Below are 56444 nucleotides of genomic sequence, written 5' to 3'. Positions count from 1 at the left end.
GGCGTGCAGCTGACGGAGATCGTCGGCCAGGACGGCATGGTCCTCGCGGCCCGCACCGACGACGGCGAGGAGCACCCCGCGCACGACGTCCTCGCGGCGATCGGCGCGGCCCCCCGCATCGGCCTCGCGGAAGCCGCCGGGCTGGAGATCGCCGACCGTGCACACGGCGGCGGCGTGGTGGTCGACGAGCGCCTGCGCACCTCGGACCCCGACATCTACGCGGCCGGCGACGTGGTGTCCTTCCCGCACACCCTCTTCGGCACCCACCTCCGCGTCGAGCACTGGGCCAACGCCCTCAACGGCGGCCCGGCGGCGGCCCGCGCCATGCTCGGCCGGGACGTCACCTACGACCGTGTGCCCTATTTCTTCTCCGACCAGTACGACTTGGGGATGGAGTACAGCGGGTGGGCGCCCGCGGGGTCGTACGACGAAGTGGTGATCCGGGGGGACGCGGGCAAGCGTCAGTTCATCTCCTTCTGGATCAAGGACGGCCGGGTGCTGGCCGGGATGAACGTGAACGTGTGGGACGTCACAGAGCCCATCCAGAAACTGATCCGCTCGAAGACACGGGTGAACACGGAGGCCCTGGCGGACCCGCACGTTCCGCTCGAAAGCCTCGTCTCTTAGATGTCGGTGCACCACCGTAGAATTCACGCGTGGCAGGACGGATCAACGACGAGGACGTGAAGGCGGTACGGGACGCGGTCCCGATCGACGCCGTGGTGTCCGAGTACCTCCAGCTGCGCAACGCGGGCGGTGGCAACCTCAAGGGCCTGTGCCCGTTCCACGACGAGAAGTCGCCGTCCTTCCAGGTCAGCCCGAGCAAGGGACTCTTCCACTGCTTCGGCTGCCAGGAGGGCGGCGACACCATCACGTTCGTGATGAAGGTCGACCACCTCTCCTTCTCCGAGGCCGTCGAGCGCCTGGCCGGCCAGGCCGGCATCACCCTGCGCTACGAGGAGGGCGGGTACAACCCGTCCCACCAGCGCGGCGAGCGCATCCGCCTGGTCGAGGCCCACAAGATCGCCGCACAGTGGTACGTCGAACAGCTCGCGACCAGTCCGGAGGCCGACACCGGCCGCAAGTTCCTCGCCGAGCGCGGCTTCGACCAGTCCGCCGCCGAGCACTTCTCCGTCGGCTACAGCCCCCAGGGCTGGGACCACCTCACCCGCTATCTGCGCGGCAAGGGCTTCACCGACAAGGAGCTGCTGCTCTCCGGCCTCTCCCAGGAGGGCCGCCGCGGCCCCATCGACCGCTTCCGCGGCCGCCTGATGTGGCCGATCCGCGACATCGGCGGAGACGTCGTCGGCTTCGGCGCCCGCAAGCTGTACGAGGCGGACAACGGCCCCAAGTACCTCAACACCCCCGACACGGCGATCTACAAGAAGTCCCAGGTCCTCTACGGCATCGACCTGGCGAAGAAGGACATCGCCAAGGCCAGCCGCGCGGTCGTCGTCGAGGGCTACACCGATGTGATGGCCTGCCACCTGGCCGGCGTCACGACCGCCATCGCGACCTGCGGCACGGCCTTCGGCGGCGACCACATCAAGATCCTGCGCCGACTGCTGATGGACAACGGCAGCGCACGTGTCATCTTCACCTTCGATGGGGACGCGGCCGGCCAGAAGGCGGCACTGCGCGCCTTCGAGGACGACCAGAAGTTCGCCGCCGAGACCTACATCGCCATCGCCCCGGACGGCATGGACCCCTGCGAACTGCGCCTGGCGAAGGGCGACGAGGCGGTCGCCGACCTCGTCGAACCCCGCACCCCGCTCTTCGAGTTCGCGCTGCGCCAGATCGTCGTCCGGTACGACCTCGACACCCCGGCGGGCCGGGCCGCCGCCCTGGACGAGGCGGCCCCGATCGTCGCCCGCATCAAGAACAGCGGCGCCCAGCACGAGGTCGCCGTCCAGCTCGCCGGCATGCTCGGCATCCTCGACACCCAGTTCGTGGTCAAGCGGGTGGCCCAGCTGGCCCGTTGGGCCCGCGACCGCGGCGGCAAGGGCCCGGCCCCGGCGCGCGGCCCCCAGTCGTACGAGGCCGCCCCGCGCCGAACGGCCTCCGGCCCCGCCCTCAACCTCCGCAACCCCGTCTACGCCACCGAACGCGAACTCCTCAAACTCGCCCTCCAGCGCCCCGAGTTGGTCTCCCCGGCCTTCGACGCCTACGGCATCGACGAGTTCACCGCCGCGCCCTACGCCGCCGTACGCCAGGCGATCATGGAGGCGGGCGGTGCGGAGTACGGCGTCCAGGACGCACAGGACTACCTCGTCCGGGTCCGGGAGGCCGCGCCCGACGACACGGTCCGTGCGATGGTCACGGAGCTGGCCGTCGAGGCGATCATGCGCCGCACCGTCGACGAGAACTATGCGGGCGAACAGCTCGTGACCGTCCGCCGCCGGGCCGTGGAGCGCCGCGTCCGCGACATCCAGAGCACCCTCACCCGCCTCGGCACCCACGGCGACCCGGCACAACTGGCCGCCGTACAGAACGAGTTGTGGGTCCTCCAGCAGTACGACCAGGCGCTGCGCGAGCACGGCGCCGCGGCCCTGTGACCTCTTCGCGTACGCCGCGGTAACCGCCCGGTCACGGCCCGATTGCAAAAAGTCACCGCACGCCCCTCGTGGCGGCGATGTGTCGTACTCCACACTGGGTCCGGTGCCTGAGTCCTCGGAGCGCGGCGGACCCGTCCCCCACGGGTCGCACAACCCCGCGGTTCCGCTCATCGCGTACGGGACGGACAGCGGCGAGGCCGTCGACTCCGCTCCCGAAGCAGCGCTGCCGCACACCTCAGCAGCGATCACCCTGGAGGTCGCCCCCGTGCAGACCCAGACCCTCACCCAGACCGACACAAGTACGGACGGCACGGAGCCGGACGCCGCGACCGACGTTCTCGTCGCGGTCCCCCCGCAGACCCGCGTCGCGCACCACCCCGAGGCGGAGCCCGAGAGCCCGCCCGAGCCGGCCGAACCGCCCGCGGAGGCGCTGGAGGCCGCGGAGGACCCCGAGCCGGTGGCACCGCCGCGTGCCCGCTCCGCCGACACCGGCGGCCCGTCCTCGGACCTGTTCCGCCAGTATCTGCGCGAGATCGGCCGTATCCCCCTGCTGACCGCGGCCGAGGAGGTCGAGCTCGCCCGCCGTGTCGAGGCCGGCCTGTTCGCCGAGGAGAGGCTCAGCACCGCGCCCGACCTGGACAGCCAGCTCGCCCTCGACCTGGACCGCCTGGTCGTCATGGGCCGGATGGCCAAGCGCCGCCTCATCGAGGCGAATCTGCGGCTCGTCGTGTCCGTGGCCAAGCGGTACGTCGGCCGCGGGCTGACCATGCTCGACCTCGTCCAGGAGGGAAACCTGGGCCTGATCCGGGCAGTTGAGAAGTTCGACTACGCCCGCGGGTACAAGTTCTCGACCTACGCGACCTGGTGGATCCGCCAGGCCATGTCCCGGGCCCTCGCCGACCAGGCCCGCACCATACGGGTCCCGGTCCACGTCGTCGAGCTGATCAACCGGGTCGTCCGCGTCCAGCGCCGCATGCTGCAGGAACGCGGCTACGAGCCGACGCCGGAAGAGGTCGCCGACCACCTCGACCTGCCGCCCGAGCGGGTCAGCGAGGTTCTCCGCCTGGCCCAGGAGCCGGTCTCCCTGCACGCCCCGGTGGGCGAGGAGGACGACGTGGCCCTCGGCGACCTCATCGAGGACGGCGACGCCACCTCGCCGGTGGAGTCGGCGGCGTTCCTGCTCCTGCGCGAGCATCTGGAGGCGGTGCTGTCGACGCTCGGCGAGCGCGAGCGGAAGGTTGTGCAGCTGCGCTACGGCCTGGTGGACGGGCGTCCCCGCACCCTGGAGGAGATAGGCCGTATCTTCGGCGTGACCCGGGAACGTATCCGCCAGATCGAGTCGAAGACCCTGAACAAGCTCCGGGACCACGCATTCGCGGACCAGCTGAGGGGCTATCTGGACTGACGCCGCCTGCGGGCGGGCGGGGGCTGATCGCGCAGTTCCCCGCGCCCCTTGCGGGGCGCGGGCACCTGCTCAGTCCACCTCAGCCACGGCCTGCGCGAACTGCGCCTTGTACAACCGCGCATAAGCCCCGTCCGCAGCGAGCAGATCGGCATGCGCCCCCTGCTCCACGATCGCCCCGTTCTCCATCACCAGAATCGTGTCCGCGTCCCGGATCGTCGACAGCCGGTGCGCGATCACGAACGACGTACGCCCGTGCGCCAGCTTCGCCATCGCCTTCTGGATCAGCACCTCGGTCCGGGTGTCCACCGAGGAAGTCGCCTCGTCCAGCACCAGGATCGTCGGGTCCGACAGGAACGCCCGCGCGATGGTGATGAGCTGTTTCTCACCGGCGCTGACGCCCGTGCCCTCGTCGTCGATCACGGTGTCGTAGCCGTCGGGAAGCGTCCGGATGAACCGGTCCGCGTGGGCCGCCCGCGCCGCCTCCTCGATCTCGCCGCGCGTGACGTCCCGGGAGGCGCCGTACGCGATGTTCTCCGCGATCGTGCCGCCGAACAGCCAGGTGTCCTGCAGCACCATGCCGATCTCGGCCCGCAGTTCGTCCCGGGACATCGTCGCGATGTCGACGCCGTCGAGGGTGATCCGCCCGCCGGAGACCTCGTAGAACCGCATGAGCAGGTTGACCAGGGTGGTCTTGCCCGCTCCCGTCGGGCCGACGATTGCGACCGTGTGCCCGGGCTCCGCCTTCAGGGACAGGCCCTCGATCAGCGGCTTCTCGGGGTCGTAGCGGAAGGAGATGTTCTCCAGCTCCACCCGCCCGCGCAGTTCCTCGGGCCGCTCGCCGCGCACCGGATCCGCCTCCTGCTCCTCCGCGTCCAGGAGTTCGAAGATCCGCTCGGCCGAGGCGACACCCGACTGCACGAGGTTCGCCATCGACGCGACCTGCGTCAGCGGCATCGAGAACTGCCGCGAGTACTGGATGAAGGCCTGCACATCACCGATCGACAGCGCGCCGGACGCGACCCGAAGACCGCCGACCACCGCCACCAGCACATAGTTGAGGTTCGACACGAACATCATCAGCGGCTGCATGACCCCGCTGTTGAACTGCGCCTTGAACCCGGCCTCGTACAGCGCGTCGTTCTGCTCGGCGAACTGCTTCGCCGACTCCTCCTGCCGCCCGAACACCTTCACCAGCGTGTGGCCGGTGTACATCTCCTCGATATGGGCGTTCAGCTTGCCCGTCGTGCGCCACTGCTGCACGAAGTGCGGCTGCGAGCGCTTGCCGACCCGCGTGGCGACCACGAACGACAACGGCACGGTCACCAGCGCCACCAGCGCGAGCAGCCACGACACCCAGAACATCATCGCCAGCACACCGATGATCGTCAGCAGCGAGTTGATGAGCTGGCCCATCGACTGCTGCAGCGTCTGCCCGATGTTGTCGATGTCGTTGGTCGCCCGGGACAGCACCTCGCCGCGCTGCCGCTTGTCGAAGTACGACAGCGGCAGCCGGGACAGCTTCGTCTGCACGTCCTCGCGCAGTCGGTACATGGTCCGGTTCACGGTCCGGTTCACCAGCCGTGTGGCCACCGCCATCAGCAGACCGGCGACGAAGAACGTGCCCAGCGCGAGCAGCAGTACGTCGCCCACCGCGCCGAAGTCGATGCCCTTGCCCGGGGTGAAGTCGGTGCTGCGGAGCATGTCGGCGATCTGGCCCTGCCCCCGCCGCCGCATGGACGCGAGGACCTCGTCCTTCGTGGCACCGGAGGGCATCTGCCGCCCGATGATGCCGGCGAAGACCAGGTCGGTGGCCTTGCCGAGGATCTTCGGCCCGACCACGTTCAGACCGACGCTCACGACCACACAGAGCAGCAGTACGCAGATCGTCAGCCGCTCCGGCTTGAACTGGGAGATCAGGCGTTTGCCCGACACCTTGAAGTCCATCGAACGGCTGTCGGGACCGCCGCCCTGGCCCATCATCCGCGCCATCGGCCCGGCCATCAGGCAGCCTCCGCTTCCGTCAGCTGGGAGAGCACGATCTCCCGGTAGGTCTCGTTGTCCGCCATCAGCTCGTGATGTTTGCCGGTCCCGACGACACGTCCTTCGTCGAGTACGACGATCCGGTCCGCGTCCCGGATGGTCGCCACCCGCTGGGCGACGATCACGACGGTCGCCTCCGCGGTCTCCTGCGCGAGCGCCGCCCGCAGCGCCGCGTCGGTCGCGTAGTCGAGGGCGGAGAAGGAGTCGTCGAAGAGGTAGATCTCCGGGCGCTGCACCAGCGTCCGCGCGATCGCGAGCCGCTGCCGCTGGCCGCCGGAGACATTGGTGCCGCCCTGGGCGATGGGGGAGTCGAGGCCGTTCTCCAGCCGCTCGACGAACTCCTTGGCCTGCGCCACCTCCAGCGCGTGCCACAACTCCTCGTCGGTGGCGTCCGGATTGCCGTAGCGCAGATTGGTCGCCACCGTCCCCGCGAACAGGTACGGCTTCTGTGGCACCAGACCGACCGTCCTCGCGAGCAGCTTCGGGTCGAGGGCCGCGACGTCCGTGCCGTCGACGAGCACCTCGCCGTCGGTCGCGTCGAACAGCCGCGGGACCAGCCCGAGCAGCGTGGACTTGCCGCTGCCGGTCGAGCCGATGACGGCGGTCACCTCACCGGGCCGCGCCACCATGTCGATGCCCTTGAGCACCGGCTCCTCGGCGCCCGGATAGCGGAACCCCGCGCCCCGGATCTCCAGATGCCCGTGCCGGCGCAGCTCCGTGACCGGCGCGACGGGCGGCACCACGCTCGACGAGGTCCCGAGGACCTCCTCGATCCGCTCGGCGCAGACCTCCGCGCGCGGCACCATCATGAACATGAAGGTGGCCATCATCACGGACATGACGATCTGCATCAGATAGGCGAGGAACGCGGTCAGGTCACCGATCGCCATGCCACCGCTGTCGATGCGGTGCGCGCCGAACCACACCACCGCGATCGAGGACAGGTTCACCACCGTCATCACGATCGGGAACATCAGCGCGAGCATGTTGCCGGTGGCCAGCTGCATCTCGGTGAGGTCGGCGTTCGCCTTACGGAAACGATCCTTCTCGTAGTCGTCCCGCACGAACGCCCGGATCACCCGGTTGCCGGTGATCTGCTCCCGCAGCACCCGGTTCACCGTGTCGAGCCGCACCTGCATGGACCGGAACAGCGGCCGCAGCCGCCGAACGATCAGCGTCACGCAGATGCCCAGCGTCGGCACCACCGCGACCAGCACCCCGGACAGCGGAACGTCGAGGCCGAGCGCCAGCACGATCCCGCCCACGCACATGATCGGCGCCGACGCCATCAGCGTGAACGTCATCAGGGCCAGCATCTGGACCTGCTGCACGTCGTTGGTCGTACGGGTGATCAGCGAGGGCGCCCCGAACTGCCCGACCTCCCGCGCCGAGAAGGACTGCACCCGGTCGAAGACCGCCGCCCGGACGTCCCGGCCGACCGCCGAGGCGGTCCTGGCGCCGTAGTACACGGCACCGACGTTGCAGACGACCTGTGCCAGCGAGATGCCGATCATCAGGGCGCCGAAGGAGAGGATGTAGCCGGTGTCACCCTTCACGACGCCGTTGTCGATGATGTGCGCGTTCAGCGTGGGCAGGTAGAGGGTGGCGCAGGTCTGCAGGAACTGCAGCAGCACCAGCAGGGCTATGGGTTTCTTGTAGGGCCTGAGGTAGGTCCGCAGAAGTCGTATGAGCACGCTACGTCTCTCGGAGTCGGCGGCGGGGCGGGCTTGATGCCCCAGGCTCCTATCGTCGGACACTCCACCGGTGTTACCTCAACCGATTAAGCCGACAGCAGTGCTCCTTACCGCCTTATGGGCGGAAAGCGCCGGGGTGTGTCTGCTCCCGGACGGAAACGAACTGCTGCCTGACCGCCTGACCCACCGCCAGTTCGTCGCCGGGCTCCAGCACCTGTCCGCTCGCGCCCTGCCAGAGGGGCGGGGTGCGCGGATCGAGGGTGCCCTGCGAGACCCCGAGCGCCCAGGCGGCCTGCCGGGCGGCACCGATCGCCGCATAGTCCGCGGGCTGCGGCACGACGACCTGCGCGCCGAAGAGCATGGGCGCCGCCGCCTGCACGGCGGGCAGTTCGGCGGCCGCCCCCAGCAGGAAGATCCGCCGCACCTCGACACCCCGGCCGCGCAGCACGTCCAGCGCGTCCGCGAGCCCGCACAGCATGCCCTCGAACGCCGCCCGCGCCAGGTGCTCGCCCTTCATCGACTCCCGCCGCAGCCCGGCGATCGACCCCGCCGTGTGCGGCAGGTTCGGCGTCCGCTCACCCTCCAGATACGGCAGGAGTACGAGCCCGTGGGCGCCCGGAGTCGACTTCATCGCCAGCTCGGACAGGCTGTCCAGATCGGGCAGCCCGAGCAGCTCGGCGGTCCCGCGCAGGGTCCGTACGGCGTTCAGCGTGGTGACGACCGGCAGATGCATGCCGGTCGCGTCGGCGAGGGACGTGATCATCCCGGTGCTGTCGACCAGGGCCTCGGGGTGTACGGCCATGACGGACCCGGAGGCGCCGAGCGAGACCACCGCGTCGCCGAGCCCGATGCCGAGGCCGAAGGCGGCGGACATGGTCTCGCCGGTCCCGGCGGAGATCAGCAGCCCCTCCGGGGTCGTACCCGCGGCCTCCGCAGGGCCGATCACCTCCGGCAGCATCGCCTGGTGGCCGAGCGCCAGCTCCACGAGATCGGAACGGTAGCTGCCGGTCGCCGCCGACCAGTAGCCGGTGCCGGAGGCGCCGCCCCGGTCGGTGGTCCTCCGGACCGGTCTGCCCAGCAACTGCCACACCAGCCAGTCGTGGGCCTGCATCAGCATCGCGGTGCGCAGGGCGGCATCGGGTTCGTTCTTGGCGAGCCAGCGCAGCTTGGTCACCGGCTGCGCGGCCTGCGGCACACATCCCACCGCCTGTGCCCAGGCCTCACGCCCGCCGAGCGCGTCGATCAGATCGGCCGCCGCGACCTGCGCACGCTTGTCGCCGCCGACGAGTGCCGGGCGCACCGTGCCGCCCTGCGCGTCCAGCGGCACGACCGCGTTCTGCTGCGCCGACACGCCGATGGCCTGCACGCCCTCGAGGAGCCCGCCGCCGGCCGCTTCACCCAGGGACAGCAGCCAGGCCTGCGGGTCGACGTCGGCGGGGCGGTCGCCGTCCACCGGATGCGGGGCATACCCCTGCCTGAGCACGGTGCCCGTGTCCGTGTCGCAGACGACGATGCGAGTGAAATCGGGTGCACTGTCCAACCCGGCGACTATCCCCATGGCGAAAATTCTATGGGTCCTGCGCCACAGCGGTGTGTGCGCTTCGCCGGGTGCGGGCGCGTCGCGGCAGGTGAGCTGCTACGTGTTGCTGGTGCCCCAGTCGTCCTCTGCTGCGCCGTTGGTGTTGCGCTCCCGCAGGGAGCGGACCCGCTGGGTCACGGAGTCGGGGACGCGGTCGCCGACCTTGTCGCTCACCACGTGGTACGCCTTGCCGGCGAACTCGCGGCCCTGCTGCGCGGCCGACTCCGCGGTGTTGCGGACGGCCGGGTTCTGCGCGACCTGACGTGCCGACTTCTTCAGCTGCTCGTAGCGCTCGCGACCGGCACGTGTGCCGAGGACGTAGCCCAGAGCCAGTCCGACGACGAACGTGAACTTGTGGCGCATGGCGGAGCCACCCTTCCGTCCTGGGGGATACCGATTGGCGGAGCACCCCCCTGCTTGCGCTAATGTATGTGTCGCAGCGAGCACCCGCCCTCTGGCGAATACCCAGGCAGGTACGTTCGATGCAACGAGGCATTCCTCCGTAGCTCAATTGGCAGAGCAGCCGGCTGTTAACCGGCAGGTTACTGGTTCGAGTCCAGTCGGGGGAGCTCGGTCCTCCGTAGCTCAATTGGCAGAGCAGCCGGCTGTTAACCGGCAGGTTACTGGTTCGAGTCCAGTCGGGGGAGCACAAGAAGAGGACCCCCTTGGGGTCCTTTTTCATGTGGGCGGGAACCGCGCAGGCGGCGGTGCAGTCTCCATGGGCGTGCGTAGTCGACCATCCGAAGCAGGAGATCGTATGAGCGGCTATGCTGCGGCAGACGGCGCGCACAAATGTGCGCGACACGCCGCCGTGGGGCGGTAGCTCAGCCGGTTAGAGCAGCGGACTCATAATCCGTCGGCCGTGGGTTCGAGTCCCACCCGCCCCACCACTCGCTACGCGGGCAGAACCGTTTCTACCTGCACAAACGTACGAACGGGGGTCACCACTCCAAGGTGGTGGCCCCCGGTCATGCGTTCAGATCAAGATCCAGTGGACGCACGGTGGACGTATCCACCTCACGGCCGAGTTGGCGGCGTCGTCCCGGCCGCGGCCGGTGAGGGTGACCATGCCGAGGAGTCCGGCCGGGTCTGTGCTCCGACGGCCCCAGGTGCTGCCCGACTGGCGTGCGCCTCGGGGACGAGCAGGGGGTGTGAACGTCGAAGGGGAGGTCGCGGGGAACGACGGCCATGACGGACTCGAGGTGTTGGCCCAGAGCGTGCCGCTGTGGCGGGCCCGCAAGGACCTGGGCGAGGACCTGCCGTTGCCCAGCGCCGAGGACGCGCGCAAGCACAGGTGGGATTCGCTGGAGGCCGAGCGGGCCGAGGTCCGACGGCGTTCTGGCGTGCGCCGTGTGCGACCGTCCGCTTCGCCGCGCTGGCCCTGCAACGCCTGTGCCGGACACCGCCGTTGACGGTGGAGGACGGGCGGCGGCATCTGCGTCACCTCATCGAGACGGAGTTGGGCCGGGGGCCTGCGTCCTGAGGCCGGTCATGCGGACCGGCTGTCCGTCGTACGGGCGATGGTCTCGAAGCCGCGGTCGCAGCGGAGGCGGCGTGAGCCCCGCCTCCTCGGCGGCCGCGGAAACGAGGAGCCGACCGGTCCCGCGCCGCCGTGCTCCCCCTTCGCCGAACCTCTCTGACGTGCGGCGGAGCGGGGGATGGAGGCTGCCGGCCGGACGGGATCAGGTGCCCGGACGGATGTTGGGTGCGAAGCGGGCCAGGGTGACGGTCTCGATGGCCGCGATGAGGTTGTACGCCAGTGCGGACACCGCGGTGAGGACCGCCACCGAGGCCCAGAGGTGGTCGTAGTCGAAGGTGGAGGAGTCCTTGAGCATGGCGTAGCCGAGACCCTGCCCGGTGGAGAGCCATTCGGCGAGCAGCGCGCCGATCAGGGCTCCGGGGACGCCGACGCGGGCGCTGGCGAAGAACGCGGGGACCGCGCTGGGCAGCATGACCTTGCGGGCGACGGTCCAGGCACCGGCGCCGTACGCGCGGCACAGGTCGGCCGCCTGGCGGGACGCGGAGCGCAGGCCGAAGGTCATGGTGACCAGGGCGGGGAAGAAGACGATCAGACCGCTGATGACGGTGGTGCCCAGCAGGCCGCGGCCGAAGACGAGAGTGATGAGCGGGGTCATCGCCACCAAGGGCACGGAGCGTACGACGACCGCCATGGGCAGCAGGGCCTGCTCGACGCTGCGGAGGAGGACGAAGACGACCGCCACGCCCACCGCCGCCGCCAGCCCGGCCACGAAGCCGAACCCGGCGTCCAGCAGTGTGCGGCCCAGACCGGAGGAGACCAGGGAGCGGTGGGCGCCCGCGTCCGCGTCCGTGAACAGGTAGTGGAAGATGTCGACCGGTGACTTGGCCACCAGCGGATCCAGGTCGTAGACCTGAAGGAAGACGATCCACAGGACGACGACGGCCGCCATCGTCACGATCACGTTCAGCAGCGGGCGCAGCACCCCCGCCGCGAAGCGCAGCGCGGGGGCCGCGTCCGTCCTGGTCCCCGTCTGTGTCGCGGTGCTCATGCGCCTCCGCCTTCCACTGTCGTCGTGCGCGACCACGGCAGGGCGTAGCGGGCGACGAGCCCGACCGCGCCGTACGCGACGCCTGCCACCGCGCCCGAGACCAGGGCGATGCCCCAGGTGCGGGGCACGTCGAGCTGCTGCTGGGCGATGGTCATGGCGATACCGAGGCCGCTGTCGACGCGGCCGAGGTACTCGCCGATGATCGCGCCGAGAAGCGCCGCCGGACCGGCGATCTTGAGTGCGGCCAGCGTGCTGGGCAGCGCGGCGATCAGGCGGACCCGCAGCATCTGCTGCCAGCGGCCGCCGCCGTAGGCGCGTACCAGGTCGAGCGCGGCCGGATCGGCCGAGCGCAGCCCGAGCAGTGCCCCGATGAGGGTGGTGAAGAAGACCGACAGCCCGGCCATCGCCGACATCGGCTTGTCCCCGTCGAGGACGAGGGACAGGATCGGGCCGATCGCCACGATGGGCAGGCAGTACGAGGCCACCGCGATCTGCGTGATCACCCGCTCCAGCACGGGCACCAGCAGCACCAGTACCGCCAGCCCCAGCGCCAGCCCGTTGCCGACCAGATAGCCGGTCAGGGCCTCGCCGAGGGTCTGCTCGACATGCGGGCTGTAGAAGGTCCAGCCGTCGTCGAACACGCTCGCCACGACCGCCCAGGGGGTGGGCACTCCGTCCCCGGTGCCGACGACCGTGGTGGACAGCAGCGACCACGCCCCGATCAGAGCCGCGATGCCGACGGCCCCGCCGGCCCAGGCGGAACGCCGCGCCCTCATGACGCCTCCACCGCGGGACCGGGAGCGTCGACGGCGCTGTCCACGGGCGTGTCGGCGCGGCCGAACAGGAGTTCCGACAACTGGTCGGCGTACGCGTGGAACTCGGGCGAGCGCATCATCTCCGGTGTGCGGGGACGGGGCAGGTCGATGGTGACCTTCTCCACGATCCGGCCCGGACGGGGCGACATGACCGCGACGGTGTCGCTCAGCAGCACGGCCTCGTTGATGGAGTGCGTGACGAGCAGGGTGGTCACCGCGCGGGCCTGCCAGATGCGCTGGAGTTCGAGGTTGAGCCGCTGGCGGGTCATGTCGTCCAGCGCGCCGAAGGGTTCGTCCAGCAACAGCACCTTGGGGTCGACGACCAGCGAGCGGGCGATGGCGACGCGTTGCCGCATGCCGCCGGAGAGCTGGGCGGGGCGGGCCTTCTCGAAGCCTTCGAGGCCGACCAGCTTGATGAGGTCGGAGATCGCCGCCGGGTCGGCCTTGATGCCGCTGATCTCCAGCGGGAGCCGGATGTTGGCGGCGACCGAGCGCCACGGCAGCAACGCGGCGTCCTGGAAGGCTATGCCCAGGTGATGCCGTTTGCGGGCCGCTTCCGGGTCCTCGCCGTGGACGAGGGCCGTACCGGAGGTGGGGCTGTCGAGCCCGGCGAGGATCCGCAGAACGGTCGACTTGCCGCAGCCCGACGGTCCCAGCAGCGCGAGGAACTGGCCCTCGGCCGTGTCCAGGTCGACGCCTGCCAGTGCGGGTACGCGCTGTCGGCCGAGCTTGAACTCCTTGCTCAGCCCGCGCAAAGACAGCCCGGTGCCGGTGCCGGCCGGCCCCCCGGAGTCGTCGGATGCTTCGGGAACGGCTGCTGCGGTACTCATCAGATGACCTCTGTGTGCGGTGCGGGCAGGGGAAGCCGGTACCGGCGGGCCGACGGGGCCGCACCGGTACCGTCGGAGCCTCAGATGAGGCTGGGGTCCTCCTTGTAGACCTCTTCGATGATCGAGAGGTCGAAGAGCTTGGCGGCGGTGAGGTCGAGGCCGCCGTACTTCAGCGTCTTGAGGTTCTCCTCGACCAGCTCCGGCGTGATCGTGAACAGGCCGTGCTTCTTGGTGTCGGCGCTCACCATCAGCGCGCTCTCGTCCTTGGACTCGAGGGTCTGCTCCTTGGTCGTCAGCCCGAGCCCCTTGCCGTACGTCTCGGCCGCGAGCTTCGCGCCGAGCGCCGGGTCGGCGATGTTCGCCTTCCAGCCCTTGATCTCCGCGCGCAGGAACGCCTTGAGCAGGTCGCGCTGCTTGTCGATGGTGTCCTGGCGGACGCAGTACGTCTCCGAGACCAGCGGGTAGCCGGTGTCGGCGAGCAGCATCGTCGCGACCTTGAAGCCCTTCAGGCGCAGCGTGTTCGGCTCGTTCGTCACGAAGGAGAACCAGCCGTCCACGGTGCCCTGGGTCAGCGGCAGCGGGTCGAACTGCACCGGCACCTTCGTGATCTTCGACGCGTCCAGCCCGGTCGCCTTGATGTACGCGGCCCACACGGACTCGTTGCCCGCCTGGACACCGATCTTCTTGCCGTACATGTCCTCCGGCTTGGCGATCGGGGACTTGGCCATCGACATGATGCAGAACGGGTTCTTCTGGTACTGCGCACCGATGATCTTCAGTGGCGCGCCCTTGGCGACGGCCGAGCCTGTGATGTCGGGGGCGCTGATCGCCACGAGCGCCTTCTTGGTGACGACGTCCGTCTCCATCGGCGTCGCGGACGGGCCGCCGCCGATCAGCGTGGCCTTCGAGAAGCCCTCGTCCGTGTAGTAGCCCTTGGTGTCGGCTATGTAGCTGCCCGCGAACTCGACGTTCTTGATCCAGGACAGCCGAAGCGTCAGCTCACCGAAGCTCTTGGAACCGGAGGAGGTGGGAGAGGTGGAGGACGACGAGTCCGAACCGCCGCACGCGGCGAGCAGCGGGCCGCCGAGCAGCACGGCGCCGCCCAGCTGCAGTCCCCGCCTGAGGAAGAGACGGCGGTCGGTGGCGGCGAACGCTCTGTCGTCACTGTTCGTACTGCTGGTCATGGCGCGCTTTCCTTTCACTGGCCGGGTCGGCACCGGCTGCTGGCGGATCTGAGGAACGTGGGTGGGGCGAGGCCCGGACGGTGCCGGGCGGTCTCCGGTCGGGCGGCTGACCTGGCATCAAAGACCCCGGGGCAGAGGCCGAGGAGGAGTTCGGGGCTACGGGCGCGGGAGCGGGAGACGGTGATCCGGCCGCCCGACGCGCGCTCGTCCGGGGTCTGGACCTCGTCGCGGTGGTCGCGCTCGCCGGCCAGGACGGGGGTGAGGCAGGCGCCGCAGATTCCCCGCTCGCAGGAGAGCTCGACCTCGACGCCGTGCGCGGTGAGGACCTCGGCGGGGGTGCGGTCGGCGTGGATGCGATGGCCGGTGCCGGTGCTCGCGATCCGTACGGTGAATTCGGTGGCGACTCCGGCTTTCGCTCCGTCTCCGGCTTTCGCTCTGTCTCTGTCTCCGTCTCCGGCTTCGGCGGATGGCGGAGCCGCCGCGGCGAAGCGTTCGGTGTGAAGCTGCCCGGTGTGCCGGCCCGCGGCGGTCGCCTCGGCCACGACGTGGGTCATGCCTCGCTCGACAGTGCGACCGGGTACCAGTGCCGGGCGAGGATCGCCCAGTTGTCGGCATCGAACGGGCGGTCGCGGGGCAGGGCAGGCCGGGGTGGAGCAGTGGTCATGCGGAAATCCTTCTGCGTAGCGCGGCTGGGAACGGCCGGACGACACCTGTGAAGCGCCCGCGGGTACGACGGCATGGGACAAGCGCGCGGCGGAAGAGTGCGGCGAGAAGCCGGTCCCGGGGCAGAGGCGCCGTGGAACCGCAGACAGGGCGGGGCCGCCGGCCGCGGTCACCGGTACGAGGTCAGGTGTGAGGGCCCTCGGACTCCGGATGTGAACCGTGCGCCACGCGTCCGCGCGTCCAGGCCGACTGGTGGGCACGGCACCGGAGGTCCGTGCTGCACGCGCTGACGAAGCTCATCGCGCATCCCTCCGTGCTCAGTGCCGACTGTCTGTCGCCGGGACGACCAAGCCGAGACTCGCGCACGGAGATTGCCCTGCCATTCCGTGTTTGTTACTTACGGATTCCACGCCCTGCTTCGGCCCGGGCCGCCGAAGCGAGCGCCGGTGAAGCCGGTGAGGCGGAGGTCGGCGGAGCCACGCCGTCGGGTCCCGAGCCGCTCGGTGACACCCCTTGAGCTGCGGGTAATGTGCTGGCCATGCCCGATACCCCGGCGCTGTCCGAACGTGATCGCCTGCTGAGACTGACCGCGGACTACGTCCTGGAGCACGGCGTCGCGGACTTGACCCTGCGCAAGCTCGGCAGCGCGATCGGCACCAACAACCGCATGCTGCTGTACTACTTCGGCTCCAAGGAGGAGCTGATCACGGCCGCGCTGACCGAGGCGAGCGGGCGCTTCCCGATTCTCAGCGAGGCGTTCGTCATCATGGACGACCAGCTGCGCCCGCTGCGTGAGCGGATCACCGCGGCCTGGGACGCGGTGGCGGCGGCCGAGAACCTGCCGTTCCACCGGACGTTCTTCGAGGTACTGGGCCTGGCCGCGCATCGACGCGGCCGGTTCGACGGCTTCCTGGGGTCGGTGGGCAGCGAGTGGCGCGAACACCTTGCGGCATCGCTGGCCACCGGCGGCGTGCCGAAGGCGGCCGCGGACGACCTGGCCCGGGAACTGGTCGCGTTGTGGCGCGGCCTGCAACTGGACCTGATCACCTCGGGCGACCGGGCCGGGACCGATCGGGTGATCGCGTCCGCCGCAGAGTCGATCGCACGACGGGCGGCGACGGCCGCCGCCGCTCCTGGGACCTGATACACCGTGATTCCCCGTCACATGTCCCTGGAACGACGAGGTTTTCACGATGCCATCGGGATCCGGGGGACGACGATGTCCAGCGGACCGTCCGGAACCGCGACCGCGTCCTGGCTCCAGCCCCAGATCGAACAGACCTTGCGCAGCGGGTCGCTGTACCCGTCCCTGCCGTGCAGTACCCGGTAGTTGTCGATGCAGATCATCTCACCCGGGCCCACCCGGAACATCGGCCCGCTGTCACGGGCCGCGACGACCGCGTCCTGCCAGGCGCGCACATACGTCCAGTGCTCCGACTCCAACGGTCCCTCGACCGGCGCGAGATAGGGGTGGTGACGGCCCTGGAATCGGCCCGACGGGGTCTGCCGGACGATCGGCGAGAAGCCGCCCTGCGGATAGTTGGGCTCGGAGTGGTCGATGTCGACGGTGCGGCAGAAATCGGCGAGCGCGGCGCTGCCGGGGTCGGCGGCCAGCAGGTCCAGCAGCCGGGAGGTGTCGATCAGGAAGGAGTCGCCGCCGCTGGCCGCGGGCCGCTGGCACCACAGGAAGAGATGGTCGGGGGCGTAGTCACCGAAAGCGAAGCCGTCGTTGTGGGCGACCATCCGCTCCTCGGTCGGGCCGCCGGCGTCGCGTCTACGGCCGCGTCTGTCGGCGGGCTGCGCCTTCATCTTCATCGCCTCGACCCGGGCGCTCTCCTTCGTCGCCTCGAACTGGGTACCGCAACGCACGGCCCGGTCCCCCATGATCGCGCGGCCCATCGCGACGGCCTTCTCCTCGTCCGCCAGCCCGGTCACGATGGCCGCGCCCTCGGCGGCGAGCACCTCTGCCGCCTCCTGAGGGCCGGCTACTCTGCGCGGGATGAAACTTGCGGAGCTGACGTCCGGCACAGCGCCTCCTGAAGTCCGCACAACCGGGCTCTGATTGAACCAACCGGTTCAATAGAGTAGAAGCCCCGTGTTTCACTGACGTGACCATCTGTGTGCGTTGCGCGTTGCCGCATTCAGTTGTCGAGGGCGCGGGCCACCTGCTCGATGGTGGTGCTGTCCACGGGTGCGGTGCCGGTGAGGGTTCCGGCCAGTGCGCGGGCCAGAACGGTTGCGGCGCTGATGCGGGTGTCTTCCTGTTCGTCGCCGGTGACCTTTCCGATCACGGCATCGCGCACCGCCTGCGAGATGTCCAGACTCCCGAACAGCTCGGGGTAGGACAGCATCATCAGGCACACGCCGACGTTGGCGGCGAGGATCGACTGTCCGGCCAGTTCGGGTGCCAGACGCAGCCTTCCGGCTTCACCGCAGCGCCTCAGGGCTTCGAGGAGGAGGCCCTGGGCCTCCTTGACCGCCTGCGGCTTGGGGTCGCCGGTGGGGGTGAACATCAGCCGGTACAGGTGCGGGTTGGCCAGCGCGAACGCGACGTGACTGTCCCATGCCGTCCGCAGGTCCGCGACGGGGTCGGCCGTAAGAGGGTTCCGTCTCTTGTTGGCCAGGAAGCGTTCGAAGCCGACATCGGCCACCGCCGCGAGCAGTCCCTGCTTGTCCCCGAACTGGCGGTAGATCTCCGGACCGCCCACCTTGGCGCGCTCGCAGATGGCACGTGTGGAGATGGCCGGCGCGTCGCTCTCGGCGAGTAGCTGCGTGGTCGCTTCCAGGATGCGCTCTCGGGCCGTCGTCATGGAGACATGTTAACAGTGGGCGATAGTTCCGCTTACATGTTTGACCTGGGGATTCGTGCTTTGAGTGCCGCGAAGTCCTCGGCTGATGTTAGCGTCGATTACGAGATGTGTTAGCGTCGTCAACGTCATGGGGCGGCCCGGCTGCGACGCAGGGCGATCACCCTCGCCTCATGGCGCGACATCCGGCCCGACATACGAAGGTGGTTTCCCCGTGGCTACGACGACCCTGCGCGAACTGAACGGCTTCGACGAGACCCCCGCCTCCCTGGCCGACTCCGTGGTGGTCCTGGTCGACTTCCAGAACACGTACACCGGTGGCGTGATGGAGCTGGACGGTCACGCCGAGGCCATCGCCGAGGGCAAGAAGCTCCTCGCTGCCGCCCGCGAGGCCGGCGCCCCCGTCATCCACGTCCAGGACCAGGGATACGACGTGGACTCCGAGGGCGGAAAGATCATCGCTGACGTCGCCCCCGTGGACGGCGAGGGCCGCGTCATCAAGTCCGCCCCCAACGCCTTCCAGAACACCGACCTCGCCCAGCAGATCGAGAAGACCGGCCGCAAGAACGTCATCCTGGCCGGGTTCATGAGCAACATGTGCATCCTGTTCACCGCCCAGGGTGCCTTCCTGAGCGGACTGCACCCGACTGTCGTCGCGAACGCCTGCGGCACCCGCAGCCTGTCCACGCGCGTCCGGGGCGGCGGCACCGTGCTCACCGCGCAGCAGATCCACGACAGCGCCCTGGCGACGATCACGGAACTCTACGGAGTGGTGGTTTCCTCGGTCTCCGACCTGTCGTAATTCCTTCCTGTATTTGCATTCCTTCCTGTATTTGCGCACAGGGCGCCCGGGCTTCGGCTCGGGCGCTTTTTTGTTCCTGCATCCGAAACCATTCCGTCCGGTTTATGCATTCGTATAGCATCTATGTGTGATCCCTGTGTAATCAACTCCTGTTTTCCAGCCGGTTGGGGCAGTAGCGTCTTTTTTCGTCGGGCGCGACCAAAAAAGAATCGCAGCTGGGGGAAACAGCACGTGACCACCCGTAGAAACTTCATCGGCGCAGCCGGCACCGCCGCAGCGGCCACTCTCCTGACCGGCACCGCTTCACAGGCAGCGCAGGCCACGGCTGCCGACACCACGACCGCGAGGAACAACATCCTCCAGGTCGACACCGACATGCGCACCAACTACGACAGGCTGCGGGCCAACGTCCTCCAGCAACTCGGTCCGGTCATCGTCGTGGAAAACGGCATGCAGGGCGGTAAATACACCCTGGTCCACCAGGGCCGGCAGTTCATCGAAGAGCCGATCTCGCAGATCTTCCAGCTGGCGAAATCCATCGCCCACGTGCCGCTCGGCATCTTCTCCGTCATCGCACCGTCGCTGGACCCCAAAGTCCCCGCGGGGCAGACCGACATGGACGCCCGCGACCTCCAACTGGTCGCCTACGCCGGACCCTCGAACACGGACTGGATCGCCCCGCTGCAGGCATTCGGCACCGACCTCGACACCGCACGGCGCACGCTGGAGGACGCCGAACTCCCCTCCGATCTGAAAGCGTCCTGCGCCCACATCCTCGACGCCGGCCTGACCTACCTCAACGAGATCACTCGGCGCCGTACCTTCGACATGCCCGGCTTCCAGAAGTTCACCGGGAAGATCGCCGACGACATCAAAACGAACATGTACTGGGCCGCGAAAGTCCAGATCGAAGCCGTCAAGGACCTGTTCGGCCGCTGGAAGGACAAGGTCGGCGCGGACGCCTGGCACGAGCTGTACGTGGTCGTCCTGTCGATGTGGACGACGTCCGAGCTGAACCAGAACTCCATCATCATCAAGCATCTGATGGACCAGGGCATGGCCGACAGCCACCTGATCGACCTCGTCTGCGAGGCGCCTTCCATCCCCAACGCGGTCCACGTCGCACTCGACAACCTCGCCCGCATCGTGATGGACAACATCGCCGCCGAAATGGTGTTCTCCAAGGACCAGCGGCTGGCCGACGCCCTCAAGGGCAGGCCCGACCTGCTCAGCCAGGAAATCCTCACCCTCCTCGGCGACACGGACGCGACCGCGAACGCGGCAGCCCTCAACGCCTGCCCCTTCCACACCAAGACCAAGGCGAAGCAGGCCCTCATCAACGCCTGACCCACACGCGCCGCCGGGACACCCCTGGCGGCCCGCAACACCAGCGGCTCCCCCTACCTGCTCAAGGGGGAGCCGCTGCCATGTCAACGGGGAAGAAATACATGCGCACGTCGCCCGCACTCCGCGCCGCCCGCATCTGGGCACTGGCCGGACTCATACTCCTGACCGTCAACCTGCGCGCCGCAATCACCTGCATCGCGCCCCTGCTCACCGACCTCCAACACACCTTCCACCTGGGCTCCTTCGCCACCAGCCTGCTGACCACGCTCCCGGTCCTGTGCCTCGGCGTCTTCGCCGCCCTCGCACCACCCCTCAGCCGCCGCATCGGCACCGAAGGCGCCATCACCCTCGCCCTGGCCCTCATCACCACCGGGATCCTCCTGCGCACGATCCCCTCCGCACCGGCCCTGTTCGCCGGAACCGTGCTGGCTGGAGCCGGAATCGCCATCGGGAACGTCATGCTCCCCGCAGTCGTCAAACAGCACTTCGCCCACCGCGTCGGTTCCCTCACCGGCGTCGCCATGACCCTCATGGCCGCCTCCGGCGCCGTCGCCGCCGGCCTCGCCGTCCCCCTCGACCGCACTGCAGGATGGCGCATCGCCCTCGCCGTATGGGCCATTCCCTCAGCCGCCGGAACCCTCCTGTGGGGACCGCTCGCACGCCCCGGAGAAGGGAAACGCCGTAAACGCCCCCGGCGCTCCCACGGCCCCACCGTCAGCCGCTCCCCGCTCGCCTGGGCCGTCGCCGTCTTCCTCGGCCTGGTGTCGCTGACGTTCTACGTCCTGGTGTCCTGGCTGCCCGAAATCATGCAGAACACCGGCGTGCACCCGGCGCAGGCCGGAACGATGATGTCGGTGATGCTGCTCATCGGTATCCCTATGGGCTACCTCATCCCCGTCCTCGCCGCACGCCTCGAAGACCAAAAACCCCTGGTCATCACCATCGCCATGCTGAAGATCAGCGCGCTCACCGGCATCCTCCTCGTCCCGGGGACCCCATGGCTGTGGGTGATCCTGCTCGGCCTCGCCACCGGCAGCGCCTTCCCCCTGGCCATCACTCTGCTCACCCTGCGCTCCCCGGACCCGGAGACAGCCGCACAAATGTCGGGCATGGCCCAGACCAGCGGATACCTCCTCGCCGGCGCGGGGCCGCTGACGATCGGTCTCCTGCACAGTGCGAGCGGCGGCTGGACCCTCCCGCTGCTGCTCCTGCTCGGCGTGGTCGTACCGGAAGCAGCCGTAGGAATGAAAGCGGCACGAAACGGTTTCGTTGTATCGGCGGGGTCTGGTGCGGTGTGGTGCTCGTCGCTGTGCTGTGAAGAGGGAGTCCCGGTGGTGCCATTGCGCGTACGCTCGCGCCCAAGGAGGGCGCCATGGCCGGGCATGCGAAACCGATCAGGATGTGGTGGCTGGTCACGCTGACCGCCGTGACCATGGCGGTCATAGCGGTCGTGCTCGTGCTCCAGGCCGACTCCGGCGAGGCGACCTCGCCCCCGCCGAGCGATCCCCCCTCGGCCACCTCGTCCGTCCTCGGGTAGGCGGTTCTCAGCCCGCTTCCTCACGCAGCCCGTCGCGCAGGCGGCGCAGGTCGTCGGCGTGGCGGCCCAGGCCGTTGAGGCGCAGCCGGGCTGCCTCCGTACGGGAGTCGGGGCGGAGCGTGAAGGCCAGGTCGAGGGATTCGCGCAGCATCCAGAGGTCGTACGCGAGGAGCCGTGCCGCGCGGGCCTGCGCCTGCTGCAGGTCCGGCTCGGTGAGTTCGAGGTCCTGCAGTCGGGTGCGCAGGCGGTGCAGGGTGCTGCTCTGGCGGCTGCACATACGTGCCGTCCAGCGGGAGACGGGACCCGGTTCGCCACAGGCGGCCACCGCCGCGTCGGCCGGTGTCTGGGCGGCCACCGCCTCGTCCAGGACGGCGACCAGCGCGAGCAACTGGGCCCGGCGCGAAGGGCGGGCGGGGGCCGGGCGGTGAGCGAGCGGCCGTGCGGCGCGCTGCCACCGGACGGCGCCCGCGGGTGTGCGAAGGCGCATGGCTCCAGTGTGCGCCTCGGTCAGGGCGGCCTTGCAGGTGTGGAGAGATCCCGCTGTTCGGCCAGTTGCTCCGACCCGGAAAACGGTCGTTGAACGGTCCAGCTGTTACGCAGAGCGAGAAGTGAGGCCTGGGAGGACGATGAGAAGAGGAGTGTCGACAGGTCGACAGAAGGAGGCCGCCATGGCCAACGACCGATCCGCGACGGCGACGACGTCCGCTCCCTCCCTCACCTTCGGCAAGACGGAACGGGAGGACCACCCCTGGGAGATACAGCTCGTCAAGCACCAGGAGCGCACCGAGTCCGCGGAGTTCCGCGCCGCGAAGACCGCTGTGAACAAGATCCTCCAGGAGCTGGGGAAGACCGAGCGGCCGTACGGGCCGGGGCCTTACGAGATGCACCACGGCGGCAGTCTCTGGGTGAAGACGGACGCCGGCTGGCGGATGTTCCGGGCCCGGGTCGGCATCGAGTGGAGCATGCAGTTCTGTGCCGACCCCGCGAAGGTCGACCGGCTGCGGCAGGAGGCCGCCGACCTCGTCGCCGCGTTCCCCCAGACCCTTCCCGCGCTGGAGGCCCTCGGCTACAAGCGGGCCCGCAAGCTGCTGGAGACTCCGATCACGGACGCGGAGGGCGTCGCGGCCTGGACCGACTCGCTGTTCAACGCGTGCGTGCCGTTGACCCGCGGGAACCACCAGGGGATCCTGCCCAAGGCGGCCGGGGAGCACCACTACCCGTGGCCGATCAAGGGCGCCGACTACATCCGGTACGACGACTTCAACCTGTGGGTGACCCTGCCCGACGGCACCCACGCCGGCGTCGCCCCCGTGGGCCCCCGTGGCTCAGGCGACGGACGGGTGCGCATCGTCCACGCCCGGCACGGCACACCCGCCGGGGACGTCCTGGCCAAGGCGCAGCGCCGCCGCGTCATGGCCGTGCTCCCCGCGGACAGCCCGATGGCGCTCGAGGCGTTCCAGCAGCAGCTCACGCCAGGGGCGCGCACGGCGGCCGCCCGGCCGCGTTCCCGCGGCGCGCGCGGCAGCACCCGCCGGGCGGGTTAGGCGGGCCGTGGTCATGCCGCGCAGGATCGTCGTCTGCCTGGACGGCTCGGGCAACCAGGTCGGGGCCCGCAACCCCACGAACGTGGTCAGGTTCTACGAGATGCTGGAGCCCGGCGACCCGTCGAGGCAGCTGCTCTACTACGACCCCGGGGTCGGCACCATGTCGTCGGCCACCGCCCGCGGACCGCTGGGCCGCAGGCTCTCCCGGCTCGGCGGCCTCGCCTTCGGAACGGGGCTGAAGGCCAACCTCACCGAGGCGTACACCTACCTGATGCAGCACTGGCAGCCGGGGGACGCGGTGTACGTCTTCGGGTTCAGCCGTGGCGCCTACACGGCGCGTGCGCTGGTCGGGATGCTCAACAAGCCGGGGCTGATGCGGCCGGGTGCGGAGAATCTCGTGCCGTACGCGGTGGCGAAGTACGCGTTCAACCAGTCCATCGGGATCGAGAAGAGCGAGCAGGAGGTCGCCCGCTTCTCGCACGCCTTCTGTCTGCGCACCGAGGGCGAGCCGCTGTGGGAGCAGGTCAAGCGCAACGATCCCCGGCAGGTCTCGCACCACGCCCTGCCGGTGGCCTACCTGGGCGTCTGGGACACCGTGAAGGCGGCCGGCCTCCTGCGCCTGGGCAATCTGCGCTGGCCGTACACCCACTCCCTGCCCAACGCCGCCCGCATCCGGCACGCCGTGTCCCTCGACGAGCTGCGGCGCCCCTACCGGGAGTTCCTCGTCAGGCCGCGCAGCCCCGGCCCCGACACGGACACCAGCACGGCGGAGGAGGTGTGGTTCGCCGGGGTGCACTCCGACGTCGGCGGCACCTTCGACCACGCCCCGGACGCACCCCTGCTCTCCACCATCCCCCTCAAGTGGATCACCGACGGTGTCTCGGACGACCTGGACTTCCGGCCGGGCGCCTACGGTACGGCGACCGCGCTGACCGAGGCCTTCGCCGACGCCCCCGTGCACCACAACGGCCCGGCGTGGATCCTCGTGGGCAGGCGCGCACGTCCCGTACCTCCCGAGGCGGTACTCCACTGGAGCGTCCGGCTGCGCCGGGAACGGGACCCCGGCTACCGACCGGACCTGGCCGGCCGCGAGCGCTGGGCCGACCCCGACTGGTTCAAACCGGCTCGAACATAACGGGCTAATGGGTTTCTAAGGGTCGTCCTCATCCTGGGGGAGCAGCGGTTTCTGCCCCGGGTCGTGCTCCGGAGGCATGGCAGGTGTCTCCGTGGGCACGATGTGGCGAAGTGGCGCGCGGACCAGGCTGGTTCACGTAAGCCAGCCGGTCCGAGGAGGGCGTCATGAACCGTCAGACCCGCGTCCGTGTCAACCGCAGGCCCGCCACGCCCCGCGACACCACCATCGACCGCAGGACGCCGTCGGGGCGGATCCTGCCGTACTGATGCCGCACGCACACCACCCCGCGGATCCTGGGAGGAGTGACAGCCTTTCTTCGGGGTACGCGGGCTGACATCAAGGGAGCCGGTGGGGCAGGGGAGGCGGTGGTGAGCATGCACGTCGACGGGAGTGGTCGGCAGTGACCCCCGCCGATGACGCAGGCTTCGCCCCCTTCGTTCACCCCGCGCTTCTCTACGGCGACGAGGACGAGTACCTCGCGGGCACCGTCCCCTTCGTACGGGACGCCCTCGCGGCCGGTGAACCCGTCGCCGTGGCCGTGCCCGGGGAGCGCCTCCGGCTGATCCGGGACGCGCTCGGCGAGGACGCCGCCACCGTGCGGTTCCTGGACATGCGGCAGGCCGGACGCAACCCGGGCCGGATCATCCCCGCGGTGCTGCGCGCCTTCGCGGACGCCCAGCCGACCGGCACCCGCGTGAGCATCATCGGCGAACCGATCTGGGCCGGCCGTACACCCTCCGAATACCCCGCCTGCGTCCAGCACGAGGCACTGATCAACGCGGCCTTCCGGGGCCGGAGTGCGACCATCCTGTGCCCGTACGACATCCAGCGCCTCGCCCCGCAGGTCGTCGCGGACGCCTACGCCACCCACCCCACCCTCGTCCGCGGCGGCTCCGGACGGCAGGAGGACAGCAGGGCCTACGCCCCCGGGGACGTCGTGGCCCGCTACAACGAACCGCTGCCGCCCGTACCGGCCGTCCCGCCCTCCCTGTCCTTCCGCTTCGACACGGACTCCCTCTCCGAGGCCCGCCACCGCGCCGTCGACGAGGCCGTACGCCTCGGCCTCGCGTCCCCGCGGGTCCAGGACCTGGCGCTGGCCACCGCCGAACTGGTCACCAACAGCGTGGTGCACGGCGGCGGTTCGGGTGCGCTCGGGGTGTGGGCCGAGGACAGGTACGTGGTGTGCGAGGTCCGCGACAAGGGCCACCTCAGCGATCCGCTGGCCGGCCGCAGACCGGTCCCGCGTGGCCGGCCCGGCGGCCGTGGGCTCCTCATGGTCAACCTCGTCGCGGACCTGGTGCGCGTGCACACCGGTCCGGACGGCACCACCGTGCGCTGCTGGTTCGCCCGTTGACCGGGCGCCCGACTCCTCGGCCTCCGTCCGGGGCTCAGATCACGGCCGGGCCGAGCACCAGCGGTTCGACCCTGCCCTCCAGCATGTAGCCCAGGCCCTGTACGGCACACACGTCGGGCCGTTCGGCGATGTGCACCGGCATGCCGGTGGCCTGCCGCACCATCTCGTCCAGCCCCGGCAGCAGCGCGCTGCCGCCCACCAGCATGATCCCGCGGTCGACGAGGTCGGCGACCAGATCGGGCGGGCACTCCCGCAGCACCCGGCCGATGACGTCGACCACAGCGGTCAGCGGGGTCTCGATCGCCTCGCGCACGGCGGCGGTGTCGATCTGCACCGAGCGGACGAGACCGGTGACCACGTCCCGCCCCCGGATCACGGTGGACTTCGGACCCTGGGCGGTGAGCCCTATGTCGGAGAGGGCCAGGTGCAGGGGGCGTACGGACTGGCTGGGGAGCATCAACTCGTGCTGGTGGCGCAGGTGTTGGACGATCGCGTGGTCCACCGCATCGCCGCCGACGGGAATGCGTTCGGAGCTCACGGTCGAGCCCAGCGAGAGCACCGCCACCTGGGTGGTCGCCGTCCCGCAGGCCATGATCATGGTGGCCTCGGGCTGCTGCACGGGCAGTCCGCACCCCACGGCGGCGGCGATGAGCGTGTCGACGAGCTCCACGCGCCGTGCGCCGAGCCCGACCAGCGTCTCGACGGCCGCCCGCCGGGCCAGCGGGTCGGCCTCGTGCGGGGTGCAGGCCGCGGCGCGCAGGAACGGCTTGCGGCGCAGGGCGCGGCGGAGTCTGTCGCCGAGCAGGCCCCGGAGCATGCGCTGCGCCATCTCGATGTCGACGACGGTGCCGCCGGACACCGGGCGCACCACGCGGATGTGGCCCGGGGTGCGGCCCCGCATCCGCTCGGCGAAGTCACCCACCGCGATGAGGGCGCCGCTGCGGGTGTTCACGGCGGCGACGGACGGTTGGTCGACGACGAGGCCGACGCCCCTGACGTAGACACGGGTCCGGGCCGCCCCCAGGTCGACGGCGAAATGGCAGCGCCGCAACTGCTCCAGACTTGCGGTCATGCAGGGTCCTCCAGAAAAACGCAGACCGTGGGGCCGCCGGGCAGCGGGTCCCAATGGCATCGTGCGGTGCCGGAGGGGGCGGCGCCTTTTGTGCAGGGCCGGTCGGGGCGCCACTGAATGGGGGTTTTGCGGTTTATGTTCGACGCTGTGGGGTCGCTAGGCCCTGCCTTGGTCCCTCAGTTCGACCGAGCACGCCACGGACAGCCCCGGCACCGGCCAGCGGCGCAGTGCGTCACGCAGGGCATTCTGGGCAGCCCCGGCGCGCGTGGGCGGATGGCGGCGGGTGATGCGACGCGCCTCCGTGGTGAGGTGGTTCAGGAGGCGTTCGGGGACGTTCGCCGGGCCGCCGCGGATGTGCTCCACCGGATCGTCGACGTGCCAGGACAGTTCGACGGAGGCGATGAACGTGCCGCCTCCGAAGCTCGGCAGGACGACCTCGCGGGCGGCCTGCCGGACGGTGAGGTCGACCTCGTAGTAGCTCTCGGCGCGCGGGGTGCGCGTCAGGCTCAGCTCACCGCCGGGGAGGGCGTAGACGACGTCGCGTGTTCTGCCACGGGGTTCGGGGAGCCCCTGTCCGACGGGCAGGGGATAGGGGCCCAGCGCGAGAGGAGCAGGGGCCCCGTCGGGGGAGCTGCTCGGCAGGTGGGGGAGGGGCTGCCAGCCGGCCGCCGGCCCTGAGGTCTCGCCCAGCTCGGTACGCAGGACGGGCGACACGGTGATGACGGCGGGCGCGCCGGACGTGTCCAGGAGCCGCCGGGCCGCCGCCCAGTCGGGCTCTTCGTCACCCACGGCGTGGAAGCTGATGGCCACCGGGGTGCCGACCGGTTCGGCCGGCCGGCCCAGGGTGGCGCTGAGAAGGGGCCGTGCCGTGCCGGAGTCCAAGGACACGGCGTAGCCCCTTCCGCGCCGGCGCAACTCGTAGTACGTCTCCTCCAGGCCGCTCGCCGTGATCAGTCGCAGCACCCAGCGGCCCAGCGCCGGGAGGGAGTCCTGGTCCTCGGGGGCGTCGGCGAGGTCGAAGAAGGCGACGGCCGCATACCCGGGCGAGGCCTCGGCGGGCTCCTCGTCGGGGTACAGCAGCGAAGGCAGTTCCTCCGGCCGGAAGCTGCCCTCCGGCGTCTCGTCCGGGGCGAACAGGCCGAAGCTGGTGTTCTGGTCCGGCCCCGGCTCGTACTCCGGCTCCGGCTCCTCGTCGGCGGTCTCGCCGGACTCCTCGCGCAGTTCCCGTCCCAGCAGCCGCAGTTCGGGGTTGGTGCCGCCCGAGAGCCGGTACTCCTCGTACACCTCCAGGGCCTCGGCGATCCGGCCCTGGCGTTTGAGGGCGATCAGGTACAGGCGGCGGAAGTCCTCACGGGACGGGTACTCGCGGACCAGGTGCTCGAGACCGGCCGCGGCCGTCTCGAACTCGCCCAGGTCCAGGTCGAGTTCGGCCCGGGTGCGGTACAGGCCGAGGCGGAGCCGGAGGAGGCGGGTGCGGGCGGTCCTGGCGGCGGGACCGGGCACGTCCGCCAGCGGATCGCCGCTGCGCCACAGGCCCAGCGCCTCGGTGATCGCCTCGTACGCCTCGCTGAGGGCGTTCTCGGTGCGCAGCACCTCCGCCCGCCACACCAACTCGTCGCAGTGGACCAGGTCCACGTAGTCCGCGCTGGTGTGCACGGCGTAACCGTCGGGGCGGGTCGCCAGCACCCCGGGGCCCAGCACGGTCCGCAGCCGGGACGCGAGCCGGCCCAGCTCGGCCATGGCGTCTCCCGGCTCCTCGCCCCGGTTCCAGATGCCCGCCCTGAGGTCGTCGTAGGTCACCGTGTGGCCGGTCTTGAGCAGCAGCATGGCGAGCATGGCCCGTTCCTCCGGCTCCAACTCCGGGGCCGGGTGCGGAAGTTCGAGGTGCAGAGGGCCCAGGACGAAGTAGCAGCGCTGGTCGTAGGCGGCCCGGGCGCTCGGCCGCAGCTCGGGTTCCATGAGCAGCTTCATGCCCTGCTGCTGGGTCCACAGGGAACGGGACATCATCATGGTGAAGGCACGTGCGTACGTCCCCCGCACTTCGAACGGCACATTCGTCAGCCAGTTGTGCTCGATGGGTGTCGTCAGCCGTGAGGTGCCCGAGGCCAGCTGCAGCATGAGCTCGCACAGCGCCCGCAGATCCTCCGCGCGCCCCGGCGGCCCCGAGGCCCGGCCCGGCTCGAAGAGGCTGAGTTTCACCGTCCCGTCGGAAAGGAGCACCACCCGGGACATGTGGAGGCCGCCGTGCGTCAGGCCCGCGGCGTGGACGGCCGAGAGGGCATCGGCCAGCTGACTGCCGACCGACACCGTCAACGGCCCCGGCAGGCGGTAACCGAAGGGCGCCGCAAGGCTGTTCAGCGGAAGGCCGTCCAGGTACTCCATGACGACGTACGGCACCTCGTCGTCGATGCCGAAGTCGTGGACGGTGACGACGTTGCGGTGGTCCAGGTCCCGCAGCCGCGCCGCGTCCCGCAGGAACGCCTCCCGCCAGGCCCGGTCCGACACCGGCTCGTGCAGGCGCAGCACCACGGCGCGGTTCTCCTCGGTGTCCTGCGCCTCCCACAGCGACCTGGTCGGCTTCAGCCGCCGGATCAGCCGGTAGCGGCTGCCCAGGCCTGCCGGGACCGGGGGCGGCGCCCCGCCCGCCCCGCTCAGCTGCCGCGCACTCTCCGGGCGTACCGTCGCGAAGGCCTCGCCGTCCGCGGCCGTCGGTGTTCCGCCCGTCGCGGGCGCCGTGGCCCGGAACTCCCCGGGCGCCGCCCCGGCCCGCTCGTCGATCAACCCGCCCACCCGGGCGAGCAGTTCGGCGGTCCGACCGCGTGCCGTCCGGGGCAGGCCGCGCAGCAGCAGGTCGCGTACGCCGGGGCGGAAGGCGTACGAACCGGGCGGGCCCGGGACCGTCGTGAGCATGCCGCTCAGGATCACCTCGGCGAGGTGCTGGGGACGCGACCGGGGTTCGAGGGCCGCGTGGACCAGCCGCATGACGGGCAGGTCGGGGCGGCCGAGGGCGAGGTGACCGGCCAGCCGGACGGCCTCCGAAGAGGCCGTCGCCCGGAACCGGAGGATCAGGTCCTCGGGGGAGAGGCGGGCGAGGTCCGTGCGGTCGTCGGCGTCGGCCGGGAGGGGACCGGTGAGGAGGGCGGCCGAGGCGGGGTGCTCCGTGCCTCCCGGCGTGGCGATCAGTGCCGCCCAGTTCGCCAGCCACTGCGGTCCCGGTTCCAGCACGGGGAGGGCGATGGCGCCGCCCCCCTCGTGGCGGACCGTCGGGTCGTACGGCGTGAAGGTGAGCGCGGCGGTGGGGGCCGCCGGGTGCGGGGCGGACAGCCGGCCGGGTGTCGTCGGCAGGGCGGTGTCCGGCCAGAGGTGCTCGGGCAGCGGCTGTACGACGGCCAGCGGCATCCGCAGGGCCCAGCGGCGCAGCATGCCGAACCAGCGGCTGCCCGCGGGGCCCTCCCTCCACTGCGGGCCCATGCAGTCGCTGACCAGAAGGGTGACCGTGCGGCCGTCTGCGGGGCTGTGGTCGCCGGGCCGGTGGATCGTGCCGTCGGGGCCGGCCCGGTGGAGGGCGACGGTGCGGAAGATGCCCGACTGGGCCAGGGCGGTGTGCAGTTCGTGGATCAGGGGGCGCCAGACCGGCATCGTGGGCCCGTCGTCGTGGACCAGGTTCAGGCGCAGCCAGCGCTCCCGGGCGGGGCGCATGACCGGCAGCCACCACTCGGGGGCCGCGCCCAGGCGGGCGATGCGGTCGGCGGTGGCCTGCTCGTCCAGTTCGAGGCGTACGGGGGCGTCGACATGGCGTTTGAGCGGACGAAGGGAGCGCTGCAGGGCCAGGGGGTGGCGCAGCATCGGGGGTGCGGGCGCCAGCAGGGTGGTGTGCGGCTTCGTCGCCGGTCCGGGGCCGGGGAGGTGCAGGGGGACGCGGTGGGGCCGGGACGGCTGGGCGGGGGTCGGGTCGCGGTGCGGCGGACGGGGTGGCGGTGCGGGTTCGGCGGGCTCTGCCGGGCGGGGTTCCGGTGCGGGAGGTTCCGGCGCCGGAGGTGCGGCGGGCTCGGCGGCGGGCTCCAGGTGGCCGGCCAGCCAGAGGAGTTCGGCGAGTTCGAGCGGGGTCGGGCGGGTGCCGTCGCCCGCCTGGGCCAGCACGTCGGCCAGGCGGGCGAGGGGTTCCGGGGCGCCGGAGGTCTCAGAAGGCATCGCTCTGCGAGGTCTCGCCGAGATAGGGCATGAGCTGCTCCGCCAGCTCGTCGAGGTTCTCGGCGGGCAGGTCGGAGGAACGGGCCAGATAGATCGCGTTGAGAAGCTGGTCGGTGGCCAGGTCGCCGCCGCCCACCCGGGACAGGAACCGGTCGATCAGCCGCTGCGCGTCCGCGTCGGGCTCCTCGTCGAAGTGGGCGCGGACGATGTCGGCGAGCCGGCTGTCGTCGGGCTGGCGCAGCCGCAGGGTGACGCAGCGGCGCAGGAAGGCGGGCGGGAACTCCCGCTCGCCGTTGCTGGTGAGCACGACGAACGGGAACGCCTTGCAGCGGACCCGGCCGCGGTGCACGGTCACCCGCTCGTCCGTGCCGTCGACCATCACCTCCGCCTCGGGGGTGCGGCGGGCGGTGCGGACCAGCTCGGGGATCTCGTACTGGCCCTCCTCCAGCACGTTCAGCAGGTCGTTCGGCAGGTCCAGGTCGCTCTTGTCGATCTCGTCGATGAGCAGGGCGCGGGGGCGGGCGTAGGGCAGGAGTGCGGTGCCCAGGGGGCCCAGGCGCAGATGGTCCTCGATGCCCGTCTCCGGGGTCGTACTGTTGCGGGCCGCGTACAGGCGGGAGAGCGGGTCGTACTGGTACAGGGCGTCGTGCAGGGTGCTGCGGCTGGTGATGTTCCAGCGCAGCACCGGGCCCAGGCGCAGCTCCCGGGCGACCGCGTAGGCCAGCGAGGACTTGCCCGTGCCGGGCGGTCCGGTGACCAGCAGCGGGCGGCGCAGATACAGGGCCGCGTTGACGAGTTGGACGGTCTGCTCGGTGGCCCGGTACGTCTCGGCGCGATGGGTGCGGTCCGGGGAGGTGGCCGCGGCGTCCTCGCCCGCGTCCGGCAGCTCGAGGACCGGTCCGCCGTCGAAGGCCCGCCAGGGCGGGGGCGGCGGCAGCTCGGTGATGCCGTCGTGCGGCTCGTTGGTGCCGGTGTAGACGGGCCACAGGGGCATGGGGCTTCTCTCCGTGAGGTGCGGCGGGCGGCTCAGGCGACGGGCGAGTGGAGGCTGGCGGCGGGCTCGGGGAAGCAGCGCGGATCGTCCCAGAGAAGTTGTACGTCCCTCGCCCAGTGCTGCTCCGGGTCCTCGTCCGCCTCCGCGGTCTCGCGCAACTCCCTTATGCGAGAGGGGAGTTCGACAGGCGGGATGCCGGCGACCGAGGCGGCGAGCTCGTCGAGGAAGGCGGTACCGGTGCAGGGGGCGTCGTGCCGGGAGTCGGCGCAACCCGTCCGCGGCCACAGCAGCACCGGGACGGGCGTGTTGAGGCCGATCTCGAAGTGGCGCCGGGCGGTGGCGGGCGGGAAGCCGAAGCCGGCCAGCTCGGCGTCGTCGTCCCGCAGCCGCTTGCGCAGGCTCGGCGGTTGCTCCGGGGTACCGCACTCGACGCGGTGCAGCCGCGCCCCCGCACAGGCGTCCAGCTTCTGCCACTTCTTCGCCAGCCGGTGGCGCAGGCCTCCGCTGCGGTACCGGGCCCGGTCCACCACGACGAGGGGATAGGCACAGCCCAGCGGTGTGGAGTCGTCGGCACCGCACTCCCACTGCGCCACCGGCTCGTTGAGCCACTCCCGGGGCAGCACGAACGTGATCAGCTCGTCCGCGTCCGGGGCGAGCTGGGTGAACGCCTCGTCGATGCGCTCCTGCACATAGGCCCGTACGGCGGAGCGCGGCAGCCGGTGCGAACCCACCCGCCGCCGCTGTCCGCCCCGGTAGGCGGACACCTCCACGGTGACCTGGTCGGCGCCCGCGCCGCTGCGGTCGAGCTCCACGAGGATCGGGGACCACGCGGAGGCGGCGGCGCCGCCGTCCGGCGCGTCGAGGAGCTCCGCGAGCCGGTCGGCGAGCCGGGTCGCCGCCTCGGGGTCGGGCACCTCCCACTGCACATACCCGGCCGCGTCCCACAGCGAGCCGAAGCCGCCCTCGGGCAGCGGCGGCCCGAAAGGGCCCACGGCGTCGACGTACAGCCGGTCCGGGGCGCAGTCCGCGCCCTCGGCCACCGCCCGCCGCACCAGCGTGTACAGCCGCTTCATCGCATCGGGCCGGTGTTCGGGCGTGGGGACCAGTTCGCCGAGCTCGGGCCAGTAGCGGGCCATCACCTGGGTGGGCAGCATCCGGCCCACCCGTACGTCCCTCGCCCCCGCGATCGCCGAGACCATGCCGACGACCCGGCCGTCCCCCAGGGTCACAGCCGCCCCGCTGAACCCGGCGGCGAGCGGCTGCCCGTGCGCGGTCGCGGCCTCCAGCTGCACCCACTCGCCGGCGATCAGCGTGCTCGACACGGCCCGGTACTGGGCGAGCGTGCCCTCGTCGTACCCGGCCGGGAAGCCGTAGGCCTCCAGCAGCGGCGAGGGCACGCCGTGCTCGGTGCCAGGCGGGGCGAACTCGGCCGGAGCCAGCGGAACTTCACGGTCCAGCTCCAGTACGGCCAGGTCGCCCGGGTCGGCCGCGGCGCCCTGCCAGCCGCCGTGCACGGCCACCGTGGCGGACAGCGTGCCGAGCTCCATGCGCTGCGGGAACGACACCGTCACGGCCGCAGCACCGCTCTGCCTGACGACATGGGCGCACGTCAGCACCCGCCGGGCGGAGACGAGGAAACCCGCGCCGACCTCGTTCCCGCACTCGATACGGGCGTGCCAGGCAGCTGTGCTCATGACCGGCCGGAGTCCGCGGAAGCCGACTGCGGCGGCTCCGGAACGGGCCGGGACCGCTCCGGTGACCAGCTGAGCTTCACCACCAGATGCCCCTCCGCGGCGCCCTTCGCGATGACCGCGCCGGTTTCCGCGCTGAGCTTCACCCCGAACTCGAGCTCCACGGTGTCGGGCTTCAGCGAGCCGTCCCGGAACACCCTCAGTGCCGACTCGGCCGCCGCCCGCACCCCGTCCAGGGCCCCCTCGAAGGTCCGCGCGGCCAGGACGGGACTGCCGCCGCGGGAGACGAGCCGGGCGCCGGTCTCGCTCTCCACGCCTTCCACGACGACCCGGGCACCGTCCTCGGTCCTGAACTCCATCAACCCGTCCATGGCTGCCGCTCGCTCCCCCGTGTGCTGTGTGACCTCGCCGAACTTCATTGTTGCCGACGGTGCTTGGCGGTGTCCCGGGTTCTGCTGGGACGGGCTGCCGGTCAGGGCCCGACGATGCCCCGGATCACCCCCAGCTCCACCAGGTCCTGTGGCCGGATGCGCAGCTGGTCGGCCGTGGCTTCGACCTCCTCGGCCGGCCGCTTGAGGATCGCGGCCGCGAGCTCCGGTGCGATCACCGAGAAGTAACTGTCCGGCGTGGCCCAGGTGTTGCCCGCCGCGGCCAGTGCCAGTGCACCGCCGGAGCCGCCCTCGCCGATGACCAGGGTGGTGACCGGGACGCGGGCGGCCGCGACCGCGCCGAACAGCTCCGCGATCGCGGCACCCGCGCCCTGCCGTTCCGCCTCCGCGTCGTTGGCCGCGCCCGGTGTGTCCACGAGGGTCAGCACCGGGATGCCGAGGCGGTCCGCGAGCCGGACCAGGCGGGTGGCCGTGCGGTAGCCCGCGGGGCGGGTGGGGGTGCCGGTTTGGGCGGCGTAGGCAATGGTGCGGCCCGCGTGCTCGCCGAAGCCGCAGAGGATGCCCGCTGTGTCGGTGCCGCCGGAGCGGTCGCCGTGGATCGCTGCGCGGTCGGTGAAGTAGGCGTCCAAGTAGGCGTGGGCACGGGGGCGTCGGGGGGAGCGGGCCTGTTGGACTGCGTCCCAGCCGGTGGTGGGCAGCTTCTCAGTACCGAGGGCGGACGGGAGCGGCGCTGCTCGGGGTGCCACGTTGGGGCGTATGGCGTCTGCGGCGCCGTTGTGGCTGGTCGCGCCCCGCGGCGGAGCCGCTGATTGATGCAGCCCCGCGCCCCTTTGGGGCGCGGACAGCAGCCGTAGCCACAACCCCAGCGTCTCCCGCAGCTCCGCCGGAGGCACCACCGCATCCACCGCCCCCGCCGCCAGCTGCGCCTCCGCCGTGTACGCCGTCGGGTCCGCGTCCGGGGGCCGGACGCGGGAGCCCGCGAAGCCCACCTGTGCTCCCGGCAGGGCGAGGATCACGTCTGCGCCCGCGCCGAGGGTGGCCCAGCCGCCGCCCGTTGTGGGGTCCCTGAGGACGGCGATCTGGGGGAGGCCGGCCTCGCGGGTGAGTGCCGACTGGCGGGCCACGCGCTGGAGTTGGGTGAGGGCGAGCATGCCCTCCTGCATACGGCTGCCGCCCGTGGCGACCAGCGGCACGACCGGGAGGCGGTGTGCACGGGCGTGCCCGTAGGCGGCCTCCAGGCGGTCGCCGGTCCGCTCGCCGAGCGAGCCGCCGAGGAAGCCGAACTCGAAGGCGATCAGCACCGCCTGCGTGCCCGCGACCCGGGCCGTGCCGCACACGACCGACTCGGTCTCGCCGGTGCGTTCGACCGCACGGGCGCGCGAGGCGTCGTAGCCCTGCCAGGCGAGGGGGCCGTCCGGCCTGGACTCCCTTGCCGGGTACGGGAGTTCGGTGAAGGTCGCGGGGTCGGTGACGAGCGCGAGTATCTCGCGGGCGGAGAGGCGGGGCTCAGGCATGGCGCAGTGCCCGCTTCATGATCTTCCCCATGTCGTTGCGGGGCAGGCTCTCCAGGTAGTGGACCACGCGTGGACGCTTGTGAGGGGCGAGGCGGCCCGCCACATGGTCCGCCAACTCCTCGGCGCCGGGCGGAGATTGGGGGTCCGCCGGCACCACCCATGCCACGATCCGCTCGCCCAGATCCGCATCCGGTTCCCCGGTGACCGCCGCCTCGCGCACTCCCTCATGCTCCAGCAACGCGTTCTCGATCTCACCGGCCCCGATCTTGTAACCCCCGCTCTTGATCAGGTCGGTGGCCTTGCGGCCGACAATCCGGACATAGCCGTCGGACTCGCGGACGGCCATGTCGCCCGTCCGGAAGAACCCGTCGGCGGTGAACGCGGCGGCCGTGGCGTCGGGCCGGTTCAGGTACTCGGTGAACAGGTTCGGGCCGCGCACCTGGATCTCGCCGACGCTCTCACCGTCGTACGACGTGATCGCCGTCCCGTCCTCCTCCACCAGCCGCAGCTCGACGCCCGGCAGCGGCACGCCGACCGTGCCCGCGCGCGGCTCGCCGTCCGCCCGCACGCTGGTGTTCATGAGGGTCTCCGTCATGCCGTACCGCTCGATGACCCGCCGTCCGGTGGCGGCCGCGATGCGCTCGTGGTCGTGGACCGGGAGGGCGGCGGACCCGGAGACCAGCAGCCGCGCCCGTCCGAGAGCCTTCGCCAGCTCCGGCTCCTCGGACAGGGCCCCGGCGATCCGGTGGTACATCGTCGGCACCCCGAACAGCATGGTCGCGCCCTCGTTCAGCTCGCGGGCCACGCCCTCCGTGCTGAACCGCCCCAGGTGGCGGACGGAGCCGCCGCGCCTGAGCGGGCCGAGGACGCCCAGCACCAGCCCGTGCACATGGAACAGCGGCAGCCCGTGCACGAGCACGTCGTCGCCGGTCCACTGCCAGGCGTCGGCGAGCGCGTCCAGCGTGGTGGCGATCGCCCGGCGCGGCAGGACGGCACCCTTGGGCGGGCCGGTGGTGCCGGAGGTGTAGACGATCAGGGCGGGGTCCTCGTCGTCGATCACCACGGCGAGGGCAGTGCTCCCGGTACCGGTCACGGCGACATCGATACGCTCCAAGTCCCTTACGGGTTTCGGCAGTTCGTCACCGGGAGCCGCGAGCACCACGCCGGGCGCACTGTCGGACAGGATGTGCGCGAGCTCCTTCTCGCCCGACTTCGGGTTCAGCGGTACGGCGGCCGCCCCCGCCCGCAGCGCCGCCACCACGGCCACCGCGGTCTCCAGCGCCGGCGTGGCCCAGACCGCGACCCGTCCGCCGTGCGGGAGCCGGGCCGCCAGGGCATCCGTCGCGGCGGCGAGCCCGGCGTACGTCAGGGACCGGTCGCCGAAGCGCAGAGCCACCCGCTCGCTCGGGCTCTCCAGGGCGGGAAAGAGAGAGGACACGCGATGCACTCCATCCGTCAGGGCAGGAACGACACCCCCGTTCCTACACCAGCCGCCCCGCCGGCGACGATCAGGAGGGCTCCCGCACCACGTCCGCCACCACACAGCTCACGTTGTCCGGACCCCCGGCCTCGTTCGCCGCGTCCACCAGGGCGCTGACGGCCACGTCCGGGGCGCCGGTGGAGAGAAGCTCTCGTATACGGGCGTCGGGGAGCACGGTGGGCAGGCCGTCGGAGCACAGGAGGTAGCGGTCGCCGGGGGCGGCGTCGTGCAGGCGCAGGTCCGGGGTGCCGGTGCCGAGGGCCTTGAGCAGGAGGGTGCGCTGCGGATGGGCCGTGGCCTCCTCCTCGGTCAGGCGGCCCTCGTCGATCAGCGACTGGACCACCGTGTGGTCGTGGGTGATACGGAACAGCTCCCCGTCGCGCAGCAGATAGGCGCGGGAGTCGCCGATGTGGACGAGGGCGAGGCGGGAGCCCGTCCAGAGCAGGGCGGTGAGGGTCGTGCCGTTGGCGTCGGGGTCGTCCGTCGCGTCCCGGACGGCCTCGGTCGCGCCCTGCACGGCGTCCTCCAGGAGGTTGAGCACACTGCCCGCCGGCACCTCCTGAGTGTCCAGGAACCTGAGCGCCTCGACGGCCGCGCTGCTCGCCGGTGCACCGGCCGGCCCGAACCCGTCGGCGACGGCGAGCAGCCGGGCGCCCGCATAGGCCGTGTCCTGGTTGGCGGGCCGCACCCGGCCGCGGTCGGAGTGGGCGAAGTAACGCAGTTCCAGCATGGTGGTGTCCTTCCTGGTTTCTTCCGTCAGGTGATCCACGAGGAACGCGGCGAGATCCCGCCGTACCGCCGTCTCGGCCTCCACCCGCGCCCAGTACGCGCGGATCTCCCGGGCGGCGGCCTCCGGTTCGAGAGCGCACACCTCCCGGATCCGGGCCAGCGGCATGCCCAGCCGCCGCAGCCACGCCACCAGCCGGGCCTGCTCCAGCTGCCCGAGGGCGTAGTAGCGGTAGCCGGTGTGCGGATCGACCCGGGCGGGGCGCAGCAGCTCCAGCTCGTCGTAGAGGCGAAGAGCCTTCGGCGAGAGCCTGCAGGCCCGTGCGAACGCACCGATCGTGAGCATGTCCCTGCGCATCCGGCAGTCCTCCCCGTGTTCCTGTCACCGATGCTGCGGCTTCACCGAAGGGGAAGGTCAATCCGGTTGCTTCGGTTGCGGGGACCATGGTTAGCCTTCGAAACGATCGACCGCCGTATGACGTACGAACTGGAGTCCGCCGTGCCCCGAGTCGCACTCGCCACCTACGACCCCGGCGCGCAGCCGAGCAAGGACCGCGACCTGCCCGTGCTGGTGCGGGCTCTGCGGGACGCCGGGGCCGAGGCCGTCGCCGTCCCGTGGGACGACCCCGACACCGACTGGAGCGGCTTCGACCTCGTCGTCATCCGGTCCACGTGGGACTACAGCTGGCGGGCGGAGGAATTCGTGGCGTGGGCCGAGAAGTGCGCCGCGGTCACCCGGCTGGCCAACCCGGCCGAGGTCGTGCGCTGGAACACCGACAAGCGCTACCTGGGGGACCTGGCGGCGGCGGGCGTACCGGTGGTCCCCACCCGCTACCTCGCACCCGGGGACGCCCCCGACCTCCCCGACGACCACGAGTACGTCATCAAGCCGACCTCCGGCGCGGGCGCCCGGTACGCCGCCCGCTACACGCCGGACGACCACGACACGGCCGTACGACACCTCGCGCGCATGCACGAGGAGGGGCTGACCGCGATCGTCCAGCCGTATCTCTCCGGCATCGACGTCAGCGGCGAGCGGGCCCTGCAGTTCTTCGGCGGCCGCTTCCTGCACGCCGGCCGCAAGGGCGCCGTACTGGCCCCGGGCACGGCCTACGACGCCGCCAAGGTGGCCCACCCGGACCTGGTCCCGTGGACCCCGACTCCGGCCGAACTCGCGGTCGCCGAGCGCGCGTTGGCCGCCGTACCGGATGCCCCCGAGCTGCTGTACGCGCGCGTGGACCTGGTCGACGGGGCGGACGGGGAGCCGCGGCTGATGGAGCTGGAGCTGGTCGAGCCGAATCTGTTCCTCGGTCTGCATCCGGGGTCGGTGGCGCCGGTCAGGGACGCGATTCTGGCGACGGCGACCGGTCGCTGACCGCCACCCGCTGCAGCAGCCCCCAGGTGAACTCGGCGGCCACCTCCCGCCGCACCCCCTGCCCGTCCGGTGCCGTGAACGCCAGCCCCCACCGGGTGGGCGCCGTGCCCTCCAGGGGCCGGGCGGGGGCGAAGGCGCGGGCGACCTCGTCGACCGTGCAGGACCACGGAGTGAGGTCGTCGAGGGTCTTCAGAACCGGTCCTTCGGCTCCCGGGGCGCGGATCAGCCATTCGTTCCAGACGGCGCCGTTCGGGGCGAGGAGGACCTCGAAGCGGAGGCCCGGCCAGAGGGGGACGGGCCAGAGCAGGGCCTCGCAGTCCAGGTCGCCGACCTTGCGGGTGATCGTCGACTCGGGGGCGCCCAGGATCGAGCGGTAGCGCGAGACGGCCGCGCGGGAACGCGGGGAGTGCAGCATCGCCTGCCAGCGCTTGTTGGCCTCCCTCATGTCGGCGATGGAGACGCCCAGCTCACGACGGGCGTCCTCCACCAGAGCCGGGTTGTGGTCGGCCATGCGGCGCAGCAGGACCAGCTGGAAGTCGAGGGGCGTGAAGGGGTGGCTGGCGGGGCGCTTGGCTGACGGCATGGGAACCATGGTGGCCCACCGCGTCGGCGCCCGGACGGCGGCCGTCCGGGAGGAAGAGGACCGAGTTGACGTAGCGCGGGTGCTTGCGGAAGGGCAGGACGCGGCCCAGCAGACCCTGGGCGACGACGTGCGAGACGGTTGCCTGATGGGCCTCCAGGGGGAAGCGGGACAGCGGGATCCAGGTGTCGCCGGGCAGCACCCAGCCCTCGTAGCGGAGGAGGGAGAGGTAGGTGACGACCGGGGTGATCGGCTGGATCCGGGACTCCAGCTCGACGAAGAGGGCCGGGCGGTCCCGGGCCAGCAGGCCCGTGGCGCCGCGCAGCACCGCGAGCTCGTTGCCGTCCACGTCGATCTTGATGAAGCCGACGTCCCGCAGGCCGAGTTCGTCGAGGGTGACACAGGGGACGTGCAGGGCCCGGGCATGGATGTCCCGGCGGACCAGCGAGGACACGCCCCGGTCGCCCGCGTCGTCCGGCGGGAGCCAGAGGCGGGCCGTGCCGGGGCGGTCGGAGGCGGCGGCCTGGACGACACGGACGTTCGGCGGGGCGCCGGAGGTGAGGAGGCGGGCCAGATGGGGGACCGGTTCGACGGTCACCACCTGGCGGGCGCGGTCGGCCAGGCGCCGGGTCCAGGGGCCGTACCAGCCGCCCACGTCCACGGCGGTGCCGCAGCCGGGCGGGCACAGGTCGGCGAGCCGGGCCAGCTCGGGCTCGAAGCGCGGGTAGACCGCCCGGGCGGCTGCGGCCACCACACGGACGGGCAGGAGCGGGGCCAGCCGGGCGGCCAGGGTGCGGGGCGGGGTCACGGTCACTGCGCCATCCGCTTCAGCAAGGCCTCGTGCTCGTCGTCCGACACCTGCTCCCCGGACGACGGCAGCAGCTGTGGGATGCCGTCGACGATCGGGTAACGGCGGTGCAGGCGCGGGTTGTACAGGGCCTCGGGCACGGCCTGGCCGTCCGGCCTCACGAGGTGCAGCGGGCCCTTGTCGAGCGGGCACGCCAGGATCCGCAGCAGCGGGTCGTCGGGGTTCATGGAGGGGTCAACTCCTTGGTGGCGATGGGAGGTGGGGGAGGCGTCCCAGGTGCGGGCTGGTCGTGTTTGGGCATGGCCAGCAGGACGGAGACGGCGAGGACCGTGCCCGCAAGACGCAGGGCGAGCCGCACCGGGTCGTGCGGGAGCGCCTCGCCGAAGGAGAGGGTGCCGAGTACGGCCGTGTAGAGACAGGTCACCGTCGTGCACACCGGCACGATCAGCGAGGCCCGGCAGCGCTGCAGCGCGGCCTGCGACATCACCAGGCCGAACGCGCCGGTGAAGAGCAGGAGATACGGGTACGGGGACTTGAGCAGACCGACCACCGCACCGCCCAGCCCGCTCGACGTCAGGTAGCTCGACACGCCCTTGATGGCGAGCGAGCTGACCCCGTACAGCAGGCCGACGGCCACCCCGTACTCCACGCCCGTGGTCGGAGCGCGGTGGCGGTGGCGGGTGCGTCGCTCCGCGGCGCCGTACAGCCACACACCGCCCGCCAGCGACGGTACGCACACCAGCAGGATCAGCTGGTACGGGGCGCTGCGGCTGACCGTGTCCGAGCCCTCCTTGAGGGAGAGCACGACCATCAGCAGCGCGGCGAGGATCGCACCGAGCGCATACCGTTCCCGCCCGGTCGTCTCCTCGCCCAGCAGCCGGGCGGAGAGCAGGACGAGCAGCACCAGACCGGAGACGAAGATGCCCTGGGCGGCGGCGATCGGCAGCGTCCGGTACACGACGAGCTGCGCGCCGAAACCGGAGGCGAGGGCGAGGGAACCGCCGATCCACAGCGGGCTGCCCAGCACCAGTCTCAGCAGCCGGGCGGGGTTGCGGATGGTCACCTCGGGCAGCGCGGTGAGCGCCCGTTTCTCCAGGACGAAACCGAGGCTGTACAGGGTGTTCGCCAGCAGCGCCGCGGCCACTCCCCACCACATGACGTGCCCCCTCTACGTCTTTGTCCTGCGCGCGTGCAGCAGAAGGATCGAGGCGAGCGAGGGTCTGGAGCAGGCCAGCCGGTCGAGGGGGCGCAGGGACCGGGGCACGCCGTGGAAGGGGGCGCCCTTGACGTCCACGATCTCGAAGCCGGACGCGGCCACGAACTCCCGCAGCGCGCGGGCGGTGTACAGCCGCAGGTGTCCCACGACCTCCGTGCCCGGGCGGCCGTGGATCGCCCGCAGGCTGACCTCGGAGAAGACGGGCTGTACGCCGGCCAGCAGCAGGGCGCGGTTGTACCAGGCGGCCAGGTTCGGGGTGGAGAGCATCAGGTGGCCGCCCGGGCGCAGGATGCGGTGGATCTCGTCGAGGGCGGCGTCCGGGTCGACCAGGTGCTCGATCACCTCGCTGAACAGCACGGCGTCGGCGGAGGCGGTCCTGAAGGGCAGCCCTCCGTCGGTGAGTTCGCCGCGGATGGCGTACGACAGGTGGGTGCGGGCCCGTTTCAGTGCGTCCTGGGACCAGTCGACGCCGATGATGCGGTGGCCGGTCAGCAGCGGGGCCGCGGTGGCGGCCGCGGTGCCGTCGCCGCAGCCGATGTCGAGGATGGTGCGGGGGGTGCCCGTGGCCGCCGGGCCGAGGGCGGCGGCCAGCATCCGGGCCTGGCGGAGGCTGCGGGGCGTGCCGGAGGCGACCGGGACGGCGGGATCCTCGTAGAAGTCACGCAGCTCGGGGCGGTGCACGGGGGCGGTGGTCGCGTTCACGGGGTCACCTCCGTGGAGTGCAGATAGTGCTCGAACAGATCGCGGAGGTGCGCGCCGTCGCCGTGGCTGAGCAGGGCGCGGGACCAGCGCAGGGCGAGGTGGAGGCGGCCCGCGGTGGAGGCGGTGGTGACGGTGAGCCCGCGGGGCATACGGGCCGGCGCCGAGAACCAGACCGCGTGCGCGCGGCCCGCCTCCTCGCCGAAGTCCAGGGGGTACGGGATGCGGCCGATGTTGCTGAGGAGCGTGGTCGACGTCCAGGGGGCGGCTGCTCTGCGCAGGCCCCGGGTGAGGGCGGCGCGCCAGGCCACGGGCGTGACGGGGGCGGTGAGGAGGGCTGCGCCGTGGCCCAGTTGGGGGCGGGGGAGGGATTTGAGGGCGCGGGTGCGGGTTGCCGTGCGGCGCAGCAGGGCGGGCATGGCGGCGGGGTCGTGGGCGGCCAACTCCTCCGGGGCGAAGGGGACTTCGACCAGACGGGTGCCGTTGCCTATCGGCATGGTGGCGTCTCGGGGGCGGTCGTCCACGGGCATGGTGATGCGGAGGGGGCGGGGGGGTGCGCCGTGTTCTCTGTTCCAGTGGGCGATGGTGAGGGCTGTGGTGACCATGAGCTGGTCGTTCACCGTGTACGGGGAGCCCTTGGGCCGGTGGGGGAGGGGGAGCTCGGTGACGAGCATGCCGTTGCCGGGGGAGGGTTCGGGGGTGCCTTGGGCCACCCTGGCGGGTGGGGACCAGTTGGACGGGGTCTCCATGGGGTCCTGGGGGGTGGTGTCGGGGGTGCGGGTGGGGGGTGGGGCCGGGGAGTTGTCCTTGCCGCTGTAGATCTCGGCCGCGGTGGCCAGGACTCGGAGGCAGGCGGGGCCGTCCAGGGCCGTGTGGTTGATGGTGAGGAAGAGGACGGTGCCGGTGCCTTGTGCGGTGCCGGTGTTGTTGCCGGAGGGCGGGTTCGCTGGCCCGCGCATGCGGGGTGCCGCGTTCCTTGGGTCGGGAGCCGCCCCAGCGGCACGATTGCCCGCAGCTACGCCGACCGAGTCCGACGCCTCGCTGCCCTCGGCCGGACCGGCGTCCTCCACCACTTCCAGCCGTATCGGCGGTGACAACGTCAGCGGTGGTGCCGTCGTCAGGGCTCGGGTTCGGGCGTCCCGTAACGCGGACGGGCCCGGCCGCAGGAAGGTCACCACCTCCGTGTCCGGTTCCTCCGTCAGCTCCCACTCGTAGCGGCGCCGGTACCAGTGGCCGGCGGCCTCGCGCATCAGGATGCGGGGGTGGCGGCGCAGTGCTTCCGCGAAGGCCGCGCGCAGGCGGTCGCGGTCCAGGGGGCCCGGTAGGTGGACCTCGATGTGGACCGTTTCCGGTTCCTCCTCCTGGAGGCAGTGCCGGGCGACCTCGTCGACGACGGGGAAGGGGATGCGGGCCGGTGGTCGGGCCGGCGGGCCCTCGGCGCGGGCGGGGTGTTCGAGTGCGGTCACGTGGGTTCGTCCCTCCCCGTAGGCGCTTGCGGCTGCTCGGGCGGAGTCGGCCGGAACTTCGGTTTGCGGAACTGGATCCGGGCGGTCGGCGGGTCGGGATCGGGTCCGCCGGGGCCGCGGGCCGAGACGGTCGGCCCGGCGTCGGGGCGGGGAAGAGGTGCGGGGGCAGCGGTCTCGCCCTCCGGTACCGGTCCGGTCTCGCCGCGGCGCCGCTGCGGCAGGGGACGGGTCGGTGCCTCCGAGCCCGTTACCGGCGGCAGCACCGCCGTGGACCCCGGTCCCTCGTCGGGCTCCCGTACGCTCACCACACCGGCGAACAGCCCGATCAGCGCGAGCAGTTGGGCCGTGTGGCCGAAGGCGCCCTCGCCTGCTCCCACGGGTTCCCCGGCCCCCGTGGCCGCCGCGATACCGGCCCCCGCGAGGGCGACGAACGCGACCGGCACGAGCAGCGCGTGCCGCCGGTAGGCCAGTAGCGCCAGCGCCGGCACCAGCAGGGCGATCCATCCGGCGATCAGCACGCCCACCACCGTCAGGGCCACCGTGCCGAGCCACAGCCCGGGGAGCGGCGGTACCGGCTGCGGCGGGTCGGGGTTCGGCGAGCGGCGGCGCCAGACCACCAGCCCGACCAGGACCGCCAGGCCCACCGCCCCGCCGATCAGCCCGCCCTGGTAGGCCGTCGCGGGCTCGTACGACAGCTTGACGGTGCCGCCCGCCCCGGCCGGGATCCGCCAGCCCTGCTGCCAGCCGTCGAGGCGGACCGGGGTCAGCTCCTTGCCGCCCAGGGTGGCCTTCCAGCCGTCGTTGTAGTTCTCGTACGTCGTCAGATACGTGGCCGCCCCGGAGCCGACCGTCACCTCGCGGCGGTCGCCCAGCCAGTCCCGTATCGTCAACTGGCGCTCCACGGCGGTGGGTTCGGTGACCGTGCCGCGGGTCAGCGTCACATCGGTGAGGGTGAGCGGTCCGGCGTCCCCGGCCTCGACGCGGTGCGTACCGGCTGCCAGCTCCACCTCGCCGTCCTTACGGCCCTGCTGACAGAGCGCCACGTCAACCGTCCGGCGCTCCGTCAGGTCCCGTACCGTCCCCTTCGCGCTGGTCTGGTACAGCTTGCCGTCCACCGCGACGTCCGGCCCCTGCCCGCACGGCAGCGAGAAGGGGCGGGAGTCGCTGGGCTGCGGGGTGCGGTACTGGTCGAGTGCCGGGATGTACGCCTCGCTCAGGCCCACCGGGAGCTGCAGGTCCTCGTCGGCGACGGGGTTGTGCAGGGTCAGGGGTGCCGTCCGGGTGATGGTGATGTCCAGGTGGTCGGTGGTGATCGGGTCGAAGCGGGTCACGCCGTTCTCGTCGACGCCGGCGATGGTCGCGCCGTCGGGGGAGCTGATGTCCACCTGGGTGGGACGGGTGGACAGGCCGGCCGCGGGCGCCAGCACGATCTCGCCCACCGGCTGTTTGCCGCTCCAGCTCAGATGGATCGTCGGCCGGTCGCCCGCGATCCACGCCGTGGTCAGATCGCCGTCGGTGAGGTTGCGCGCCGACAGACCCGCGCCGAGGGCCGCCGTGGAGTCGGCGGTGGCGACGATGCGGTTCTGCTGGTCGGGGGTGACCTGGTACAGCAGCTTGTCCAGCGCCTCGCCGCTGACCGGCACCGCGCCCGCCTTCACCTCGTACGTCCCTGCCGTGGCCGTGGTGAAGCGCCGGTGCAGGCCCGCCTCGGTGCCGGTCGCGGAGAGGCCGGTGGGGTCGGGGGTGCGGTGCAGGGAGATCAGGGTGGCGGCGGCGTCGGAGTCGTCCGCGTCCGTGGGCAGCCGCAGCAGCCGGGTCACCTGGACGTGCGGGAGGGCGATCTCGGAGAAGCCCGCCCCCGTCAGACCCGAGCGGCGCTGCACCGAGTCGACGATCGTCAGCTTCATCCAACTGGTCGTGCCCGCCGGTGCCTTGATGCTCTGCGTCTGGCCGTTCGGCCGCAGGAAACCGGTCCTGGCCCCTTTCTCGGTCTCCACGCGCACCTTCGTCGCCGCCGACCGCACGCTCTCCTGCGGCAGCGGGGTCACCTTGAACGAGGACGGCATGTCGTACGAGCCGGTGAAGCCGATGCGCAGCCACTGCCCGTCCGCCGAGCCGGGTGCGCCTTCCGCCCAGGCCGTGTCCGGGTTGCCGTCGAAGGCGTTCACCGGGTCGTACTGCGGAAGGTGGAAGAGCCAGTTGCCGCTGGAGGACGCCGTCACCGAGCGGGCGCCGCGCAGCTGGGCCACCGTCTGGTGGTCGAGCCCCTTGGTCGGCAGGATCTGGTGCGGTTGCTTCCCGGCGTCCTGTACGGCGTCCGGCGCGTTCCGCTCGGAACTGGTGTACGTGTACGAGGTGTTGCCGCTGACCAGCCCGAACCGCGTGTCCGCGCGCCGCAGTCCGTCGCCCACCACCTGGAGCGGCGGGGAGCCTATCCCCGGGTGGTTGTCACCGGTCAGCACGGTCGCACGGCCGCGCAGTTCGGAGGCGAGCGGCAGCAGGGCCTCGGGCCCGCCGGAGACGACCGCGGTGTCGGAGACGGGCAGCAGGTGGGCCTGGCCCGGTCGCGGGACGTCCTTGTCCGTGGGCTCGTAGATCTCGACCGCCCGTTGCCGCGGGTAGAGCCCTTCCACCTGCAGCGGCGCATCATGGGCGATCCGGCCACCGGTCATGACCGGTCCGAACCCGGTCACCCTCGCATACCCCGACTGCTCCAGGGTCCGCTTCACCGTCGTGGTCGGCACGGAGCCGATCTGGTCGGGGTCGAGGTCGTTGCGTACGACGACGTAGTAGATCCCCGCCCGGCTCAGGTAGTCGGCAAGCCCCGGAACGTCACTCCCGGAGGCCAGCGCGTCCTCCACCGCGTCCATGGCGCGCCGGTTGCCGGGGGTTCCGAAGGGGACGTAATCCCTTTGCGCCCAGCGGGACTTGGCGAGGACGTCGAGGGGCTGGTCGATGGGGGAGCCCCAGGTGTAGATGCCGTGCGAGGTGGCCGGGACGACGAGGGCACGGGAGTCGGGGGAGTACTTCTCCAGCCAATCTGCCGTGGTCTTCCAGTACTTGGGAAGCTCCTGGAAGGACCCCGGGTTGAGGATCGAGCCGTTGAGGTACGGCCACAGCAGACCCGGCAGGATCAGCACCGCAGCGATCAGCGGGGCGAACCGGCGCCCGCGCACCGGCCGGGCACCCCGCGGCTCGGCCGCGATCCCCACCACGTGCGCGAGCCCCAGCACCAGCGCCAGAGCCGGCCCCGTCTGGAACTTGTAGATGTTCCGGAAGGGGACGAGCCCGCCGTTCAGCCAGTCCTGCACGACCCCGTGGAAGGGTGCGCCGAACGCGCCGCCGTACCCGGCGAGCAGCACCAGCACCGTGGAGATCACGGTCAGCACCAGCCACCGCCGCTCCGGCATGTCCCGTCTCGCGAGCCCCGCGAGACCGAGCCCCGCGGCGAGCGCCGAACACACGACGACGACCACCGACGCGGCGACCGTCCACCCGGCCGGCAGCCAGGCCTGCCCGAAGTGCAGATACGCGACCCAGTTGCCGGCCCCGCGCAGGGCCTCCGTCGCCGACATGGTGGCCGTCGTGGTCTGCGAGGTCTCCACGTACGGAAGGAAGTTCTCGCCGTAGACCCCGAGCATGAGCAGCGGTATCCACCACCAGGCGGTCGCCACGATCACCCCCGGCACCCACCAGGCGATCAGCTTGCGCTGCCGTGGCCCGGACGGGCGGGAGAGCAGGTACAGCCCGACCGGCAGCAGCGAGGCCAGGGTGGAGGCGCCGTTGACGCCGCCCATGAAGGGGACGACCAGGGCCGAGCGCAGGGCGGCGATGCGGGCGCTGTACCGCTCGTTCGTCAGCGGCAGCAGCACCCAGGGCAGAAAGGCACCGGGCAGCGCGGCCGCGGACGTCGACCCGACGACGATGGTGAAGACGGGCCACAGCGCATACGCGACCCCCGCGAGCAGCCGCGACCCACTGCTGCCCACCCGCAAGCGCTCGGCCAGCCGCAGCGCCCCCCAGAAGGCGACGGACACGATCAGCGACAACCACAGCCGCTCCGCCAGCCACACGGGCAGACCGATCGCGTGGCACAGCCAGTAGAACGGCAGCATCGGCCACAGATAGCCGGCGTACTGGTCCTGGATGCCCCCGAAGTTGCCCTGGTCGTGCCAGAGCTGCCCCAGACCGGAGAAGAAGGCACCCGGGTCGACGGTCACACCCAGCTTGGTGTCGAAGGTCTGCCGCCCCGGGTGCACCACCAGGAACAGCAGCAACGCCACGGCCCAGAACCCCACCAGCCAGCGCCGCGACCGCGGGCCCTCCGGCGGGCCCGAGGTGGCCGCGGTGGTGTGGACGGCTGCCGGAGGAGGGGCCTGGACCGTGGTCGTCATGGGGGACACCGCCGGAGGATGAGGAGAAGGTTCCAGGTGGCCACCTCACGTATCCCGGGCGCTTTCACGACGGTCTCCGCGAGGAAGGGCCAGTAGCGGGAGCGCGCCGAGACGACCGTGACGTCGTCGCGGGCGCGCACCTGCCGCAGGGTGGCGCCGATGTGCACGGCGAAGAGGTTCTCGCCGAGAGTGTGCTTGGCGGGCTTTCCGGTACGCCGCCGGTAGCGGGCGCGGGCCCGCTCGGCACCGAAGTAGTGCCACGGCGCCCACTCGTGACCGCCCCACGGGGACAGCCAGTTGGTGAACGACACATAGATCAGCCCACCGGGCCGCGTCACCCGGGCGAGTTCGCTGAGGAACGTCTGCGGATCGGCGACATGCTCCAGCACATTGGAGGAGAAGGTCACGTCCGCGACACCGTCCCGCAGGGGCAACAGGTACCCGTCGGCGATCACGGCCCCGTCGGGCGGTTTTTCGCCGAGTTCCTGTACGTCGGGCTCGAAGAGGTAGGCATGGGCGCCCCGCCTCCGGAACTCCTCGGTGAAGTACCCGCCACCGCCGCCGACGTCGACGACGGTACGGCCGTCGACGGGACCGTCGTAGGCCTCGACTTGATCGGCGGCGTCGCGGGCCAGCAGTTCGTAGCAGCTCTCCGGGTCGTCTTGCTCGTGCCGGAAGGCACGGAAGAGGGCGAGGGAGCGCCGAAAGGACGGATCTTTGAATCCGCCGGGTACTGGAGCGCCCCAATAGGGGCGCGGGGAACTGCGCGACCAGCCACGACGATCCCGCAGTCGCGAACCGACACGCCCCGCGCGGCGCATAGGCGTCACGACGCCCAGCCCCGCAGGGCTTCCGCAGCCACCGCCCGAAACTGTCTCACCGTCCGGTGCCACCGATACCGCGCCGCCCGGTCACGGGCAGCCTTGCCCATCAGCTCCCGTCGATGCCCGGACAGTGCAAGGGCACACCACGCAGCCGCAAACGAAGACTCCCCGTGCGCCAGCACACCGGTCTCCCCGTCCACGACGGAATCCCGCAGCCCGGGCACATCAAAGGCAATGGTCGGCGTCTCCCGAGTCGCAGCCTCGGTGACGACCAGCCCCCACCCCTCCACGGCGGAGGGATGCAGCAACAACCAGGCCGCACACAACAGCCGATGCTTCTCCGCCTCGGAGACATGGCCCACGAACTCCACGCCGGGCCCGGCAAGCTGCTCAAGCCGCCCTCGCTCGGGCCCGTCGCCGACGATCACCAGCCGGCCCCCGGTCACGGGCCGCACCCGCTCCCAGAGTCTCAGCAGCAGATCGATCCGCTTGTACTCGACGAGTCTGCCCACCGCCACGAACAGCGGCTCGGCCGACCGGTCGGCACGCGGCCCGGGCTCCTCCACGCCGTTGTGCACGACCCGGATCCGGTCCCGCGAGACACCGATCCCCCGCAGGGCATGCGCGGTCGAGGGAGAGACCGCGACCAGCAGGCTGCGATGCTGCGCACCGGTCAGCGCCCACTGCTCGAGTCTTCGGCCGATCCGCGCGGCCGGCGCGAGGGGCCCGCCGAACCGCATCTTCCACAGATCGGTGTGCACGTGGTTGACCAGGCACACAGTGGGCCCGCGGTGCCAGTAGGGCGCGAGGTACGGCATCCCGTTGCAGACCTCGACCAGCAGATCGGTCTCGCCGACCTGACGGGCGAAGGCGGAACGGGCACGCAGGTAGTGGCCGAACTCGCCGCCGGCCGACACGACCCGGTAGTCCCGGAAGGCCGCGGGACCCCCGCAGATCAGGGTCACCTGGTGGCCGAGGCCGGTCAGGCCCTCGGCGAGCCGGTCGACCAGCAGCTCCGAGCCGCCGGCCGCCGGATTGTCGAGATCACGGTGGGCGAGGAAAACGATTCGGCGCGGTTGTGGGGGGAGCGCCGAGGGGTGCTGCGGAGGCCAGGGGTGCGTGGCGCGCAGCGGGGAAGGCACGTGCTGGGGCATGGGTGCTCCAACTCGTCTCAGGGTGCGGAACTCAGCAGTGGCTTTCCGGACTTGCTGTGGGGGGACTGAGCTCTTCATGGGCGGGGGGTGTGGACACGTTGTGCTTGGGTGGGGTTGGACAGTTTTCGCCCAGCCGTTCGCCACGGCTACTCACCGGGGTGACAAATTTCCGCCTTATTAGAACTGACGTCATGTCACATCGTGAGCTGAGCCTGTGAAGTCCGGGGCGTATCGGGTGAATCGGGACGCTTCCATCCTCGTATCACCAAAACCGCACCCACCACCGCCAGTACGAATCCGGCCACAGCGGCGGTAATCGGCAACGTCTGCCCCACCATGAGCAGCTGACCGCTCTCCTTTTTGGCCAGCTTCACCTGGTCCTTCTGGGTGGCGGTGGTGAACGCCAGTTTCCGGCTGTCCAGCAGCACCACCGCGTCCTTCTTGGTGCCCGGCGCCCGCAGGGTGCGCCGCGGGCCGACCTGGGCGTAGAGCACCCGGCCGGTGCGCTGGTCGACGACCAGCTCGATACCGTGGTTGGAGTACCACTCCTCGGCCAGGACCTGCGGTTTGTTCTTCTGCCCGACGATGGTGCCCGGGACCAGCCGGGTCCCGATCTTCGCCGGAGCGACGGTGCCGGTGAAGCGATAACCGCGGTATCCCTGGATCTTCTTGGTGCCGGAGTAATGCAGAGTGACGGTCGAACCCAGTGAGTTGTCCCACCACTGGTACGACTTCCGGCGCACGTCGAAGGGGAACTTCAGATACGCGTCGCCCTCGAAGTACGGGTTCTCCTTGCAGCAGTGCACCGGCTGGTTGGTGTGACGGTTCGTCACCCAGCGGTTGAGGAAGAACTCCAGCGCGTCGTGCGGATCGGCGGCCGGCAGCGACTTGTCCGTGTCGACCGTCGTCGTCACGTCCCACACCGCCCGCCCGCTCTTCTCGCTGTCCGCGACATTGCCGCGCACCTGCTGGGTGACCGTGATCCGCTTGTCGTGGACCGTCTGGATCTGGTCGGTGTCGAAGTAGCTTCCGGTGCCTCTGTAGACCGCGGTGATGTCGATGTCGATCGGGTTCACGGCGGCCCGCGGTTCGACGTACCAGGCCAGCATCGGCGCCAGGACCAGCAAGAACGTGCCCAGTCCCAGCAGGATCAGCGAAAGGGGGGAGGCTGTACGGCGCATCCGGACACTCCAGGGGGAGGGATGACGGAGTTGGGGCCGCTCCGGCCCGCGACGCCGGACTGGCGGGAAGACGGGGCCTTGGGCCGGGAACCGTAGGCTGCTCTTGACGGGGTGTCAATGCTTGTCGAGACTGGGGCCGACAGGCAGGGGTGGGGGCACCGGGGTGGGACGACCTCCGGACAGAGAGGCTGACCCTGCGATGTCCAGACTGCTCGCTGCCCTTCTCACCGTCGTGGCCGCCGCCGCACTCGCCGTGGGCGCCGCGCTCGGCATCGTCGCGCTGCTCGAGGCGACGCCCGCCCAGCCCAACACCCCCTTGATCACGTACGAGCAAGCCGGGCAAGGGAGTTGACCTGTGACGCCCGCCCACTCACCGGCCGTCACCACCCGCTCGGCCTGGCACGACGTCCCCCGTCTCCAGGTCCGCCGGTTCGCCGCCCTCGCCATGGCCGAGGCGCCCGCGCTCGCCGAGGAGATCCTGCGCGAGATCCGCCGCGAGTACCCGCACCTGCCCGTCGTCCTCGACGAGTCGGGCGAGCCGATGGCCCTGGTCGGCATCCGCCGCGCGATCGAGGTCTTCGTCCAGCACCTGGAGCAGTCGGAGGGCCGCCCGACGGTCCCGCCGGGCGTCTTCCAGGAGTTCGGCCGCGGGGAGGGCCTGCACGGCCGCTCACTCGACTCCCTGCAGGCGATCTACCGGATGGGCGTACGGCTTGCCTGGCGCCGTTTCGCCGAGATCGGGCAGCGGGTCGAGATCCCGCCGCCCGCGATGTACGAACTCGTCGACGCCGGTTACGAGTACCTGGACGGCCTGGTCGACCAGTCGGTGCGCGGCTATGCGGAGGCGGCGGCGAGGCAGGCCGGGGAGCGGCTGAGGCTCCAGCGGCGGTTGATGGAACTGCTGCTCGCCGAGCACCACCGGGGCGACCCGGCCGACGCGCTGACCGAACGGGCCGCCCGGGTCGGCTGGACGCTGCCGCGCAAGGTCGCGGTCGGCGTGCTGCTGCGCCCGGCCCGCGAGGCGGTCGCGCCCGCCGTGGGGCAGGGCGTGCTGCTCGACATGGAGTACGAGCAGCCCCGCATGGTCGTGCCGGAACCCGACGCGGCCGGCCGGCCCGAACTGCTGCACCGGGCGCTGACCGGCTGGTCCGGGGCGATCGGGCCGCCCGTACCGCTGTCCGACGCGGGGAAGTCGCTGCGCTGGGCCGAGGCGGCCGTACATCTGATGGAACGGGGGCTGCTGCCCGCCGGGGACGTCCTGTACTGCACGGAACACACCGAGGCCCTGGTCCTGCTCCAGCCCGAGGAACTCATCGACGACCTGGCGCTGCGCTGTCTGGCCCCGCTCACCCACTGCGGCCCGGCACACGGGCGCAGGCTTGCTGAAACGTTACTGGCGTGGCTGGAGACACGGGGCGGGGCCCCGGAGGTGGCCGCCCGGCTGGGCGTCCACCCCCAGACCGTCCGCTACCGCCTCCGCCAGATCCGTGAGCTGTGGGGCGACGAGATCGACGACCCGGACCGCCGCTTCGAGCTGGAACTGGTGCTCAGGGCGCAGCGGTTGAGGGGGGTGCTCGGGGAGGCGGGGGCCCGCGGCTAGGACCTTTGCGCGCGCCAGGCCTCGTAATGATCCAGCACGGTCCCCTCGATCGGCCGGTAGGAGATGCCCAGCTCCCGGACGCTTCGGCTGTTGTCGACCTCGAACCGGATGCCGAGATGCCCCCGGATGTAGTCCTGGGTGAGTCCGAAGGCGGGCCCGAGGACACGGACGGGCCAGTGCGGAAGGCGGGTCCGCGGCAGCCGCAGATCCATCGGATACCGGGTACGGATGATGCGCGCCATGTCGTGGAACGACGTCATGGTCTCGGCGGCGAGGATGTAACGCCCCTGCGCGTCGGGCTTCTCGGCGGCGGCGATGTGCGCGTCGGCCACGTCCCTCACATCGACCGTGGTGAAGCTGAAGTCGGGGGCGCCGTAGAAGAAGTACCCCTTGAAGAGTTCGTCGAGGAGGAAGAGGCTGCCGGACTCGGAGGCGGGCGTGAGGGAGGGCCCGAGCACCAGCCCCGGATTGACGGCGACCATCCGCCACCGCGACTGCCCCTTCGCCGCCTCCCAGGCGGCCTGCTCCGCGACGGTCTTGGCGTAGTGGTACGGATTGTTCTCAACGGTGCTGGTGGTGTTGAAGTACGCCTCCGTCAGGACCTGCCCCTCCATGTGGCGTACGTCCGCGTAGTCGCCGAATATCGCGCCGACGGTGGAGGTGAAGACGAGCCTGCGGACGCTGGGCGTCCGCTCGATGCTCGCGATCACATTCCGCGTACCCACGAGGGCGGGCTCGACCATGTCCCGCTGCCCGTCCTTGATCTTCTCCGGCATGAGGAAGGGCGAGGCCACGTGAAAGACGACCTCGCATCCCTTCATCGCCTCGTCGAAGGCCCCGTCGACGAGCAGATCGGCCTCGAAGATCTCCAGCCGGCCGGGAAACCGGTCCTGCAGCTTCTTCAGCGGTGCCACCTTCGCCGTGTTCGCGGCGCTGCGGACGGTGGTCCGCACGCGATGACCGCGCTCCAGCAGCCGCCCCACCAGATGACAACCGACGAACCCACTGCCTCCGGTCACGAGGACGTCCACGCGCACTCCGATCATCTTCGTCAGCCGAGGGGAGCTGAGGGGAATTGGTTTGTCCGGCCGAGGCGAATGCTACGAGCCTGGTTCGACTCGGTTCGGCGGAACCTCGGTACCGCCTGACCCACCTGGTCCGCGCAGAACCATTGCCCGGGCAAACGCACTATGCGTAGCCTGTGTTCGTCATGCCGATCGTCTGTTGAAATTTCGAACAGACAGCCTCAGATAACAAGGGAGGGGGCCGGTCGTGGGACGCCTTGTACCTGCCGTGACCCGGGCTCTCGACATTCTCGAGCTCTTCCTCGACGGGGACGGGACGCTCTCCGCCCCCGACATCGTGCGCAAGCTGCAGCTGCCGCGCACCACCGTGCACGAGCTGGTCACCACGCTCGCCGCCCGGTCGTACATCGTCCAGGTGCCCGGTCAGCCGGGACGCTACCGGCTCGGTGTACGTCCGTACCAGCTCGGCAGCCGGTACGCCGAGCAGCTGGACCTCGCGGCCGAGGGGCAGCAGGTGGCCCGGTCCGTCGCCGAGACCTGTGACGAGACGGTGCACGTGGCGATCCTCGAGGGTACCGACGTCATCTACATCGCCAAGGTGGACTCCACCCATGCGGTGCGTATGGTGTCGGCGGCCGGCCGGCGGCTGCCGGCGCACTGCACGTCTGTGGGGAAGATGCTGCTGGCCTCCCTTCCGGAGCTGGAGCTCACCTCGCGGATCCCGGACGACGCCGAGCTCGTCGCGATGACTCCCAACAGCATCACCGAGCCGTCCGCGCTGCGCGAGGCCCTGGCGCAGATCCGTCAGCGCGGGCTCGCGGTGGAGAACCGTGAGTCCAACCCGGATGTGAGCTGTGTGGCGGCGCCCGTGCGGGACCGCACGGGGCAGGTCGTGGCCGCCCTCTCGATCTCCGTGCCCATGATCCGCTGGAGCGAGGAGCGCCGTGCCGAGCTGGAGCAGCTCGCCGCCAAGGGCGCCGTCGAGCTGTCGGAGCGCCTCGGCCACCGGACCGTCGTATGACGGCGTACGAGGTGGCGGTGCGCGCCGAGGCCACCCTGGGCGAGGGGCCGACCTGGGACGCGGCGGCCGGGCGGCTGATCTGGATCGACATCCTGGGTGCGCGTGTCCACACGTACGACCCGGTGACCGGCCGTCGCACGACCCGCGTCACCGACCAGCACGTGGGCGCGGCGAAGCCGAGGGCCGGCGGCGGGCTGGTGCTCAATCTCCGCGACGGGGTCGGCCTGGTCGACCCCGACGGCACCTTCCGCTGGCTGCACCGCGAGGTCGTCCGAGGCCGCCGTGCCAACGACGCCGCCGTCGCCCCCGACGGCTCCCTGTGGGCCGGCACCATGCGCTACGACGAGGCGGCGGGCGGCGGCACGCTGTCCCGTTTCACCGGGGACGGCTCGGTCGAGCTCGTCCTCGACGACGTGGCGGTGAGCAACGGCACCGGCTGGAGCCCCGACGGCCGCCTGATGTACTACATCGACTCGCCCACGCGGCAGGTCGACGTCTTCCATCACGAGGACGGCCGGGTCACGGACCGCCGCCGGTTCGCGCAGATCGAGGACGGCGCCGGCTTCCCCGACGGCCTGACGGTGGACGCCGACGGCTGTGTGTGGGTGGCGCTGTGGGACGGCGGAGCGGTACGCCGCTACACCCCCGACGGCGAACTGGACCGCGTGATCGAACTCCCCACCCCCCGCGTGACCGCCTGCGCCTTCGGCGGCCCGGACCTCACGGACCTGTACATCACCACAGCCCGAGTGGGCCTCACGGCACCCCACCCGGTGGCGGGTTCCCTGCTGGTCGTGCCCGGCGCCGGAAAGGGGCTGGAGCAACCGCCCTTCAGGGGCTGAGCCCCGCCGCCTTGCGCTCCCCTGCCGTCAACGGCGGCCCGCTCAACGCCGGTCTGAGCGGGCCGACGAGTGCGGCCAGCAGCACGGACGGTGTCAGCAGCACCTCCGCTCCCCGCTCCAACGACGTCACATCGGTGACCCGCGCGGCGATCCGCCCGTTTCCGGTGGCGGTGTACAGCAGCCGGCCGACGTACGCCGCCACCAGCCGGTCGCGCAGGGTGGGGCCGTTCTCGGTCGCTCCGGGATAGAACACGTCCATCCCCAGAGCCAGGTCCCAGGCCGCCGACGCCGGCCGCGCCACGGCCTTCTGGATCCGCCGGGCCAGGCCCGCCGAACCCCAGCCGTGCCGCCGTACCGTGTCGCGCAGGGCGACCGCGCTCTGG

At 71.3% G+C, this 56444-nt stretch carries 48 protein-coding genes and 3 tRNA genes (2 of these 51 cut by a window edge); 19 read left to right on the top strand and 32 right to left on the bottom strand.

Annotation, left to right across the window (positions count from 1 at the left end):
• From ACFY1E_RS02060 to ACFY1E_RS02050, 3 genes are all read left to right on the top strand, one after another.
• On the top strand, nucleotides 1-627 hold the 3' end of the coding sequence (locus ACFY1E_RS02060) for an NAD(P)/FAD-dependent oxidoreductase (protein ID WP_389070281.1). The gene continues 639 nt to the left of window position 1, outside the view; the window shows 627 of its 1266 coding nt (coding positions 640-1266); its start codon lies beyond the left edge, outside the window; it ends in the stop codon at nucleotides 625-627.
• A 29-nt stretch (nucleotides 628-656) separates the two neighbouring features.
• Nucleotides 657-2555 (top strand): DNA primase, encoded by a 1899-nt coding sequence (gene dnaG, locus ACFY1E_RS02055; protein ID WP_389070280.1) that lies wholly within the window; start codon nucleotides 657-659, stop codon nucleotides 2553-2555.
• Nucleotides 2556-2658: 103 nt separating this feature from the next.
• Nucleotides 2659-3960, top strand: a complete 1302-nt coding sequence (locus ACFY1E_RS02050) for an RNA polymerase sigma factor (RefSeq protein WP_389070277.1) — start codon at nucleotides 2659-2661, stop codon at nucleotides 3958-3960.
• Between the two features lie 69 nt (nucleotides 3961-4029).
• On the opposite strand, the gene ACFY1E_RS02045 is transcribed toward ACFY1E_RS02050, so the two are convergent.
• The 4 genes from ACFY1E_RS02045 to ACFY1E_RS02030 all read right to left on the bottom strand — a co-directional run bounded on the left by ACFY1E_RS02045 (nucleotide 4030) and on the right by ACFY1E_RS02030 (nucleotide 9636).
• Nucleotides 4030-5961 carry an ABC transporter ATP-binding protein gene (locus ACFY1E_RS02045; protein WP_389070275.1) on the bottom strand — a complete coding sequence of 644 codons (1932 nt, stop codon included), beginning with the start codon at nucleotides 5959-5961 and terminating at the stop codon, nucleotides 4030-4032.
• Nucleotides 5961-7694, bottom strand: coding sequence for an ABC transporter ATP-binding protein (locus tag ACFY1E_RS02040; protein WP_389070273.1), 1734 nt, complete (start codon nucleotides 7692-7694; stop codon nucleotides 5961-5963). Before ACFY1E_RS02040 ends, ACFY1E_RS02045 begins: the two co-directional genes overlap by 1 nt.
• 115 nt (nucleotides 7695-7809) lie before the next feature.
• The gene (locus ACFY1E_RS02035; protein WP_389070271.1) at nucleotides 7810-9252 is read right to left on the bottom strand and encodes an FGGY family carbohydrate kinase; all 1443 of its coding nucleotides are present in this window, start codon (nucleotides 9250-9252) and stop codon (nucleotides 7810-7812) included.
• A gap of 78 nt (nucleotides 9253-9330) precedes the next feature.
• Complete coding sequence (locus ACFY1E_RS02030) at nucleotides 9331-9636, bottom strand: YtxH domain-containing protein (RefSeq protein ID WP_389070269.1); 306 nt, start codon at nucleotides 9634-9636, stop codon at nucleotides 9331-9333.
• A gap of 133 nt (nucleotides 9637-9769) precedes the next feature.
• Here ACFY1E_RS02030 and ACFY1E_RS02025 point away from each other — a divergent pair.
• The 4 genes from ACFY1E_RS02025 to ACFY1E_RS02010 all read left to right on the top strand — a co-directional run bounded on the left by ACFY1E_RS02025 (nucleotide 9770) and on the right by ACFY1E_RS02010 (nucleotide 10685).
• Nucleotides 9770-9842: transfer RNA gene (locus ACFY1E_RS02025), tRNA-Asn, on the top strand.
• A 5-nt stretch (nucleotides 9843-9847) separates the two neighbouring features.
• Nucleotides 9848-9920: transfer RNA gene (locus tag ACFY1E_RS02020), tRNA-Asn, on the top strand.
• A gap of 166 nt (nucleotides 9921-10086) precedes the next feature.
• Nucleotides 10087-10163, top strand: a tRNA-Ile gene (locus ACFY1E_RS02015).
• A gap of 261 nt (nucleotides 10164-10424) precedes the next feature.
• Nucleotides 10425-10685: a hypothetical protein gene (locus ACFY1E_RS02010; RefSeq protein WP_389070267.1), complete on the top strand. Its 261-nt coding sequence runs from the start codon at nucleotides 10425-10427 to the stop codon at nucleotides 10683-10685.
• 270 nt (nucleotides 10686-10955) lie between these two features.
• Here ACFY1E_RS02010 and ACFY1E_RS02005 read toward each other — a convergent pair whose 3' ends face one another.
• The 5 genes from ACFY1E_RS02005 to ACFY1E_RS01985 all read right to left on the bottom strand — a co-directional run bounded on the left by ACFY1E_RS02005 (nucleotide 10956) and on the right by ACFY1E_RS01985 (nucleotide 15184).
• A complete protein-coding gene (locus tag ACFY1E_RS02005; protein WP_389070265.1) occupies nucleotides 10956-11801 on the bottom strand; it encodes an ABC transporter permease in 846 nt (281 codons plus the stop codon).
• A complete protein-coding gene (locus ACFY1E_RS02000; RefSeq protein ID WP_389070262.1) occupies nucleotides 11798-12577 on the bottom strand; it encodes an ABC transporter permease in 780 nt (259 codons plus the stop codon). The genes ACFY1E_RS02005 and ACFY1E_RS02000 overlap by 4 nt, the downstream gene beginning before the upstream one ends.
• Nucleotides 12574-13446 carry an ABC transporter ATP-binding protein gene (locus tag ACFY1E_RS01995; RefSeq protein ID WP_389070260.1) on the bottom strand — a complete coding sequence of 291 codons (873 nt, stop codon included), beginning with the start codon at nucleotides 13444-13446 and terminating at the stop codon, nucleotides 12574-12576. Before ACFY1E_RS01995 ends, ACFY1E_RS02000 begins: the two co-directional genes overlap by 4 nt.
• Before the next feature lie 80 nt (nucleotides 13447-13526).
• Complete coding sequence (locus ACFY1E_RS01990; RefSeq protein ID WP_389070257.1) at nucleotides 13527-14630, bottom strand: ABC transporter substrate-binding protein; 1104 nt, start codon at nucleotides 14628-14630, stop codon at nucleotides 13527-13529.
• A 14-nt stretch (nucleotides 14631-14644) separates the two neighbouring features.
• Nucleotides 14645-15184, bottom strand: coding sequence for a 2Fe-2S iron-sulfur cluster-binding protein (locus ACFY1E_RS01985; protein ID WP_389070254.1), 540 nt, complete (start codon nucleotides 15182-15184; stop codon nucleotides 14645-14647).
• Between the two features lie 647 nt (nucleotides 15185-15831).
• On the opposite strand from ACFY1E_RS01985, the gene ACFY1E_RS01980 reads away from it, so the two are divergent.
• Nucleotides 15832-16437 carry a TetR family transcriptional regulator gene (locus ACFY1E_RS01980; RefSeq protein WP_389070252.1) on the top strand — a complete coding sequence of 202 codons (606 nt, stop codon included), beginning with the start codon at nucleotides 15832-15834 and terminating at the stop codon, nucleotides 16435-16437.
• 44 nt (nucleotides 16438-16481) lie between these two features.
• Here the strand turns inward: ACFY1E_RS01980 and ACFY1E_RS01975 are convergent, their stop codons facing one another.
• Nucleotides 16482-17321: a TauD/TfdA family dioxygenase gene (locus ACFY1E_RS01975; protein ID WP_389070250.1), complete on the bottom strand. Its 840-nt coding sequence runs from the start codon at nucleotides 17319-17321 to the stop codon at nucleotides 16482-16484.
• 113 nt (nucleotides 17322-17434) lie between these two features.
• Nucleotides 17435-18103, bottom strand: coding sequence for a TetR/AcrR family transcriptional regulator (locus ACFY1E_RS01970; RefSeq protein WP_389070248.1), 669 nt, complete (start codon nucleotides 18101-18103; stop codon nucleotides 17435-17437).
• 211 nt (nucleotides 18104-18314) lie between these two features.
• On the opposite strand from ACFY1E_RS01970, the gene ACFY1E_RS01965 reads away from it, so the two are divergent.
• The 3 genes from ACFY1E_RS01965 (at nucleotide 18315) to ACFY1E_RS01955 (ending at nucleotide 21670) form a co-directional block, all read left to right on the top strand.
• Complete coding sequence (locus tag ACFY1E_RS01965; protein WP_389070246.1) at nucleotides 18315-18902, top strand: isochorismatase family protein; 588 nt, start codon at nucleotides 18315-18317, stop codon at nucleotides 18900-18902.
• Between the two features lie 231 nt (nucleotides 18903-19133).
• Nucleotides 19134-20249 (top strand): hypothetical protein, encoded by a 1116-nt coding sequence (locus ACFY1E_RS01960; RefSeq protein WP_389070244.1) that lies wholly within the window; start codon nucleotides 19134-19136, stop codon nucleotides 20247-20249.
• A 101-nt stretch (nucleotides 20250-20350) separates the two neighbouring features.
• Nucleotides 20351-21670, top strand: coding sequence for a CynX/NimT family MFS transporter (locus tag ACFY1E_RS01955; RefSeq protein ID WP_389070242.1), 1320 nt, complete (start codon nucleotides 20351-20353; stop codon nucleotides 21668-21670).
• Between the two features lie 123 nt (nucleotides 21671-21793).
• Here the strand turns inward: ACFY1E_RS01955 and ACFY1E_RS01950 are convergent, their stop codons facing one another.
• Nucleotides 21794-22273, bottom strand: coding sequence for a hypothetical protein (locus tag ACFY1E_RS01950; RefSeq protein ID WP_389070239.1), 480 nt, complete (start codon nucleotides 22271-22273; stop codon nucleotides 21794-21796).
• 181 nt (nucleotides 22274-22454) lie between these two features.
• Here ACFY1E_RS01950 and ACFY1E_RS01945 point away from each other — a divergent pair, with 181 nt between their 5' ends.
• From ACFY1E_RS01945 to ACFY1E_RS01935, 3 genes are all read left to right on the top strand, one after another.
• A complete protein-coding gene (locus ACFY1E_RS01945; RefSeq protein ID WP_389070238.1) occupies nucleotides 22455-23330 on the top strand; it encodes a DUF6424 family protein in 876 nt (291 codons plus the stop codon).
• A gap of 13 nt (nucleotides 23331-23343) precedes the next feature.
• Nucleotides 23344-24465 carry a DUF2235 domain-containing protein gene (locus ACFY1E_RS01940; RefSeq protein WP_389070236.1) on the top strand — a complete coding sequence of 374 codons (1122 nt, stop codon included), beginning with the start codon at nucleotides 23344-23346 and terminating at the stop codon, nucleotides 24463-24465.
• A gap of 400 nt (nucleotides 24466-24865) precedes the next feature.
• Complete coding sequence (locus ACFY1E_RS01935; protein ID WP_389070234.1) at nucleotides 24866-25819, top strand: anti-sigma factor RsbA family regulatory protein; 954 nt, start codon at nucleotides 24866-24868, stop codon at nucleotides 25817-25819.
• Nucleotides 25820-25853: 34 nt separating this feature from the next.
• On the opposite strand, the gene ACFY1E_RS01930 is transcribed toward ACFY1E_RS01935, so the two are convergent.
• From ACFY1E_RS01930 to ACFY1E_RS01895, 8 genes are all read right to left on the bottom strand, one after another.
• Nucleotides 25854-26891 (bottom strand): rod shape-determining protein, encoded by a 1038-nt coding sequence (locus ACFY1E_RS01930; RefSeq protein ID WP_389070232.1) that lies wholly within the window; start codon nucleotides 26889-26891, stop codon nucleotides 25854-25856.
• A gap of 156 nt (nucleotides 26892-27047) precedes the next feature.
• Nucleotides 27048-31082: an SAV_2336 N-terminal domain-related protein gene (locus ACFY1E_RS01925; protein WP_389070230.1), complete on the bottom strand. Its 4035-nt coding sequence runs from the start codon at nucleotides 31080-31082 to the stop codon at nucleotides 27048-27050.
• On the bottom strand, nucleotides 31072-32076 hold the full coding sequence (locus ACFY1E_RS01920) for an AAA family ATPase (protein WP_389070228.1): 1005 nt from the start codon (nucleotides 32074-32076) through the stop codon (nucleotides 31072-31074). Before ACFY1E_RS01920 ends, ACFY1E_RS01925 begins: the two co-directional genes overlap by 11 nt.
• A 32-nt stretch (nucleotides 32077-32108) precedes the next feature.
• Nucleotides 32109-33770, bottom strand: coding sequence for a trypsin-like peptidase domain-containing protein (locus ACFY1E_RS01915; RefSeq protein ID WP_389070225.1), 1662 nt, complete (start codon nucleotides 33768-33770; stop codon nucleotides 32109-32111).
• On the bottom strand, nucleotides 33767-34138 hold the full coding sequence (locus ACFY1E_RS01910; RefSeq protein WP_389071589.1) for a CU044_2847 family protein: 372 nt from the start codon (nucleotides 34136-34138) through the stop codon (nucleotides 33767-33769). Before ACFY1E_RS01910 ends, ACFY1E_RS01915 begins: the two co-directional genes overlap by 4 nt.
• A gap of 101 nt (nucleotides 34139-34239) precedes the next feature.
• Nucleotides 34240-35670 (bottom strand): carboxyl transferase domain-containing protein, encoded by a 1431-nt coding sequence (locus ACFY1E_RS01905; RefSeq protein WP_389070224.1) that lies wholly within the window; start codon nucleotides 35668-35670, stop codon nucleotides 34240-34242.
• Entirely contained in the window at nucleotides 35663-37108 is a 1446-nt protein-coding gene (locus ACFY1E_RS01900) for an acyl-CoA synthetase (protein ID WP_389070221.1), read from the bottom strand. The genes ACFY1E_RS01905 and ACFY1E_RS01900 overlap by 8 nt, the downstream gene beginning before the upstream one ends.
• 70 nt (nucleotides 37109-37178) lie before the next feature.
• A complete protein-coding gene (locus ACFY1E_RS01895) occupies nucleotides 37179-38234 on the bottom strand; it encodes a MerR family transcriptional regulator (RefSeq protein ID WP_389070219.1) in 1056 nt (351 codons plus the stop codon).
• A gap of 141 nt (nucleotides 38235-38375) precedes the next feature.
• On the opposite strand from ACFY1E_RS01895, the gene ACFY1E_RS01890 reads away from it, so the two are divergent.
• A complete protein-coding gene (locus tag ACFY1E_RS01890; protein ID WP_389071587.1) occupies nucleotides 38376-39251 on the top strand; it encodes a RimK family alpha-L-glutamate ligase in 876 nt (291 codons plus the stop codon).
• On the opposite strand, the gene ACFY1E_RS01885 is transcribed toward ACFY1E_RS01890, so the two are convergent.
• The 10 genes from ACFY1E_RS01885 to ACFY1E_RS01840 form a co-directional block, all read right to left on the bottom strand.
• On the bottom strand, nucleotides 39214-39834 hold the full coding sequence (locus ACFY1E_RS01885) for a hypothetical protein (protein ID WP_389070216.1): 621 nt from the start codon (nucleotides 39832-39834) through the stop codon (nucleotides 39214-39216). The genes ACFY1E_RS01890 and ACFY1E_RS01885 overlap by 38 nt on opposite strands.
• Nucleotides 39719-40639, bottom strand: coding sequence for an FkbM family methyltransferase (locus tag ACFY1E_RS01880; protein ID WP_389071584.1), 921 nt, complete (start codon nucleotides 40637-40639; stop codon nucleotides 39719-39721). The genes ACFY1E_RS01885 and ACFY1E_RS01880 overlap by 116 nt, the downstream gene beginning before the upstream one ends.
• A 2-nt stretch (nucleotides 40640-40641) precedes the next feature.
• Nucleotides 40642-40866, bottom strand: coding sequence for a Trm112 family protein (locus ACFY1E_RS01875; protein WP_389070214.1), 225 nt, complete (start codon nucleotides 40864-40866; stop codon nucleotides 40642-40644).
• Nucleotides 40863-41783 carry a hypothetical protein gene (locus ACFY1E_RS01870; protein WP_389071582.1) on the bottom strand — a complete coding sequence of 307 codons (921 nt, stop codon included), beginning with the start codon at nucleotides 41781-41783 and terminating at the stop codon, nucleotides 40863-40865. The genes ACFY1E_RS01875 and ACFY1E_RS01870 overlap by 4 nt, the downstream gene beginning before the upstream one ends.
• Before the next feature lie 24 nt (nucleotides 41784-41807).
• Entirely contained in the window at nucleotides 41808-42557 is a 750-nt protein-coding gene (locus ACFY1E_RS01865; RefSeq protein ID WP_389070211.1) for a methyltransferase domain-containing protein, read from the bottom strand.
• Nucleotides 42554-44020, bottom strand: coding sequence for a condensation protein (locus ACFY1E_RS01860; RefSeq protein ID WP_389070209.1), 1467 nt, complete (start codon nucleotides 44018-44020; stop codon nucleotides 42554-42556). Before ACFY1E_RS01860 ends, ACFY1E_RS01865 begins: the two co-directional genes overlap by 4 nt.
• Complete coding sequence (locus ACFY1E_RS01855) at nucleotides 44017-48414, bottom strand: alpha-(1->3)-arabinofuranosyltransferase family protein (protein WP_389070206.1); 4398 nt, start codon at nucleotides 48412-48414, stop codon at nucleotides 44017-44019. The genes ACFY1E_RS01860 and ACFY1E_RS01855 overlap by 4 nt, the downstream gene beginning before the upstream one ends.
• Nucleotides 48411-49235 (bottom strand): class I SAM-dependent methyltransferase, encoded by an 825-nt coding sequence (locus tag ACFY1E_RS01850; protein WP_389071579.1) that lies wholly within the window; start codon nucleotides 49233-49235, stop codon nucleotides 48411-48413. The genes ACFY1E_RS01855 and ACFY1E_RS01850 overlap by 4 nt, the downstream gene beginning before the upstream one ends.
• Nucleotides 49236-49240: 5 nt before the next feature.
• Nucleotides 49241-50392 carry a glycosyltransferase family 4 protein gene (locus ACFY1E_RS01845; protein WP_389070204.1) on the bottom strand — a complete coding sequence of 384 codons (1152 nt, stop codon included), beginning with the start codon at nucleotides 50390-50392 and terminating at the stop codon, nucleotides 49241-49243.
• Nucleotides 50393-50586: 194 nt separating this feature from the next.
• Nucleotides 50587-51573 (bottom strand): DUF3068 domain-containing protein, encoded by a 987-nt coding sequence (locus ACFY1E_RS01840; RefSeq protein ID WP_389070202.1) that lies wholly within the window; start codon nucleotides 51571-51573, stop codon nucleotides 50587-50589.
• Between the two features lie 199 nt (nucleotides 51574-51772).
• Here ACFY1E_RS01840 and ACFY1E_RS01835 point away from each other — a divergent pair, with 199 nt between their 5' ends.
• Together ACFY1E_RS01835 and ACFY1E_RS01830 are read left to right on the top strand one after the other, a co-directional pair.
• On the top strand, nucleotides 51773-51925 hold the full coding sequence (locus tag ACFY1E_RS01835) for a hypothetical protein (protein WP_389070201.1): 153 nt from the start codon (nucleotides 51773-51775) through the stop codon (nucleotides 51923-51925).
• 3 nt (nucleotides 51926-51928) lie between these two features.
• Complete coding sequence (locus ACFY1E_RS01830; protein WP_389070198.1) at nucleotides 51929-53173, top strand: helix-turn-helix domain-containing protein; 1245 nt, start codon at nucleotides 51929-51931, stop codon at nucleotides 53171-53173.
• Here ACFY1E_RS01830 and ACFY1E_RS01825 read toward each other — a convergent pair.
• Complete coding sequence (locus tag ACFY1E_RS01825) at nucleotides 53170-54219, bottom strand: NAD-dependent epimerase/dehydratase family protein (RefSeq protein WP_389070196.1); 1050 nt, start codon at nucleotides 54217-54219, stop codon at nucleotides 53170-53172. The genes ACFY1E_RS01830 and ACFY1E_RS01825 overlap by 4 nt on opposite strands.
• A 226-nt stretch (nucleotides 54220-54445) precedes the next feature.
• Between ACFY1E_RS01825 and ACFY1E_RS01820 the strand changes: the two genes are divergently transcribed.
• Together ACFY1E_RS01820 and ACFY1E_RS01815 are read left to right on the top strand one after the other, a co-directional pair.
• Nucleotides 54446-55219 carry an IclR family transcriptional regulator gene (locus ACFY1E_RS01820; RefSeq protein WP_389070193.1) on the top strand — a complete coding sequence of 258 codons (774 nt, stop codon included), beginning with the start codon at nucleotides 54446-54448 and terminating at the stop codon, nucleotides 55217-55219.
• Nucleotides 55216-56061, top strand: coding sequence for an SMP-30/gluconolactonase/LRE family protein (locus ACFY1E_RS01815; RefSeq protein ID WP_389070191.1), 846 nt, complete (start codon nucleotides 55216-55218; stop codon nucleotides 56059-56061). Before ACFY1E_RS01820 ends, ACFY1E_RS01815 begins: the two co-directional genes overlap by 4 nt.
• On the opposite strand, the gene ACFY1E_RS01810 is transcribed toward ACFY1E_RS01815, so the two are convergent.
• Nucleotides 56051-56444: the end of an FAD-dependent oxidoreductase gene (locus tag ACFY1E_RS01810; RefSeq protein WP_389070188.1), read on the bottom strand. Its footprint extends 1010 nt past the window's final position; the window shows 394 of its 1404 coding nt (coding positions 1011-1404); its start codon lies beyond the right edge, outside the window; the stop codon is at nucleotides 56051-56053. The genes ACFY1E_RS01815 and ACFY1E_RS01810 overlap by 11 nt on opposite strands.

Source organism: Streptomyces sp. NPDC001604, from assembly GCF_042893475.1.
Taxonomy (GTDB): domain Bacteria; phylum Actinomycetota; class Actinomycetes; order Streptomycetales; family Streptomycetaceae; genus Streptomyces.
Note: the sequence above shows the minus strand (reverse complement) of the source record. Positions and strands in the feature narration are given on the sequence as shown.

What these genes read in the sequence shown, in the direction of transcription:
- ACFY1E_RS02045 (WP_389070275.1), bottom strand. Translation starts at nt 5,961, where the DNA reads ATGGCCGGGCCGATGGCGCGGATGATGGGCCAGGGCGGCGGTCCCGAC.
- ACFY1E_RS02035 (WP_389070271.1), bottom strand. Translation starts at nt 9,252, where the DNA reads ATGGGGATAGTCGCCGGGTTGGACAGTGCACCCGATTTCACTCGCATC.
- ACFY1E_RS02030 (WP_389070269.1), bottom strand. Translation starts at nt 9,636, where the DNA reads ATGCGCCACAAGTTCACGTTCGTCGTCGGACTGGCTCTGGGCTACGTC.
- ACFY1E_RS02005 (WP_389070265.1), bottom strand. Translation starts at nt 11,801, where the DNA reads ATGAGCACCGCGACACAGACGGGGACCAGGACGGACGCGGCCCCCGCG.
- ACFY1E_RS02000 (WP_389070262.1), bottom strand. Translation starts at nt 12,577, where the DNA reads ATGAGGGCGCGGCGTTCCGCCTGGGCCGGCGGGGCCGTCGGCATCGCG.
- ACFY1E_RS01995 (WP_389070260.1), bottom strand. Translation starts at nt 13,446, where the DNA reads ATGAGTACCGCAGCAGCCGTTCCCGAAGCATCCGACGACTCCGGGGGG.
- ACFY1E_RS01990 (WP_389070257.1), bottom strand. Translation starts at nt 14,630, where the DNA reads ATGACCAGCAGTACGAACAGTGACGACAGAGCGTTCGCCGCCACCGAC.
- ACFY1E_RS01985 (WP_389070254.1), bottom strand. Translation starts at nt 15,184, where the DNA reads ATGACCCACGTCGTGGCCGAGGCGACCGCCGCGGGCCGGCACACCGGG.
- ACFY1E_RS01980 (WP_389070252.1), top strand. Translation starts at nt 15,832, where the DNA reads ATGCCCGATACCCCGGCGCTGTCCGAACGTGATCGCCTGCTGAGACTG.
- ACFY1E_RS01970 (WP_389070248.1), bottom strand. Translation starts at nt 18,103, where the DNA reads ATGACGACGGCCCGAGAGCGCATCCTGGAAGCGACCACGCAGCTACTC.
- ACFY1E_RS01955 (WP_389070242.1), top strand. Translation starts at nt 20,351, where the DNA reads ATGCGCACGTCGCCCGCACTCCGCGCCGCCCGCATCTGGGCACTGGCC.
- ACFY1E_RS01950 (WP_389070239.1), bottom strand. Translation starts at nt 22,273, where the DNA reads ATGCGCCTTCGCACACCCGCGGGCGCCGTCCGGTGGCAGCGCGCCGCA.
- ACFY1E_RS01945 (WP_389070238.1), top strand. Translation starts at nt 22,455, where the DNA reads ATGGCCAACGACCGATCCGCGACGGCGACGACGTCCGCTCCCTCCCTC.
- ACFY1E_RS01940 (WP_389070236.1), top strand. Translation starts at nt 23,344, where the DNA reads ATGCCGCGCAGGATCGTCGTCTGCCTGGACGGCTCGGGCAACCAGGTC.
- ACFY1E_RS01930 (WP_389070232.1), bottom strand. Translation starts at nt 26,891, where the DNA reads ATGACCGCAAGTCTGGAGCAGTTGCGGCGCTGCCATTTCGCCGTCGAC.
- ACFY1E_RS01925 (WP_389070230.1), bottom strand. Translation starts at nt 31,082, where the DNA reads ATGCCTTCTGAGACCTCCGGCGCCCCGGAACCCCTCGCCCGCCTGGCC.
- ACFY1E_RS01920 (WP_389070228.1), bottom strand. Translation starts at nt 32,076, where the DNA reads ATGCCCCTGTGGCCCGTCTACACCGGCACCAACGAGCCGCACGACGGC.
- ACFY1E_RS01915 (WP_389070225.1), bottom strand. Translation starts at nt 33,770, where the DNA reads ATGAGCACAGCTGCCTGGCACGCCCGTATCGAGTGCGGGAACGAGGTC.
- ACFY1E_RS01910 (WP_389071589.1), bottom strand. Translation starts at nt 34,138, where the DNA reads ATGGACGGGTTGATGGAGTTCAGGACCGAGGACGGTGCCCGGGTCGTC.
- ACFY1E_RS01905 (WP_389070224.1), bottom strand. Translation starts at nt 35,670, where the DNA reads ATGCCTGAGCCCCGCCTCTCCGCCCGCGAGATACTCGCGCTCGTCACC.
- ACFY1E_RS01895 (WP_389070219.1), bottom strand. Translation starts at nt 38,234, where the DNA reads ATGCGCAGGGACATGCTCACGATCGGTGCGTTCGCACGGGCCTGCAGG.
- ACFY1E_RS01885 (WP_389070216.1), bottom strand. Translation starts at nt 39,834, where the DNA reads ATGCCGTCAGCCAAGCGCCCCGCCAGCCACCCCTTCACGCCCCTCGAC.
- ACFY1E_RS01875 (WP_389070214.1), bottom strand. Translation starts at nt 40,866, where the DNA reads ATGAACCCCGACGACCCGCTGCTGCGGATCCTGGCGTGCCCGCTCGAC.
- ACFY1E_RS01855 (WP_389070206.1), bottom strand. Translation starts at nt 48,414, where the DNA reads ATGACGACCACGGTCCAGGCCCCTCCTCCGGCAGCCGTCCACACCACC.
- ACFY1E_RS01850 (WP_389071579.1), bottom strand. Translation starts at nt 49,235, where the DNA reads ATGCGCCGCGCGGGGCGTGTCGGTTCGCGACTGCGGGATCGTCGTGGC.
- ACFY1E_RS01845 (WP_389070204.1), bottom strand. Translation starts at nt 50,392, where the DNA reads ATGCCCCAGCACGTGCCTTCCCCGCTGCGCGCCACGCACCCCTGGCCT.
- ACFY1E_RS01840 (WP_389070202.1), bottom strand. Translation starts at nt 51,573, where the DNA reads ATGCGCCGTACAGCCTCCCCCCTTTCGCTGATCCTGCTGGGACTGGGC.
- ACFY1E_RS01835 (WP_389070201.1), top strand. Translation starts at nt 51,773, where the DNA reads ATGTCCAGACTGCTCGCTGCCCTTCTCACCGTCGTGGCCGCCGCCGCA.
- ACFY1E_RS01825 (WP_389070196.1), bottom strand. Translation starts at nt 54,219, where the DNA reads ATGATCGGAGTGCGCGTGGACGTCCTCGTGACCGGAGGCAGTGGGTTC.
- ACFY1E_RS01815 (WP_389070191.1), top strand. Translation starts at nt 55,216, where the DNA reads ATGACGGCGTACGAGGTGGCGGTGCGCGCCGAGGCCACCCTGGGCGAG.